The organism is Ruegeria sp. AB11 (genome assembly GCF_056536325.1).
Map to the genome: position 1 here is coordinate 3639707 of NZ_JBQFJO010000001.1, position 51547 is coordinate 3691253.

Annotated in this window: 71 protein-coding genes (1 of these 71 only partly in view); 33 read left to right on the forward strand and 38 right to left on the reverse strand. The window is 59.3% G+C overall.

The window, feature by feature from the left end; all coding sequences use genetic code 11:
* Positions 1-52 precede the first annotated feature (52 nt).
* Positions 53-1429 (forward strand): multicopper oxidase family protein, encoded by a 1377-nt coding sequence (locus ACR3EJ_RS18160; protein ID WP_170543322.1) that lies wholly within the window; start codon positions 53-55, stop codon positions 1427-1429.
* 2 nt (positions 1430-1431) lie between these two features.
* Here the strand turns inward: ACR3EJ_RS18160 and ACR3EJ_RS18165 are convergent, their stop codons facing one another.
* The 12 genes from ACR3EJ_RS18165 to folK form a co-directional block, all read right to left on the reverse strand.
* Positions 1432-1944, reverse strand: a complete 513-nt coding sequence (locus ACR3EJ_RS18165; protein ID WP_170543065.1) for a GNAT family N-acetyltransferase — start codon at positions 1942-1944, stop codon at positions 1432-1434.
* Positions 1945-1963: 19 nt separating this feature from the next.
* On the reverse strand, positions 1964-2641 hold the full coding sequence (gene rnc / locus ACR3EJ_RS18170; protein WP_170543063.1) for a ribonuclease III: 678 nt from the start codon (positions 2639-2641) through the stop codon (positions 1964-1966).
* Positions 2638-3477 carry a signal peptidase I gene (lepB, locus tag ACR3EJ_RS18175; protein WP_170543061.1) on the reverse strand — a complete coding sequence of 280 codons (840 nt, stop codon included), beginning with the start codon at positions 3475-3477 and terminating at the stop codon, positions 2638-2640. Before lepB ends, rnc begins: the two co-directional genes overlap by 4 nt.
* A 59-nt stretch (positions 3478-3536) precedes the next feature.
* Positions 3537-3956 carry a holo-ACP synthase gene (gene acpS / locus ACR3EJ_RS18180; RefSeq protein WP_170543059.1) on the reverse strand — a complete coding sequence of 140 codons (420 nt, stop codon included), beginning with the start codon at positions 3954-3956 and terminating at the stop codon, positions 3537-3539.
* Between the two features lies 1 nt (position 3957).
* A complete protein-coding gene (locus ACR3EJ_RS18185; protein ID WP_170543057.1) occupies positions 3958-4935 on the reverse strand; it encodes an NADPH:quinone reductase in 978 nt (325 codons plus the stop codon).
* A 16-nt stretch (positions 4936-4951) separates the two neighbouring features.
* Positions 4952-5278, reverse strand: a complete 327-nt coding sequence (locus tag ACR3EJ_RS18190) for a Dabb family protein (protein WP_170543055.1) — start codon at positions 5276-5278, stop codon at positions 4952-4954.
* A 16-nt stretch (positions 5279-5294) separates the two neighbouring features.
* Positions 5295-5918, reverse strand: a complete 624-nt coding sequence (locus ACR3EJ_RS18195; protein WP_170543053.1) for a LysE family translocator — start codon at positions 5916-5918, stop codon at positions 5295-5297.
* Positions 5915-6661 (reverse strand): pyridoxine 5'-phosphate synthase, encoded by a 747-nt coding sequence (locus tag ACR3EJ_RS18200; protein ID WP_170543051.1) that lies wholly within the window; start codon positions 6659-6661, stop codon positions 5915-5917. The genes ACR3EJ_RS18195 and ACR3EJ_RS18200 overlap by 4 nt, the downstream gene beginning before the upstream one ends.
* Positions 6654-7352 carry a DUF2062 domain-containing protein gene (locus ACR3EJ_RS18205; RefSeq protein ID WP_010437684.1) on the reverse strand — a complete coding sequence of 233 codons (699 nt, stop codon included), beginning with the start codon at positions 7350-7352 and terminating at the stop codon, positions 6654-6656. Before ACR3EJ_RS18205 ends, ACR3EJ_RS18200 begins: the two co-directional genes overlap by 8 nt.
* A gap of 16 nt (positions 7353-7368) precedes the next feature.
* Positions 7369-9501 (reverse strand): RelA/SpoT family protein, encoded by a 2133-nt coding sequence (locus ACR3EJ_RS18210; RefSeq protein ID WP_170543049.1) that lies wholly within the window; start codon positions 9499-9501, stop codon positions 7369-7371.
* A 26-nt stretch (positions 9502-9527) separates the two neighbouring features.
* Positions 9528-9881, reverse strand: coding sequence for a DNA-directed RNA polymerase subunit omega (rpoZ, locus tag ACR3EJ_RS18215; RefSeq protein WP_010437681.1), 354 nt, complete (start codon positions 9879-9881; stop codon positions 9528-9530).
* A 94-nt stretch (positions 9882-9975) separates the two neighbouring features.
* Entirely contained in the window at positions 9976-10557 is a 582-nt protein-coding gene (gene folK, locus ACR3EJ_RS18220) for a 2-amino-4-hydroxy-6-hydroxymethyldihydropteridine diphosphokinase (RefSeq protein WP_170543320.1), read from the reverse strand.
* Between the two features lie 125 nt (positions 10558-10682).
* Here folK and ACR3EJ_RS18225 point away from each other — a divergent pair, with 125 nt between their 5' ends.
* The 6 genes from ACR3EJ_RS18225 (at position 10683) to ACR3EJ_RS18250 (ending at position 14700) form a co-directional block, all read left to right on the forward strand.
* Positions 10683-11258: a LabA-like NYN domain-containing protein gene (locus ACR3EJ_RS18225; RefSeq protein ID WP_170543047.1), complete on the forward strand. Its 576-nt coding sequence runs from the start codon at positions 10683-10685 to the stop codon at positions 11256-11258.
* Between the two features lie 200 nt (positions 11259-11458).
* Positions 11459-12409: a 4-hydroxy-3-methylbut-2-enyl diphosphate reductase gene (gene ispH, locus ACR3EJ_RS18230; protein ID WP_170475826.1), complete on the forward strand. Its 951-nt coding sequence runs from the start codon at positions 11459-11461 to the stop codon at positions 12407-12409.
* Positions 12406-12996 (forward strand): class I SAM-dependent methyltransferase, encoded by a 591-nt coding sequence (locus ACR3EJ_RS18235; RefSeq protein ID WP_170543045.1) that lies wholly within the window; start codon positions 12406-12408, stop codon positions 12994-12996. Before ispH ends, ACR3EJ_RS18235 begins: the two co-directional genes overlap by 4 nt.
* Positions 12989-13456: a ribonuclease HI gene (gene rnhA, locus ACR3EJ_RS18240; RefSeq protein ID WP_170475822.1), complete on the forward strand. Its 468-nt coding sequence runs from the start codon at positions 12989-12991 to the stop codon at positions 13454-13456. Before ACR3EJ_RS18235 ends, rnhA begins: the two co-directional genes overlap by 8 nt.
* On the forward strand, positions 13453-14076 hold the full coding sequence (locus tag ACR3EJ_RS18245; RefSeq protein ID WP_170475820.1) for a trimeric intracellular cation channel family protein: 624 nt from the start codon (positions 13453-13455) through the stop codon (positions 14074-14076). The genes rnhA and ACR3EJ_RS18245 overlap by 4 nt, the downstream gene beginning before the upstream one ends.
* Positions 14077-14100: 24 nt before the next feature.
* Positions 14101-14700, forward strand: coding sequence for a Clp protease/crotonase-like domain-containing protein (locus ACR3EJ_RS18250; protein WP_170475818.1), 600 nt, complete (start codon positions 14101-14103; stop codon positions 14698-14700).
* Here the strand turns inward: ACR3EJ_RS18250 and speB are convergent.
* From speB to def (ACR3EJ_RS18280), 6 genes are all read right to left on the reverse strand, one after another.
* Positions 14697-15518, reverse strand: coding sequence for an agmatinase (speB, locus tag ACR3EJ_RS18255; RefSeq protein WP_170543043.1), 822 nt, complete (start codon positions 15516-15518; stop codon positions 14697-14699). The genes ACR3EJ_RS18250 and speB overlap by 4 nt on opposite strands.
* Before the next feature lie 62 nt (positions 15519-15580).
* The gene (locus ACR3EJ_RS18260) at positions 15581-15817 is read right to left on the reverse strand and encodes a GlsB/YeaQ/YmgE family stress response membrane protein (RefSeq protein ID WP_170475816.1); all 237 of its coding nucleotides are present in this window, start codon (positions 15815-15817) and stop codon (positions 15581-15583) included.
* A gap of 1 nt (position 15818) precedes the next feature.
* The gene (locus ACR3EJ_RS18265; protein ID WP_010437665.1) at positions 15819-16055 is read right to left on the reverse strand and encodes a hypothetical protein; all 237 of its coding nucleotides are present in this window, start codon (positions 16053-16055) and stop codon (positions 15819-15821) included.
* A gap of 6 nt (positions 16056-16061) precedes the next feature.
* Positions 16062-16976 (reverse strand): methionyl-tRNA formyltransferase, encoded by a 915-nt coding sequence (gene fmt, locus ACR3EJ_RS18270; protein WP_170543041.1) that lies wholly within the window; start codon positions 16974-16976, stop codon positions 16062-16064.
* 42 nt (positions 16977-17018) lie between these two features.
* Positions 17019-17513, reverse strand: a complete 495-nt coding sequence (def, locus tag ACR3EJ_RS18275; RefSeq protein WP_170543039.1) for a peptide deformylase — start codon at positions 17511-17513, stop codon at positions 17019-17021.
* Positions 17510-18028 (reverse strand): peptide deformylase, encoded by a 519-nt coding sequence (def, locus tag ACR3EJ_RS18280; RefSeq protein WP_039541683.1) that lies wholly within the window; start codon positions 18026-18028, stop codon positions 17510-17512. The genes def (ACR3EJ_RS18275) and def (ACR3EJ_RS18280) overlap by 4 nt, the downstream gene beginning before the upstream one ends.
* Positions 18029-18122: 94 nt before the next feature.
* Between def (ACR3EJ_RS18280) and ACR3EJ_RS18285 the strand changes: the two genes are divergently transcribed.
* The gene (locus tag ACR3EJ_RS18285; RefSeq protein WP_170543037.1) at positions 18123-19295 is read left to right on the forward strand and encodes a MalY/PatB family protein; all 1173 of its coding nucleotides are present in this window, start codon (positions 18123-18125) and stop codon (positions 19293-19295) included.
* 30 nt (positions 19296-19325) lie between these two features.
* On the forward strand, positions 19326-20024 hold the full coding sequence (locus tag ACR3EJ_RS18290; protein WP_170543035.1) for a fumarylacetoacetate hydrolase family protein: 699 nt from the start codon (positions 19326-19328) through the stop codon (positions 20022-20024).
* 91 nt (positions 20025-20115) lie between these two features.
* Here the strand turns inward: ACR3EJ_RS18290 and ACR3EJ_RS18295 are convergent, their stop codons facing one another.
* Entirely contained in the window at positions 20116-20469 is a 354-nt protein-coding gene (locus ACR3EJ_RS18295) for a hypothetical protein (protein ID WP_170543033.1), read from the reverse strand.
* A 209-nt stretch (positions 20470-20678) separates the two neighbouring features.
* Here ACR3EJ_RS18295 and ACR3EJ_RS18300 point away from each other — a divergent pair, with 209 nt between their 5' ends.
* Positions 20679-21668 (forward strand): glutathione S-transferase family protein, encoded by a 990-nt coding sequence (locus ACR3EJ_RS18300; protein WP_170543031.1) that lies wholly within the window; start codon positions 20679-20681, stop codon positions 21666-21668.
* Here ACR3EJ_RS18300 and ACR3EJ_RS18305 read toward each other — a convergent pair.
* Complete coding sequence (locus ACR3EJ_RS18305; protein WP_008756687.1) at positions 21650-22012, reverse strand: response regulator transcription factor; 363 nt, start codon at positions 22010-22012, stop codon at positions 21650-21652. The two genes, ACR3EJ_RS18300 and ACR3EJ_RS18305, sit on opposite strands and share 19 nt — an antisense overlap.
* A gap of 181 nt (positions 22013-22193) precedes the next feature.
* On the opposite strand from ACR3EJ_RS18305, the gene cobD reads away from it, so the two are divergent.
* Genes cobD through ACR3EJ_RS18320 form a run of 3 tightly spaced genes read left to right on the forward strand, consistent with a single transcriptional unit; the run spans position 22194 to position 25252 of the window.
* Positions 22194-23159 carry a threonine-phosphate decarboxylase CobD gene (gene cobD, locus ACR3EJ_RS18310; RefSeq protein WP_170543029.1) on the forward strand — a complete coding sequence of 322 codons (966 nt, stop codon included), beginning with the start codon at positions 22194-22196 and terminating at the stop codon, positions 23157-23159.
* Positions 23156-24076 (forward strand): adenosylcobinamide-phosphate synthase CbiB, encoded by a 921-nt coding sequence (gene cbiB / locus ACR3EJ_RS18315; RefSeq protein ID WP_170543027.1) that lies wholly within the window; start codon positions 23156-23158, stop codon positions 24074-24076. The genes cobD and cbiB overlap by 4 nt, the downstream gene beginning before the upstream one ends.
* Positions 24077-24088: 12 nt before the next feature.
* Positions 24089-25252, forward strand: a complete 1164-nt coding sequence (locus ACR3EJ_RS18320) for a lytic murein transglycosylase (RefSeq protein WP_170543025.1) — start codon at positions 24089-24091, stop codon at positions 25250-25252.
* Positions 25253-25262: 10 nt separating this feature from the next.
* On the opposite strand, the gene ACR3EJ_RS18325 is transcribed toward ACR3EJ_RS18320, so the two are convergent.
* The 5 genes from ACR3EJ_RS18325 to ACR3EJ_RS18345 form a co-directional block, all read right to left on the reverse strand.
* Positions 25263-26060, reverse strand: a complete 798-nt coding sequence (locus ACR3EJ_RS18325) for a class II glutamine amidotransferase (protein WP_170543023.1) — start codon at positions 26058-26060, stop codon at positions 25263-25265.
* 131 nt (positions 26061-26191) lie between these two features.
* On the reverse strand, positions 26192-26542 hold the full coding sequence (locus tag ACR3EJ_RS18330) for a hypothetical protein (protein ID WP_170543021.1): 351 nt from the start codon (positions 26540-26542) through the stop codon (positions 26192-26194).
* A 54-nt stretch (positions 26543-26596) separates the two neighbouring features.
* A complete protein-coding gene (locus tag ACR3EJ_RS18335) occupies positions 26597-30052 on the reverse strand; it encodes an AAA family ATPase (RefSeq protein WP_170543020.1) in 3456 nt (1151 codons plus the stop codon).
* Between the two features lie 141 nt (positions 30053-30193).
* Positions 30194-30589, reverse strand: a complete 396-nt coding sequence (locus ACR3EJ_RS18340; protein WP_170543018.1) for a hypothetical protein — start codon at positions 30587-30589, stop codon at positions 30194-30196.
* A gap of 44 nt (positions 30590-30633) precedes the next feature.
* Positions 30634-31827 carry an aminotransferase-like domain-containing protein gene (locus tag ACR3EJ_RS18345; protein WP_170543016.1) on the reverse strand — a complete coding sequence of 398 codons (1194 nt, stop codon included), beginning with the start codon at positions 31825-31827 and terminating at the stop codon, positions 30634-30636.
* A gap of 151 nt (positions 31828-31978) precedes the next feature.
* Between ACR3EJ_RS18345 and ACR3EJ_RS18350 the strand changes: the two genes are divergently transcribed.
* Complete coding sequence (locus ACR3EJ_RS18350) at positions 31979-32749, forward strand: FCD domain-containing protein (RefSeq protein WP_170543015.1); 771 nt, start codon at positions 31979-31981, stop codon at positions 32747-32749.
* Positions 32749-33237 (forward strand): metal-dependent hydrolase, encoded by a 489-nt coding sequence (locus ACR3EJ_RS18355; protein WP_170543013.1) that lies wholly within the window; start codon positions 32749-32751, stop codon positions 33235-33237. The genes ACR3EJ_RS18350 and ACR3EJ_RS18355 overlap by 1 nt, the downstream gene beginning before the upstream one ends.
* A 66-nt stretch (positions 33238-33303) precedes the next feature.
* Here the strand turns inward: ACR3EJ_RS18355 and ACR3EJ_RS18360 are convergent, their stop codons facing one another.
* The 6 genes from ACR3EJ_RS18360 to ACR3EJ_RS18385 form a co-directional block, all read right to left on the reverse strand.
* Positions 33304-33864 (reverse strand): F0F1 ATP synthase subunit B, encoded by a 561-nt coding sequence (locus ACR3EJ_RS18360; RefSeq protein WP_170543012.1) that lies wholly within the window; start codon positions 33862-33864, stop codon positions 33304-33306.
* Between the two features lie 5 nt (positions 33865-33869).
* Entirely contained in the window at positions 33870-34421 is a 552-nt protein-coding gene (locus ACR3EJ_RS18365; protein WP_010437627.1) for a F0F1 ATP synthase subunit B', read from the reverse strand.
* Between the two features lie 86 nt (positions 34422-34507).
* The gene (locus ACR3EJ_RS18370; RefSeq protein ID WP_005981269.1) at positions 34508-34732 is read right to left on the reverse strand and encodes a F0F1 ATP synthase subunit C; all 225 of its coding nucleotides are present in this window, start codon (positions 34730-34732) and stop codon (positions 34508-34510) included.
* 48 nt (positions 34733-34780) lie between these two features.
* Positions 34781-35539 carry a F0F1 ATP synthase subunit A gene (locus ACR3EJ_RS18375; RefSeq protein ID WP_010437618.1) on the reverse strand — a complete coding sequence of 253 codons (759 nt, stop codon included), beginning with the start codon at positions 35537-35539 and terminating at the stop codon, positions 34781-34783.
* 2 nt (positions 35540-35541) lie between these two features.
* Positions 35542-35874 (reverse strand): AtpZ/AtpI family protein, encoded by a 333-nt coding sequence (locus ACR3EJ_RS18380; protein ID WP_170543010.1) that lies wholly within the window; start codon positions 35872-35874, stop codon positions 35542-35544.
* A 184-nt stretch (positions 35875-36058) separates the two neighbouring features.
* Complete coding sequence (locus tag ACR3EJ_RS18385) at positions 36059-36970, reverse strand: DMT family transporter (RefSeq protein ID WP_170543008.1); 912 nt, start codon at positions 36968-36970, stop codon at positions 36059-36061.
* 81 nt (positions 36971-37051) lie between these two features.
* Here ACR3EJ_RS18385 and ACR3EJ_RS18390 point away from each other — a divergent pair, with 81 nt between their 5' ends.
* Complete coding sequence (locus tag ACR3EJ_RS18390) at positions 37052-37384, forward strand: ArsR/SmtB family transcription factor (RefSeq protein ID WP_010437612.1); 333 nt, start codon at positions 37052-37054, stop codon at positions 37382-37384.
* 3 nt (positions 37385-37387) lie between these two features.
* On the opposite strand, the gene ACR3EJ_RS18395 is transcribed toward ACR3EJ_RS18390, so the two are convergent.
* The 4 genes from ACR3EJ_RS18395 to ACR3EJ_RS18410 all read right to left on the reverse strand — a co-directional run bounded on the left by ACR3EJ_RS18395 (position 37388) and on the right by ACR3EJ_RS18410 (position 40020).
* Positions 37388-37801: a universal stress protein gene (locus ACR3EJ_RS18395; RefSeq protein ID WP_260024633.1), complete on the reverse strand. Its 414-nt coding sequence runs from the start codon at positions 37799-37801 to the stop codon at positions 37388-37390.
* 84 nt (positions 37802-37885) lie between these two features.
* Positions 37886-38164: a hypothetical protein gene (locus ACR3EJ_RS18400; protein ID WP_170543004.1), complete on the reverse strand. Its 279-nt coding sequence runs from the start codon at positions 38162-38164 to the stop codon at positions 37886-37888.
* 69 nt (positions 38165-38233) lie between these two features.
* Positions 38234-39145 carry a DMT family transporter gene (locus ACR3EJ_RS18405; RefSeq protein ID WP_170543002.1) on the reverse strand — a complete coding sequence of 304 codons (912 nt, stop codon included), beginning with the start codon at positions 39143-39145 and terminating at the stop codon, positions 38234-38236.
* Complete coding sequence (locus ACR3EJ_RS18410) at positions 39142-40020, reverse strand: LysR family transcriptional regulator (RefSeq protein WP_170543000.1); 879 nt, start codon at positions 40018-40020, stop codon at positions 39142-39144. The genes ACR3EJ_RS18405 and ACR3EJ_RS18410 overlap by 4 nt, the downstream gene beginning before the upstream one ends.
* Before the next feature lie 119 nt (positions 40021-40139).
* Here ACR3EJ_RS18410 and ACR3EJ_RS18415 point away from each other — a divergent pair, with 119 nt between their 5' ends.
* Together ACR3EJ_RS18415 and ACR3EJ_RS18420 are read left to right on the forward strand one after the other, a co-directional pair.
* A complete protein-coding gene (locus tag ACR3EJ_RS18415; protein ID WP_170542998.1) occupies positions 40140-40721 on the forward strand; it encodes an NAD(P)H-dependent oxidoreductase in 582 nt (193 codons plus the stop codon).
* 64 nt (positions 40722-40785) lie between these two features.
* Positions 40786-41526, forward strand: coding sequence for an aspartate/glutamate racemase family protein (locus ACR3EJ_RS18420; protein WP_170542996.1), 741 nt, complete (start codon positions 40786-40788; stop codon positions 41524-41526).
* Here ACR3EJ_RS18420 and ACR3EJ_RS18425 read toward each other — a convergent pair whose 3' ends face one another.
* Positions 41527-42057, reverse strand: coding sequence for a prolyl-tRNA synthetase associated domain-containing protein (locus ACR3EJ_RS18425; RefSeq protein ID WP_170542994.1), 531 nt, complete (start codon positions 42055-42057; stop codon positions 41527-41529).
* Positions 42058-42146: 89 nt separating this feature from the next.
* Here ACR3EJ_RS18425 and ACR3EJ_RS18430 point away from each other — a divergent pair, with 89 nt between their 5' ends.
* From ACR3EJ_RS18430 to trmD, 12 genes are all read left to right on the forward strand, one after another.
* A complete protein-coding gene (locus ACR3EJ_RS18430; protein ID WP_170542993.1) occupies positions 42147-42665 on the forward strand; it encodes a hypothetical protein in 519 nt (172 codons plus the stop codon).
* A 160-nt stretch (positions 42666-42825) separates the two neighbouring features.
* Positions 42826-44334, forward strand: coding sequence for a signal recognition particle protein (ffh, locus tag ACR3EJ_RS18435; protein ID WP_170542991.1), 1509 nt, complete (start codon positions 42826-42828; stop codon positions 44332-44334).
* A gap of 41 nt (positions 44335-44375) precedes the next feature.
* Complete coding sequence (locus ACR3EJ_RS18440; protein ID WP_170542989.1) at positions 44376-44888, forward strand: GNAT family N-acetyltransferase; 513 nt, start codon at positions 44376-44378, stop codon at positions 44886-44888.
* Entirely contained in the window at positions 44885-45436 is a 552-nt protein-coding gene (locus ACR3EJ_RS18445) for a GNAT family N-acetyltransferase (protein ID WP_170542988.1), read from the forward strand. Before ACR3EJ_RS18440 ends, ACR3EJ_RS18445 begins: the two co-directional genes overlap by 4 nt.
* Positions 45433-45972: a GNAT family N-acetyltransferase gene (locus ACR3EJ_RS18450; RefSeq protein ID WP_170542986.1), complete on the forward strand. Its 540-nt coding sequence runs from the start codon at positions 45433-45435 to the stop codon at positions 45970-45972. Before ACR3EJ_RS18445 ends, ACR3EJ_RS18450 begins: the two co-directional genes overlap by 4 nt.
* Positions 45969-46265, forward strand: coding sequence for a chorismate mutase (locus ACR3EJ_RS18455; protein WP_170392662.1), 297 nt, complete (start codon positions 45969-45971; stop codon positions 46263-46265). The genes ACR3EJ_RS18450 and ACR3EJ_RS18455 overlap by 4 nt, the downstream gene beginning before the upstream one ends.
* 42 nt (positions 46266-46307) lie before the next feature.
* A complete protein-coding gene (gene rpsP, locus ACR3EJ_RS18460) occupies positions 46308-46697 on the forward strand; it encodes a 30S ribosomal protein S16 (RefSeq protein ID WP_170542984.1) in 390 nt (129 codons plus the stop codon).
* A gap of 12 nt (positions 46698-46709) precedes the next feature.
* Positions 46710-47345, forward strand: coding sequence for a 5,6-dimethylbenzimidazole synthase (bluB, locus tag ACR3EJ_RS18465; protein ID WP_170542982.1), 636 nt, complete (start codon positions 46710-46712; stop codon positions 47343-47345).
* A gap of 2 nt (positions 47346-47347) precedes the next feature.
* Positions 47348-47494 carry a hypothetical protein gene (locus ACR3EJ_RS18470; RefSeq protein ID WP_010437588.1) on the forward strand — a complete coding sequence of 49 codons (147 nt, stop codon included), beginning with the start codon at positions 47348-47350 and terminating at the stop codon, positions 47492-47494.
* A complete protein-coding gene (rimM, locus tag ACR3EJ_RS18475) occupies positions 47487-47990 on the forward strand; it encodes a ribosome maturation factor RimM (protein ID WP_170542980.1) in 504 nt (167 codons plus the stop codon). The genes ACR3EJ_RS18470 and rimM overlap by 8 nt, the downstream gene beginning before the upstream one ends.
* Entirely contained in the window at positions 47990-48805 is an 816-nt protein-coding gene (locus ACR3EJ_RS18480; RefSeq protein ID WP_170542978.1) for a hypothetical protein, read from the forward strand. Before rimM ends, ACR3EJ_RS18480 begins: the two co-directional genes overlap by 1 nt.
* Positions 48802-49605, forward strand: a complete 804-nt coding sequence (gene trmD, locus ACR3EJ_RS18485; RefSeq protein ID WP_170542977.1) for a tRNA (guanosine(37)-N1)-methyltransferase TrmD — start codon at positions 48802-48804, stop codon at positions 49603-49605. Before ACR3EJ_RS18480 ends, trmD begins: the two co-directional genes overlap by 4 nt.
* Before the next feature lie 2 nt (positions 49606-49607).
* Here the strand turns inward: trmD and ACR3EJ_RS18490 are convergent, their stop codons facing one another.
* Positions 49608-50408 carry a glycoside hydrolase family 25 protein gene (locus tag ACR3EJ_RS18490; RefSeq protein ID WP_170542975.1) on the reverse strand — a complete coding sequence of 267 codons (801 nt, stop codon included), beginning with the start codon at positions 50406-50408 and terminating at the stop codon, positions 49608-49610.
* A gap of 45 nt (positions 50409-50453) precedes the next feature.
* On the opposite strand from ACR3EJ_RS18490, the gene ACR3EJ_RS18495 reads away from it, so the two are divergent.
* From ACR3EJ_RS18495 to rpmE, 3 genes are all read left to right on the forward strand, one after another.
* On the forward strand, positions 50454-50627 hold the full coding sequence (locus tag ACR3EJ_RS18495; RefSeq protein WP_170542973.1) for a hypothetical protein: 174 nt from the start codon (positions 50454-50456) through the stop codon (positions 50625-50627).
* A gap of 162 nt (positions 50628-50789) precedes the next feature.
* Complete coding sequence (gene rplS, locus ACR3EJ_RS18500) at positions 50790-51173, forward strand: 50S ribosomal protein L19 (protein ID WP_010437578.1); 384 nt, start codon at positions 50790-50792, stop codon at positions 51171-51173.
* An 11-nt stretch (positions 51174-51184) separates the two neighbouring features.
* A complete protein-coding gene (rpmE, locus tag ACR3EJ_RS18505) occupies positions 51185-51406 on the forward strand; it encodes a 50S ribosomal protein L31 (protein ID WP_170542971.1) in 222 nt (73 codons plus the stop codon).
* 48 nt (positions 51407-51454) lie between these two features.
* Here the strand turns inward: rpmE and ACR3EJ_RS18510 are convergent, their stop codons facing one another.
* A protein-coding gene (locus tag ACR3EJ_RS18510; RefSeq protein ID WP_170542969.1) for a cellulase family glycosylhydrolase crosses the window boundary here: on the reverse strand, positions 51455-51547 show its 3' portion. It continues 1932 nt past the right edge of the window; 93 of the gene's 2025 nt are visible here — the last part of the coding sequence; its start codon lies beyond the right edge, outside the window — the gene reads right to left on this strand; it ends in the stop codon at positions 51455-51457.

Consider the following 51547-nt stretch of genomic DNA (forward strand, 5'->3'; position numbering starts at 1 on the left):
AATGCGCCACGCCAATCCCAGCCAGGCGATCATCCTTTCAGAGAGGCGAGATGTGAAACGTCGGGAGTTTCTATTGGGCAGCGGGGCTGCTGCAGGTGCATTGGGACTGAGTCAGTTCGCGTTGGCGTCAAACCCGCAAGAGTTGGTGATCCAACCCGCAAGTTTTGCGCTATGTGATCAGGTGACGCACGGAATGGTCAGCCTGTCGCCCGACGCGCCTCCACCCGTTCTGTATGGCCGTCAGGGCGAGGTAATGCGGCTGCCGGTGCGCAACACGCTGTCCGACTATACGGCGATGCATTGGCATGGCTTGCGTATTCCCAACGGGATGGACGGGGTGCCTTATCTGACGCAGATGCCAATGGGCGAAGGTGATCATTTCGGCTATAAATTCGTACCCCCGGACGCGGGCACCTATTGGTACCACCCTCATTGTATGACGATGGAGCAGATGGCGCACGGGTTGACCGGGGTCATGGTGATCGCCGAGGCCGAGGACCCGGGGTTTGACGGCGAGCAGGTGATCAACCTGCGCGATTTCCGGCTGGATGAGGCGGGCGCGTTTCTGCCCGCTTATACGCCGCGCGGAGCGGCTCGGGCGGGGACATTTGGCAATGTGCATACTGCAAATTGGTTGCAGGCGCCGGTTTATGATCACCCCGCCGGAGGTCTGGTTCGGTTGCGCGTGGTCAACACCGATACGACCCGGATTTACAAACTGAACCTCGACCATGCCGAGGCCCGGATTATCGCATGGGACGGGCATCCGGTGGACATTGACGTGCCTCTGCCCAGCGTTGCGGAGCCGTTACTGCTTGGCCCAGGCCAGCGTGTCGATTTCGCGGTGAAGATGCCCGAAGATGAAGGGCAGACCGTGAACCTGATGGCGAAGCTGCCCGGTCAGCCGCTGCGGTCCATGGTCGGGTTGCAGGCAGTTGGCGCGTCTGTGGCCCGGGATATGCGTGAGCTGAAACCGCTGGCCAAAAACCCCGTTGCACGGCCCGATCTGAACAAGGCCGAGCTGCACGAGTTTGTTTTCGGATGGACGCCGGAAGGCGGAGAGCCCAATAACGGCTTTTGTGGCTCGCTGGGCTATAATTTCTGGTCAATCAACCGCAAGCGATGGCCGGGAGATGCGGCGCAGGATGTGGCGCCTTTGGCAACTTTGGAGATGGGCAAAAGCTATGTTCTGCGGCTGCGTAATGAATCCCCCAACCTGCATCCGATCCATCTGCATGGGCTGGTCTTTGTGCCAATCAAGTCGAACCTGCGCCAACTGCCTCCACTGATGACCGACACGATGTTGCTGCTGAAAGATGAGGTGGTCGAGATTGCGTTGGTCGCGGATAATCCGGGCGATTGGGCGTTTCATTGCCATGTGATCGAACATCAGAAAACCGGGCTGACAGGATTTATTCGGGTAGTTTGATCTTAAGGCGAAGTGTTCAATACCAGTACATGGTTCGGGTAAGCTTGGTCCCCGATCCGGAAATCTGTGACACCGACTTGTTCAAACCCTTTGGCTAGATAGAAATCGATTGCGGTCGTGTTCTCAAAATTGGTCGTCAGCCAAATTGACTGACGCCCTTTTTCATGGCTGTAGTCGATCGCGATGTCCAGCAGCGATGAGCCGATGCCTTTACCATGATGGCGGGGCTGCACATAAAACGTCACGATCTCAAGATCGGAAAGCCCGTCCACAGGTGCAATGCGATTTTCCGCCAACTGAATGTATCCGTCGATCCCCTCTTCGTTTTCAGAGACCATCAAAAGGTCTTGGCCGTCCTGCAACAAGGCTTCGAACCGCGCGGTCGTGAACTCGGACAGTGCGAATTCGGCAAAGAAGGAATTCACGCCGCGCTTTAGGTAGGTTCCGACCCAGACCTCAATCGACAGGGCCGCGAGGCTGGCAGCATCCGCTTTCTGGGCGGGTCTGAACTTCATGATCTGGCCGCGCAGAGGATCAAGACAAATGTTCCAACAGAGCCTTTGCCGCTGCCTGTTCTGCCTGCCGTTTGGAGCCAGCGGTAGCTTGTGCCTCGGTCCCGTCCTGCAGTCGCGCGGCGATGGTGAAGATCGGGGCGTGGTCGGGGCCAGTGCGTTTGACTTCGACGTAAGCTGGCGGCTTCTGACCGCGGGCCTGCGCCCATTCCTGCAACGAGGTTTTGGCGTCGCGCGCGTCAGCCTCGACCTTGTGGATGCGGTCGCCCCAGAGGGCGAGGATCACGTCTCGGGCGGCCTCGAACCCTGCGTCGCGATAGATGGCAGCTATGACCGCCTCCATCGCGTCGCCCAGAAGGGCCTGTTTGCGACGGCCCCCGGAGAGCATCTCGGACCGGCCCAATTTCAGGACTGCCCCCAGATCGATCTGGCGGGCCACGTCAGCACAGGCCTCTTTGCGCACGAGTGCATTGAACCGGGGGGCCAGCTGGCCTTCGGAGGCTTTTCTGTCCGCCTCAAGCAGTGCTGTGGCCATGACTAGGCCCAACACACGGTCGCCAAGAAATTCGAGGCGCTGATTGTCGGGGCGTGTGGCGGAAGACACTGAACCATGGGTCAGCGCGCGCACCAACAGTTCGGGGTTGGAAAACTCATACCCCAAGCGTTTCTGGAACGCCTTTATCTCGGCCGATAGCTTCAATTGACCGCCTTGAAGAAACGATCACCGCGCCAAGTCCAGAAGAAAAGCATGGACCGACCAGCGGAGGAGAACATGATCCGGTCGGCACGGCCAATTAGGTTTTCGAAAGGTACAAAACCCACGCCGCCCGCGGATTGCGGCAGGCGGCTGTCAGCCGAGTTGTCGCGGTTGTCGCCCATGAAGAAATAGTGGCCTTCAGGCACAATGTAGATGCCCGTGTTGTCCGAACCCTGACTACCGATATTCAGCACATCATAGGAGACGCCGTTCGGCAGGGTTTCGATCAGGCGAGACTTTTCGCACAAACCACCAATACCCACGGGGCCGTTTTCACAGCGCGGGCGCAGACCTTGCGGGCCCTGCGGTTCGGCGATCTCGGTGAAAACGCCGTCAGGTTGCTGAGGCACCGGCGTGTCATTCAGAATGATCTGGCCCTGACGAATTTGGATGCGGTCGCCCGGCAAGCCGATCAGGCGTTTGATATAGTCACGGCCAGTGATGGGATGGCGGAAGACGATGACATCACCCCGCTCAGGCTCACCGCCCAGAATGCGAGTGTTTTCATCGCCCTGCATCCAGCCACAGATATCTTCGGCATCGATGTTCAGACCGACGCTGGGGATGATCAGGCTGGGGCAGGAAGCGTAGGAGTATCCGTAAGCCATCTTGTTGACGAAGAGGAAGTCTCCGATCAGCAACGTCTGCTTCATCGAACCGGAGGGAATCCAGAACGGCTGAAAGAAAAGCGTGCGGAAAACGCCCGCGATCAGCAGGGCGTAGACGATGGTTTTGATCGTCTCCCAAACGGCGTTTCCGGATTTGGCTTCCTCGGCCATACTGCTCTCTCCAGTCTATGCGTGGTTGGGGTGCTACATGCGTGTCAGGTGGGGGCAAGTCAAGGCTGCGCGGGCGCTTCTTGAAGCGGGCGAGCCTCGATCACCACAAAGGCCTGCGCCCAGGGGTGATCATCGGTCAGGGTGACGTGAATGATCGCCTCGTGCCCTTCGGGGGTTAGTTCTTTCAGGCGCTCGGCGGCCCAGCCGGTGACATGCATGACGGGTTGGCCTGTGCGCAGGTTGGTCACCGCCATGTCCTTCCACGCGATGCCCATGCGTAGACCGGTGCCCAAGGCTTTCGAGCACGCCTCTTTCGCGGCCCAGCGTTTGGCGTAGGTGCCGGCGGTGTCATGACGGCGTTCGGCTTTGCGCTGTTCGGTCTCGGTGAAGACACGATTACGGAACCGGTCGCCGAACCGGTCCAGCGTGCCCTGAATGCGGTCGATATTGGCGAGGTCGGTTCCGATTCCGAGGATCATGTCAAACCTCCAGCACCACAGTACCGAGCTTTTGACCGGCCTCGACCATAGCGTGTGCTTTTGCGGCCTCGCTGAGACCTCCACCGGGGACTACGGCGTGGGACAGTGCGCCTTGCTCCAACCACTGGCCTAAATGCGCTTCGCCGCGACCGCGGGCGGCGGCGTCGAGTTGGTAGACGATCAGCATATGCAGGCGGATGTTCTTGAACATGAAGCCGTAGAAATCCAGTTCGGGCTTCATTTGTGAGGCCGAGGCATAGCTGGCGATGGTCCCGCCGGGGCGGATCATCGAAAGGGAAGCGGGCTGGTTGGCGGCGAAATCGACCTCGACGATGCGGTCTACACCAGCGCCGTTGGTCATGTCCATCACTGCCTTGGCCACGTCTTGCGTGCGGTAGTTGATCCATTCGGGGGCGCCGGAATGGGCGGCCTTATCGTCGGAACTGACGGTGGTGATCACCCGCGCGCCGCCGAGCGCAGCCATCTGACAGGCATAGCGCCCGACCGTGCCCGCACCGCCGGTGACAAGCACGGTTTTGTCGGTGATGGGGCCGTCACAATAAAGCGCATACCATGCGGTCATGGCGGGGATGCCGAAACAGGCGCCTTCGGCGAAGCTGGTGGTCTCGGGCAAGTAAACGGCTTGATCGGAGGGCAGCGTGATATATTCGGCCCCGGTGCCAAACGCGCGTTGCCATTGGCCGTTCCAGATCCAGACACGTTCGCCGACGCGCGCGGGGTCGACCCCTTCGCCCACGGCCTCAATCACTCCGGCCCCGTCCGAATGGGGGACAATCATCGGGTATTGCATCACCGCACCCGGTCGCGCGCCGCTGCGCAGCTTGACGTCTGAGGGGTTGATGCCGCTGGCGTGGACCCGGACCAGAATTTCACCGGGGCCGGGATCGGGTGTTGGCAGGTCGACCAATTCTAGGACGTCCGACGCAGCGCCAAATCCGCGATAGGTGATTGCTTTCATGACAGTCCCTCGTCTCCTATTGGTCAGCCGCGTCAGGCATTTCCAGATCGAACACCAAGACGCCCTCGGCCCCGTCCACGCACAAAGCGACAAGCCGAGCGCCCAGCTGCTGGTGAGTTTCGTCACTGGCGTAGCGCTGCAGGTCAGCCTCAGCCGCGAAATCCAGCGTGAAGCCGTAGAGATAGCTTGGAGATTTCGCCTCAAAGTCGCGGTTAGGGCCATGAAAGAAGCCCCCGCAGCCCGGCATGCGCTCTGCGACCGCGCTCAGCCCGCCCATCACGGCGGCAAGCTCTACCGCGTCATGATCGGGCCTGAGGCGCAGCATCACGCAATGTCGGATCATCCTTGCACCCCAGAGATCATGACAAGCGCACCGTGAGGATCTTGTAGCTGGCGACGCCAAAGAAGCCCGCGAAGGCGAAATCAAACCAGCGGCGGGCACTGCGATAGGCGTTGACCATGCGAGCAGACGAAAACAGAAAGGCGTAGCCGATGAAGATCAGCAGCGACCCTGCATAGAGCATGGCGAAATAGCCCAGCAGCATAGCAAGGCCGGCATCGTTGGGCGCGACGATGGCGTAGATCGAGCCCCAGCTCAGGATCGCCTTTGGATTGGTCAAGTGGATCGCCGCCCCTTTGGCGAAGATGGTGGACAGAGTGCCGGTGACCGGGTTGCCCAAAGCAACCTCATCCGAGGACAGCGCGCGGCGCAGGGCCTTGAACGCCAGCCAGCCCAGATAAGCGACGCCGATATAGCGGATCACCTCAAACACCCAGACATTGGCCAGCATGATCGCAGACAACCCCAAAGCTGCGGCAATCCCCCACGCAGCAGAACCCGCACAGATACCCAGCGCAAAGGTCAGACCGGCGGTGCGGCCCTCATTCATCGCAGTACCCGCGATGCCCATCGTGGCAGGGCCCGGAGAGCCCCCGGCCATCAGCCAGGCAATCCAGATCGCCACAAAAGCAGGGGTGATCATGCCCGCGCCTCGTCCATCAGGCGGCGCATTTCGTGGACCGCTGGTGTAAGGCCGCGGAAGATGGACTCGCCGATCAGGAAGTGGCCAATATTCAGCTCGCGCACTTCAGGGAAGGCGGCGACGGGTTGCACGGTTTCATAGGTCAGGCCGTGGCCTGCGTGGACCTCCAGGCCTAGTGAATGGGCATAGGCGGACATTTCGCGCAGGGCTTCGAGCTCGCGCGCGGATTCGTCCGGTTTGCCCTCGGCATGGAAATCGCAATAGGCGCCGGTGTGCAGCTCGATCACCTCGGCCCCGATGCGATGGGCGGCGTCGATCTGGCGCTGATCTGCGGCGATGAAAATCGACACGCGGCAACCAGCATCGCGCAAGGGGGCAATGAAATGGGCCAGCTTGTTTTCCTCGCGCGCAACTTCGAGCCCGCCTTCGGTTGTACGTTCCTCGCGCTTTTCGGGAACGATGCAGACAGCGTGTGGCTTATGGCGCAGGGCGATTTTCTGCATCTCGTCCGTCGCGGCCATCTCGAAGTTCAGCGGTACCGACAAGATATCCATCAACCCGTCGATATCGGCATCCGAGATGTGGCGGCGATCTTCTCGCAGATGTGCTGTGATGCCATCGGCCCCGGCCTCTTCCGCGATCCGGGCGGCGCGTAGTGGGTCGGGATAGGCCCCGCCGCGCGCATTCCGCACGGTGGCTACGTGGTCGATATTCACGCCCAGACGCAAACGGTTGTCAGACATCTTTCGAATCCTTCATTGTCCCTGAAGACGAGCCTAGTGGGTTTGTCACTGAAACGTCAGCCTCTGCCTGTGCCAAACGCTTGATTTGTTCAAACTTTGCTTTGATCCGGGAGCGGCGGCGCTGCTGGTATGTGCGGATCAGCGGCAGGCTGAGATAGCCGCAGACAACACCGGCCACAATACCCGGAATGACACCGCCAACCATGTAAGGAAAGAACACATCGTCATAGAAGCGGCTGAGCCCATGCCAGTCAGCTTCGCGACCGGTGAACATCGCAATGCAATTGTCTTTGAGATCACCCATCGCATCGGCGAATTTCCCCATCAACCCGTGCGTGTCGTGCTCACGATATCGGGTACCCAACAGGAAATGTCCGGTTTGCAAGCTCACCACCCCAATCGGCACGTAGGTCAGAGGATTGCCGAAGAATGTTCCGCTGAGGGCAGCCAATATGTTGCCATTGAGCAATCGAGCCAGCACAGCGGCGACGAGAAAATGCAAACCATAAAATGGTGTAAACGAGGCAAACACCCCTGCCCCGATGCCACGCGCGATGCGTTCAGGGGTGTCAGGCAGGCGGCGCACCCGATGTTTGACATAGTGAAAGGCACGGGTCCAACCACCGCGCGGATAGACAAACTCTGACGCGACTTGGACAGGCGAGCGGCGATCTCGGCGCTTGAAAACCACTCGTGATCACCCCTTCTCAGCCAGCCGCGACGGCGATTTTCTTGCTTTCCCGATACCGTTCGACCGCGGCAACATCGCTTTCCGCCTCAAGCATCAGCATCAGCGAGTGCAATTGTTCAAGATCGCGCAGTTCGACGTTGATCATCAGGCGGTAAAAATCAGGTTTGCGGTCGACGAATTCGAGGTTCGAAATATTGGCCTTTTTCTCTCCGATCAATGTGCAAATACGCCCCAGTACCCCGGCATCGTTACCGATAGTCAGATCAAGCGTCGCTCCATAGACAGCCGGGTGCGTGCCCGCATGCCAGTGCAGATCGACCCAGCGCTCGGGTTCATTTTCGAATTCGGTCAGTCGGTCGCAGTCGATGGCATGTACCTCAACGCCCCTGCCGCGATATGTGATGCCAACGATGCGTTCACCCGGCAATGGCTGGCAACAAGGCGCACGGTCGAATTTCTGGCCGGGTTCAAGCCCGATCACAGCGCGGCGGGGCGAGATGGCGTCGCCATCGTCCTTGGTGAGCTCGGGATATACAGCCTCGACTACCTCATGGGCGGTCAGTTCGGCGCTGCCCAGACGGGCCAACAATTCGTGTCGGTCTTTCAATCGCAGGTGTTTTGCAGCGGTATCCAATGCCTTGTCGGTGGCCTTGCGGCCGACGTTTTCAAACCCTGCGCGAGCCAGTTCTTTACCCAGCTTGATGAAGCGTTCCCGATCAACCTCACGCAAGGCGCGGCGGATCGAGGTGCGGGCTTTGCCGGTGACTGCGATCTCAAGCCATGTGACCTGTGGGCTCTGGCCATCGGCGGTGATGATATCCACCGATTGTCCGTTCTTGAGCCGGGTCCAGAGCGGCACACGAATTCCATCCACCTTGGCCCCAACACAGGCATGGCCGATACGGGTGTGGATCGCATAAGCAAAATCGATCGGTGTTGCCCCGCGCGGCAGTTTCACCACGTCGCCCTTAGGGGTGAAACAGAACACCTGATCCGAATACATTTCGAGCTTGACCGCTTCGAGGAAATCTTCGTGATCATCCTCGCTGTCGAACTGTTCGGTCAGGTTTGCAATCCACTTTGCCGGATCCACGGCAAAGGGGTTCTCGGACCGGACACCATCGCGATAGGACCAGTGTGCCGCCACGCCAGTTTCGGCCACGTCGTGCATCTGACGGGTGCGGATCTGAACCTCGACCCGTTTACCGTCGCGCCCGGACACAGTCGTGTGGATCGAGCGATAACCGTTCGATTTCGGCTGGCTGATATAGTCCTTGAACCGTCCCGGCACCGCGCGCCAACGCTGGTGGATCGCGCCGAGGGTGCGATAGCAGTCTTCCTCAGACCCGGTAATGATACGGAACCCATAGATGTCGGACAGGCGCGAGAAGCCTTGGTCTTTCTCCTGCATCTTGCGCCAGATCGAATAGGGTTTCTTGGCACGGCCAAAGACTTCGGCCTCGATCCCGGCTTTTTCCAGCTCGTGCCGCATGTCGCCGGTGATGCGGTGGATCACGTCGCCGGTTTCACGCTGCAAGGTGATGAAGCGGCGGATGATCGACTGGCGGCCTTCGGGATTCAGGACACGAAAGGCGAGATCTTCCAGTTCCTCGCGCATCCATTGCATCCCCATGCGACCCGCAAGCGGTGCGTAGATATCCATCGTCTCGCGCGCTTTTTGCACCTGCTTTTCGGGGCGCATCGCCTTGATGGTGCGCATATTGTGCAGACGGTCGGCGAGCTTGACCAGTATGACCCTCAGGTCCTTGGACATGGCCATGAACAGTTTGCGGAAATTCTCGGCTTGTTTGGTTTCGCGGCTTGAGAGCTGCAGGTTGGTCAGCTTGGTGACGCCATCGACCAGCTTGGCGACCTCATCGCCGAACAGTTCGGAAACCTTGCCATAGCTGGCCTTGGTGTCTTCGATCGTGTCGTGCAGCAGGGCCGTTATGATGGTCGCATCATCCAGACGCTGTTCGGTCAGGATGGCGGCAACGGCAACGGGATGAGAGAAATAGGGTTCGCCCGAGTGGCGGAACTGCCCTTCATGCATCTGAAGGCCAAATTCATAGGCCCTTTCGATGCGCTCGGCATTTGTCTTGGGGTTGTAATTGCGGACCAGCGCAATCAGGTCTTCTGCTGAAATCATCCGGTCCGCACCTTTGTCGTTGGGGCTTACCCCTGGCCCTGAGCCTCCATCAACGCGCGCAGGAGCTTTTCTTCGGACATGTCGTCATCCGCAGGCTTGTCGGATTCCGCACCCATCAGCAGAGCCATCTGATCTTCTTCGGGCTCATCAACTTCGATCTGGGTTTGGTTGGCCTCAATCAGACGCTCGCGCAGCTCATCAGCGCTTTGAGTTTCATCGGCAATTTCGCGCAGCGAGACAACGGGGTTCTTGTCGTTGTCGCGATCAACGGTGATCGGGCCACCGGCGGAAATCTCGCGCGCCCGGTGGGCTGCAAGCATCACCAGTTCGAACCGGTTCGGGACCTTGTCTACACAATCTTCGACCGTAACGCGGGCCATGGGGCGCTCTCCGTAAATGAATCCGTGGCAGGAAGGGGTTTATCTAAGCGCGAATCCCCGCCTTGACAAGCAGGAAATGCCGCAAATGCGAGGATCACAGAGACTTAACCTCTGCCACGTCCTCGCGTGGCAGTGCGGCAACCATCTGTGTGACTGTCCTGTCCAGTACTGGATGGCGCCAATCGGGGGCAACATCTGCCATCGGCACCAACACAAATGCGCGGTCCTGCAGACGTGGATGCGGCAGGATCAAGTGTTCCGGAGCGGATATGGCCTGTTCTTCATGCGGAAGGGTCAGCCAGCGGTGATATTCCACATCATCCGGTAGCACCAAATCGTCCCAACAGACCAGATCAAGGTCCAGCGTGCGCATCCCCCAACGCTGTTCGCGGGCGCGCTCGAAATCATGTTCGATACGGTGCAGCAGCGCCAGAACCTCGTGCGGGCTCTGATCCGTTTCAATCGAAACCGCCGCATTAACGTAGTCTGGCCCGGCCCCCGCAGGAAAGCAGGGTGTGGCAAAAAACCGACTTTTTGCGCGAATCACCAAGCCAGCCTCAGCCATTGCGACCAATGATTGCTCAAGCGTCACCTTGGGCCCATTACCTCTCAGACTGAGATTTGCACCAAGGGCAATGACCGCTTTTGACAAAGATTTGTCCACTTCTAACCCCATATTCGGAACAGAGAATGCTTGCGATGTAGGCAAAAAGGCCTATTTTAGAGGCACCATTGCACTGACCAATTCATTTTCACTCACGGAGCTCACGGTGCGGTGGCTTATACCGGAAGGACCATTTTATGTTTTACAAGGACGAACGGCTAGCGCTGTTCATCGACGGCTCGAATCTTTATGCAGCCGCCAAAGCACTGGGGTTTGACATCGACTACAAGTTGCTGCGCCAAGAATTCATGCGCAGAGGCAAACTGCTTAGAGCTTTCTACTACACAGCGCTACTGGAAAATGACGAGTATTCGCCGATTAGACCTTTGGTGGACTGGCTGCATTACAACGGCTTCACCATGGTCACCAAACCGGCCAAAGAATACACCGACAGCATGGGGCGTCGGAAAGTCAAAGGAAACATGGACATCGAGTTGACCGTTGATGCCATGGAATTGGCACCACGTGTAGATCATATCGTGCTGTTCTCGGGCGATGGGGATTTCCGCCCGCTGATTGCCAGCCTGCAGCGTCAGGGCGTGCGCGTTTCGGTTGTCTCGACCATTCGCAGCCAGCCACCGATGATTTCGGACGAGCTGCGCCGTCAGGCCGACAACTTTATCGAGCTGGAGGACCTGCGCGACGTGATCGGAAGACCTCCGCGCGAGATGCCGCTCGAACCGCGCAGCGTCGTCGCTGCGGGCGGTCAGTAACACCAAGCCCGATTACCCACTCACCATGTGGGGCGATGACATGTACGGCCAGGGCTAAAAGCCCTGGCCGCGCTACTTTTAAAGGGATAGGTGCTAAAAACACCCCTTTGCTAACAGCGATTCATGACAGGTAAATGACGTGCTGCTGTCTGGACCATGGCAATGAAAAGACCTAGTTGTCTCAGGCAAGGAGACCGCCCATGACCAAGCCACCACTGATATTGTATCTTGCCGCCCCACGCGGGTTTTGCGCCGGAGTGGATCGGGCAATCAAGATCGTTGAAATGGCTCTGCAGAAATGGGGCGCGCCGGTCTATGTGCGTCACGAGATCGTGCATAACAAATTCGTTGTAGATGGGCTGCGCGCCAAGGGTGCGGTGTTCGTCGAAGAACTGGACGAATGTCCAAACGACCGCCCGGTGATATTTTCCGCCCACGGTGTACCAAAATCCGTACCTGCCACTGCCGCCCAGCGCGAGATGATCTATGTCGACGCCACCTGTCCGCTAGTGTCTAAGGTGCATGTCGAGGCGCAGCGCCACGCTGATGCCGGGCTTCAGATGATCATGATCGGTCACAAAGGCCACCCCGAAACCATCGGCACCATGGGACAACTGCCTGAAGGCGAGGTGCTGCTGGTTGAAACGGTTGAGGACGTGTCGCAGGTTGCTGTGCGGGATCCCGATAAACTGGCTTTTGTCACCCAAACCACTCTGTCGGTGGATGACACAAAGGATATCATTGCAGCGTTAGAAGCCCGGTTCCCCGCCATCGTTGGGCCGCATAAAGAAGATATCTGCTATGCAACCACCAACCGGCAGGAAGCGGTAAAAGCGGTTGCGCCGAAATCCGATGCGCTGCTGGTGGTCGGAGCGCCGAATTCGTCAAACTCGCGCCGTCTGGTCGAGGTCGCCTCACGTGCGGGCTGCAACTATGCACAGCTTGTCCAACGCGCGACTGAGATCGATTGGCGGGCGCTGGAGGGTATCGCGAGCGTTGCGGTTACTGCAGGGGCCTCGGCCCCCGAAGTATTGGTGAACGAGGTTATCGAAGCCTTCCGCGACCATTATGACGTGACGGTCGAGCTAGTCGAAACCGCGACAGAAAACGTAGAGTTCAAAGTGCCGCGTGTTCTGCGGGTGCCTGCATGACTCAGGACAAACGCACGATTGACGCCTACACTGCGCGGGTCGCCGATTATCTGAAAATCCCCCTGCCCCCCGAACAGCTTGAGGCCCGACAGGCCTTTGCGGATGCGGTCGAGGCGGGCGGATATGTATTGGATCTGGGCTCGGGGCCCGGATCGGACAGCGCGTTTTTGATGCGCCAAGGGCTAAAGGTGCGGGCGCTGGATGCCACGCCGGCCTTTGTCGAACACGCACGCGACAATGGCGTCGATGCCTATCTGGGCACTTTCGATGACATCACCGAAGCCAAGGAATATGACGGTGTTTATGCCAGCTTTTCGCTACTGCACGCGCCCCGATCCGATTTCCCGCGTCATCTAAGCGCGATCCACAAGGCACTGAAATCCGGCGGTCAGTTGTTTCTGGGCATGAAGCTTGGAACGGGTGAGCATCGCGACGATATTAACCGCTATTATACCTATTATACTCAGCCCGAGATAGAAGAGGCTCTGACCACGGCCGGGTTCACCATCGACCGCACCGTGCAGGGGATCGGCAAAGGTCTCGCCGGGTCCTATGACGGGTTCATTCTGGTGTTTGCCCATGCCTGATTTGTTTGCCTATACCGATGGCGCCTGTTCCGGCAATCCCGGCCCCGGTGGCTGGGGCGTGCTGCTACGCGCGATGGATGGTGATACCGTTCTGAAAGAGCGCGAATTGAATGGCGGAGAGGCCGAGACCACCAATAACCGGATGGAACTGTTGGCTGCGATCAGCGCGCTGGAAACGCTAGAGCGAGCATCTGTGATCACAATCGTCACCGACAGCGCCTATGTAAAAAACGGCGTCACCGGCTGGATTTTCGGTTGGAAGCGAAACGGCTGGAAGACCTCGAACAAGAAGCCAGTCAAGAATGTCGATCTGTGGCAGCGGCTGGATGAGGCGCAAGAGCGGCATCAGGTGACTTGGGAATGGGTCAAGGGCCACGCAGGCCACCCCGAGAATGAGCGCGCGGATGAACTGGCGCGCGCGGGCATGGCACCGTTTAAGCCCAAAAAGGCGCAGGCGTGAGCGGGCTTGCCCTGCTGGATTATGCCTCGGTTCTGGTCTTTGCGCTGACCGGGGCCTTGGTCGCCAGCCGGGCGCAGCTGGATCTGGTGGGGTTTGCCTTCATCGCCTGCCTGACAGCGGTGGGCGGCGGCACGGTGCGCGACCTGCTGCTGGATCGACATCCCGTGTTTTGGGTCGGGCAACCCGACTATATCCTGATTGCCTGCGGCGCCGCAGTGCTGGTGTTCTTCACTGCACATCTGGTTGAAAGCCGGTATAATTGGCTGATTTGGCTGGACAGTTTTGCCCTGTCCATCGCGGTGGCTGCAGGAACGGGTGCGGCCCTGTCGCTGGGACAGGCCGGCGTCATTGTGGTGCTGATGGGTGTGACCACCGGTTGCCTCGGCGGGCTGATGCGCGATGTGGTCTGCAATGAAGTGCCGCTGGTGCTGAAACAGGGTCAGCTTTATGTTTCCTGCGCCTTTGCCGGTGCCCTGACAGCGGTATTGGCGGCTCAGCTTGGGTTAACCGGCCTGCCGGCATTGGGGCTATGCGCCTTGGTCTGCTGGTCGCTGCGGGCCGGATCGCTGCTGTTCGGTTGGCAGTTGCCGGTTTACAAGGCCCGACCGCCTCGGCAATAGGATACAAACAGACACGAGAACGCTATGACCCCCCGACTTTCATTTCTTGCGGCAACGCTGCTGCTGGCGGCTTGTGCAGATCACTACACCCCGGTCACATTCAGGACCGAAGGGGATCAGATCGTGGCGTCTGGCACGATCGACCACACAACGCTCAGCGCATTTGAAGAGGTGATGGACGAAAACCCCGGGATCAAGACACTGGTGCTGCAAAATATCGAAGGCTCGGTCGATGATGACTCAAATGTGGTCTTCAGCCGCGTGGTGCGCGAGGAAGGGTTCAATACGGTCGTTCCATCAAACGGTTTGGTCGCCTCTGGCGGAACTGACCTGTTTCTGGCCGGTAACCGGCGGGTGCTGGAACCCGGCGCCTGTGTGGGGGTTCACAGTTGGGGTGGTGGAGGTTACGTGGCCGCGGAACTGCCCGAAGGTCATCCTGAACATGACCGGTATCTTGATTATTTCGCAGATATCGGCGTCGACCCGGACTTCTACTGGTTCACGCTGGATGCCGCATCCGAGGATGAAATGCACTGGATGACCGCATCCGAGGCGAACCGGTACGACATGACAACGAGCGCGGCCCCAAGACTTGGGACCGCCGCAATCTGCGATGAGCGCTAGCGCGTCAGCAGCCGTGCGCCGATCTCTTTGACGAATTTCGCCGCCACCATGGCGGTCATTCCATAGGGGTCGCGATGCGGGTTTAACTCGACAATATCCGCGCCGACCAGTTGACCCTTGAACCGATGGATCAGGTCGATCACCTCACGCGTGCTAAGACCGCCGGGTTCGTGATGCGAAACGCCCGGAGCAAAGGCCGGGTCCAGCGCATCTAGGTCCAGTGACAGGTAAACCGGTCCGTCAAAGCTGATCTCAAGCTCGGGGTGCCAGTTGCGCATGTCGATCACCTCGACCCCGAACTTATCGGCCTGTTGCTGCTGATGCGCGTTCATTGTGCGGATGCCAACCTGCACCAAACGGTTGATCTTGCCGGTCTCCATCACCCGGGCAAACGGGCAGCCATGGCCCAGCGGACCAATCTGCTGACTGTCATAGAGGTCAGGGTGGTTGTCGATATGCAGGATATTCAACCCCTCATACCGATCCGCATGCGCCTTGATCAGCGGGTACGCAACCGAATGATCGCCGCCCAGTGACAACAACCGCGCGCCGCTTTCGATCCGGGTAGCCGCGCCTGCTTCGATCCTGTCGATGGGTTCCTGCCCCCTCATCTCGAACACATCCAGATCGCCGGTATCTTTGAAGCGCGCGGTTGCGCCCAGATCGGTGCCATCTTCGGCGGTCAGATTGGCCGCGCCGGAATGCAGCGCCTCGCGGATGCGGCCCGGCGCAAAGGCGGGGCCTTGCAGGAACGAGGAATGCAGGTCCAGCGGCACCCCCATCAGTGCAACGTCACCTTTGGTCAGATCATGCGACATGAGAGGTCTTTCAACAAATAATTGCCCGGACATTGGTCGCAGATTGCGGTCGGGTCAAGCGGTCAGCGGCGGATATATGTCTGCCAGATCCAGATCACCAAAAGCGCCCCCAGAACGGCCCCGATAAACCCTGAGAGCCATCCCATCACGGTGATGAGAGTGCGCAGGATCAGCCCGCCCACCAAAGCGCCGACAATGCCGATCAGCATGGTGGTTGGAATATCCGCCTCGATCCGCATCAGGCGGGTGGCAAGGAACCCTGCAGCAGCTCCGACGATGATCAGGGCGATGATCGGCATCTCATTTCCTCCAATGCGTGGGCACGATGATCAGCGCACCGATCGAGGACAGTACCGCGTCCAACCCCGGCGGGCCAAAGCTGATGCCGAACATGATGCGGACGAAATAAAACAGGAATGCCCCGCCCACGCAGATGATGATCGATTGCAGATAGCCGTTATGTGTAAAGCCGGTCTGTTCAGACAGATAGCCAACAATCCCGGCAATCACGACCGTGCCCATCATGATCATGAACATTTAGGCTTACTCCGATGACAGGCGGGTGCCGGCCGGGATGGGCCAGCCCCGCAGAAAGGTTTCCCTATCCTGCGCGCCCTTGCCTGCCCTTTGCAAGCGCAGCAGCTCAACCGCGCCTTCACCACAGGCCACGCGCAGGTGGTCGTCCAACACCTCACCCGGAGTGCCCTGCCCTTCGGCCAGCCGGGAGGCGAGGAGTTTGATCCGGTCGCCCCCGACCTCGGTCCATGCGCCGGGGAATGGAGAGAGACCGCGGATTTTTCTGTCGACTTCGGATGCGGGGGCCGACCAATCGATCCGCGCCTCGGCTTTGTCGATCTTGGCGGCGTAGGTCACGCCCTCTTCGGGCTGCGGGTCAGGTGTAAGGCTTGGCAGCTTGTTCAGTGCCTCAACGATCAGCGCCGCGCCCATGTCCGACAGAAGATCATGCAGCTGGGCCGTGGTTTCCTCGATCCCGATATCGGTGGCTTCGCGCAGCAGAACGGGCCCTGTGTCCAGCCCGGCCTCCATCTGCATGATGCAGATACCGGTCTGCGCGTCACCCGCCATGATCGCGCGATGGATCGGGGCGGCCCCGCGCCAGCGCGGCAGCAGGCTGGCGTGGATGTTCAAGCAGCCGTGGGTGGGTGCATCAAGGATCGGCTGTGGCAGGATCAGGCCATAAGCCACGACTACCGCCACATCAGCGTTCAACGCTGCAAATCTATCCTGTTCTTCGGGCGTTTTCAGCGAGGTCGGATGGCGCACCTCCAGTCCCAGCGCCTCGGCCCTTGCATGGACCGGAGTCGGGCGGTCTTTCTTACCGCGACCAGCGGGGCGTGGCGGTTGGCAATAGACGGCGGCGATTTCGTGTCCTGCCTTGACGAGTGCGTTTAGGACGGGGACCGAGAAATCGGGGGTTCCCATGAAGATTATGCGCATCGTCGGCTCCGAAGGTGTTGGGGTGCCGGGCTGAAGCCCGGCCTACGTGGATTTGCGCGCCTTGCGCAGCAGCATGTCGCGTTTGACCTTGCTGAGACGGTCGAAATACATCCGCCCGTTCAGGTGGTCGATCTGGTGCTGTACGCTGGTGGCTTCGATGCCGACGAAATCGCGGCGGTCGATCTGGCCCTGTTCGTTTAGGAATTTCACCGTTACCGCGCGGGGGCGTTTCACCTTGGCGGACACGCCGGGCAGGTTCGGGCTGGCCTCGTCATGCTCGCGCAGCTCGACCGAGCTGTGCAGGATCTCGGGATTGGCCAGCCGCACGGCTTTGCCCCGCTGGGTTGAGCCATCCACGACTGCCAGGCGCAGCATCACCCCGATCTGTGTCGCGGCGAGACCGACACCCGGCATCGCCTCCATCGTGTCGATCATGTCGTCCCAGATGGCGCGGATGTCATCGGTGATCTCGACAACATCCCCGGCCTTGGTGCGCAGGCGTTTATCGGGCCATGGCAGGCAGGTCCGCACGGTCATGTGCGGGCCTTTTCGCGCTTGAGCTTCTGCATTTTGCGGGTGATCATCTGCCGCTTGAGCGGCTTAAGATAATCGATGAACAGCTTGCCGTTCAAATGGTCGATCTCGTGCTGAACACAGGTCGCCCAGAGATCATCAAAGGTTTCCTGCTGCAGATTGCCGTCGCGATCCAGCCAGGTGACATCCACAGTCTTAGGACGGGTCACTTCGGCATATTGCTCGGGGATCGACAGGCAGCCTTCTTCGTAGACATTGGTCTCGTCTGACGACGCGATAACCTCGGGGTTGAACATCACCAGCGGGCGCGGCGCTTCGCCTTCTTCCTTCACGCAATCGATCACGATCAGCCGATCCAGCACGCCAATTTGAGGCGCAGCAAGGCCGATGCCGGGCGCGTCATACATCGTCTCCAGCATGTCATCGGCCAGTTTGCGCAGGTCGTCGGTGATGTCGGCCACCGGTGCGCAGACCTTTTTCAGGCGGGGATCGGGATGGATCAGGATATTGCGTTTCATGAGGCTGATTTAGGCCATCGCGCCCGCCACCGCAACGGCCCCCTTGCACCTGATGGATTTGTGGTTAGCTTTCGCCTCGACAGATGGAGATGACATGACTTTCAACGACCTGATCGACCGCCGGGGCACCAACTCTTCAAAATGGGACAAGATGGAGCAGCTCTATGGCGTCTCGCCCGAGGATGGGCTGGCCATGTGGACGGCTGATTCCGACTATGCCACCGCCCCTTGCGTGATCGAAGCAGTACGCAAGGCCGCCGATCATGGCGCGTTTGGTTATTCGTGGATGCACCCGGAGTATCTGAACGCGATCCAGTGGTGGATGAGGACCCGCCACAATTGGGAGATCGATACCGATTGGGTGCTGACCTCACAGGGTCTGGGCAATGCGATTGCCCTGTGTCTGGATGTCTGGAGCGAGCCGGGTGATGGCGTCGTTATATTCACGCCCGTTTATCATGAGTTTGCCCATAAGGTGAATAAATCTGGCCGTCGCGTGGTTGAATGCCCTCTAGTACGTGACGGCAACAGCTATGCGCTTGATCTGGACGATGCGCAGTCGCGGTTGGACGGTTCGGAAAAACTGCTGTTGTGGTGCTCGCCGCAGAACCCTTCGGGTCGGGTTTGGACGCCGGATGAGCTGCGTGCGGTAGCAGCTTTTGCAGAACGTAACGGACTGATCCTGGTTTCGGATGAGATTCACCACGATCTGGTTTATCCGGGCAATACCTTCGTGCCGATGGATGTGGCCGCCCCGGATGCGCGTCCCTGGACCGTGACTCTGACCGCGGCGTCGAAGACATTCAATATCGCGGGCCAGCGCACCGGTAACATGATCATTCCCGACGCCAAGCTGCGGGCCGAGATGCGACACCGGATCACCACTCTGGACTATGATCCAAGTGCGCTGGGGGTGGCGATGATCACCGCCGCTTATTCTCCGGAAGGGGCGAAATGGGTCGATGAACAGGTCGCCCATCTGGATGCCAACAGAAAACTGTTCGACGCAACCATCGCCGAGGTTCCGGGCCTGTGGTCGATGCCGCTGCAGGCGACCTATCTGGCCTGGGTCGATTTCTCTGGCACCGGGATGAGCCATGATGAATTTGTCCGCCGCCTGCGCGAAGATGCGCGGATCGCGACATCTTCAGGTCCCGGCTTCGGCACCGGAGGAGAAACCTTCGAGCGGTTCAATCTGGCCACGCAACGCGCGCGGGTGGAAGAGGCTTGCGCCCGCCTCAAACGCGCCTTTGGCGATTTGCAATAATCCCCGTCCGAGAACGAACGGAGCCACATCATGCCCAATCAACTTTTTGCACTTCCGGACATCCCGAGCATCCCGGTACAGGGGGAGCAGGCGACCTATCCGATCGGGCGGATTTTCTGCGTGGGTCGCAATTATGCCGCCCACGCCGCCGAAATGGGTCATGAGGTGGACCGTCGGGCGCCATTCTATTTCACCAAATCCGCGCCCAACGCGGTTTTGACAGGTGCATATGAGCCTTATCCTGCGGGAACCGAGAATTATCATCACGAAATGGAACTGGCCGTTGCAATCGGCAAACCGGTCTTCCAGGCCACGGCTGCACAGGCCCACGCGGCGATCTTTGGCTACGGGTGCGCTTTGGACATGACGCGCCGCGACCTGCAGATCCGAGAGCGCAACAAACAGCGTCCCTGGGATCTGGGCAAGGATGTGGAAAGCGGCGCGGTCTTCGCCCCGCTGACCCGCGCGGATCACTGGAGCCCATCGCATGACAAGCGCATCTATCTCAGCGTCAATGGGCAGGTGAAACAGGACGCCACATTGTCCGAGCTGGTCTGGAAGATTGATGAACTGATCTGCCATCTCTCGGGTTTCTATCATTTGCGCCCCGGCGATCTGATCTTGACCGGCACACCCGCTGGGGTCGGGCCCGTGGTCGCCGGAGACCGAATCGAAGGCGGCATCGATGGTTTGGACCCTGTGCACCTAACCCTGACGGCCCACGACTAATCGTCCGGCCCGATACCTGAAAATCTTGTGACACCATTGCAGCTCCGAGCGCCGACGGCGCTTCAGTGCCACAGGTCAATCGGTGAGCGTGTCAGTCGCGGTTTTCAAGCAGTGCGATAGGTGCATCCGGCGCGCGGTAGAAATCCAGCGGGGCCTTGTCGGCTGCCACAGTGCTGCGCTTGAACTCATAGCGCATCTCGCCCACCGCTTCTTCATCTGCGATGATCAGGCACTGATACATGTAATTGGCACCGTCATATATATCGACGAGCCCACGCAAGCGCGGCGTGGTTTCGGCCTCGACGGTGAAACCATCCTTCCACAATGTGAGAATTTTGAAGCTATTGTCGCCAAACTCCACCCGCAAACGGCTGGATTTCTTCAATGTAGCGATTCGGGCGGCATCCAATTCAGCGCGAATTTCCTTAGAAACATAGGTACTCATAATAAACTTCCCCCAGAACTTTCTTTATTGTGGACCAGCTTGTGTAAAAATCCAGTGAACTGTCTCACTTGGACCCGAGATTTACGATCTGTTGCGCAGGTGTCCCGATGACACTGTGCGCGGATGCAGGTCAGTTGCGCGCGCGGTGAAATAGGAACCTGAGCCGCAACAGCCTATCTTTGTCTCAAACGCAATGCGGAGGAATGACGATGGGCCTGCTTGTCGACGGCGTTTGGCATGACACTTGGTATGACACCAAATCCACTGGCGGGGCGTTCAAACGTTCGGCCGCACAGTTTCGCAACTGGATCACGGCCGATGGGGCACCTGGCCCCTCGGGGCGTGGCGGATTCGAGGCGGAGAGCGGGCGATATCATCTGTATGTCTCTCACGCCTGCCCCTGGGCGCATCGCACGCTGATCTTTCGCGAGTTGAAGGGGTTGCGAGAACATATCTCGGTCTCGGTGGTACATCCGGATATGCTGGATAAAGGTTGGACCTTTGAGGCAGACGACCATGGAGCGACAGGAGACAAACTGTTCGGACATGACTTTGCCCATCAGATCTACACCCGAGCCGACCCCAACTATTCAGGCCGCGTGACGGTGCCGATCCTGTGGGACAAAGTGGAAAAGACCATCGTCTCGAACGAAAGCTCGGAAATAATCCGCATGTTCAATTCGGCTTTCAACGGGATCACCGGCAACACGGACGACTACTGGCCCGAGGCGATGCGGGACGAGATCGAAGAGGTCAACGCGCGCATCTATTCCGATGTTAATAATGGGGTGTACAAATGCGGCTTCGCCACCTCGCAAGAGGCGTATGACGCGGCCATTGACCCTCTGTTCGACACGCTGGATTGGCTTGAGGATCGTCTGTCATGCAACCGCTATCTGATGGGTGACCGCGTGACCGAGGCCGATTGGCGCTTGTTCACCACGCTGATCCGGTTCGATCCGGTCTATCACCTGCATTTTAAATGCAACAAGCGGCGCCTGGTGGATTACCCGAACCTCTGGGCCTATACGCGTGAACTGTATCAGTGGCCCGGCGTGGCCGAGACGGTGAACATGAACCACATTGTCCGTCACTATCACTACAGCCACGATAGCATCAATCCGCATCGGATCATTCCGGTGAACCCAGATCTGGATTATTCAGAACCCCATGGACGGGATCAGCGCCCGGCGGCGTAGTGCTCGACCATGGCCGCCAGATCCTCGGGCGGGGTCGAGCTTTGCACATAGGCGCAGGCATTCGCACTATGGGCAAAGATGGACCCGTCCGAGAAGAATGTGGTGTTGGTAACAAAGATCACCCGCGCCTCGGGCCTGCGATAGCTTGCAAAATCGGCAACCGCCAAGGCGCTGCCGGTTTCCAGAACCAGATCCAACACGATGATATCGAAGGCTGTGCCATAGAGCGCCAATATTGCAGCCTCTTGCGTCTCAACCAAAGTGACCTCGGCCTCCTGCCTTTGCAGATGCCGTTGCCAGACCCGACCTAGATCGGGGTTACTCTCAACAATCAGTACTTTCATTTGCAACAACCTCGGCACGTGATATGGGTGAGTAGTGCCGACCCCTGTTGTCCGTGATCACGCGATTTCATTAACAAAGTGTTAACAGCGCCCGCACAGGGCCATGAACTGGCGGATTCGCTTGTATGAGCGGCAAAAATCCGCTTGAAGCGTACGAAATAGGCGATTCCGGCTGGGGCTGATGGTTGGACAGAATGACAGATTGAACCCTCGGGCCGCACGCGATCATGGCGGGGGTCTGGATGGCGCGATGGCCCGGTTCGGGGGCGTTCGCACGGACTGGATCGACCTGTCAACGGGGATCAACCCGCACACTTATCTGGTCTCGGGCCTGCAGCCGTCGGACTGGATGGAACTGCCCGATCATGGCGCGTTTGAACGCCTGTCGGACGCGGCGCGGGTGTTTTGGAACGTGCCGGATGGGGCCGAGATTCTGCCCTCTCCCGGCGCTTCAGCGGTGATTGCCCGCTTGCCCGCGCTGGCCCAAGCGGGCCGAGTGCAGATCACGATGCCAACCTATAACGAACATGCCGCCGCGTTCACCGCGCAGGGCTGGACGGTGCACGAGACCGGCCCCGCCGAGGCGCGCGTCATCGTGCACCCCAACAATCCCGATGGGCGCATCTGGCAAGAGACGGATGTCGACGCCCTGCTGACTGTGATTGACGAAAGCTTCTGTGACGTCACCCCCGACGCTTCGCTGATCCATCTGGCTGAACGGCCCGGCATCGTGGTGTTGAAGAGTTTCGGCAAGTTTTGGGGGCTGGCCGGGTTGCGGCTGGGTTTTGCGATCGGCCATCCCGATCTGATTGCACGATTGAATGACCTGACCGGACCCTGGGCGGTTTCCGGCCCGGCGCTGCGGATCGGTACGCAAGCGCTGCGCGATGTAAAATGGGCCGATGAAACCTGCAAGCGTCTGGCAAATGACGCAACCCGGCTGGATCAGCTTGTAACGGCCCAAGGTGCGCGGTTGATCGGTGGGACCAGCCTGTTCCGCCTCTATGACGTAGACGATGCCACCGCATGGCAGGACCGGCTGGCACGGGCGCATATCTGGAGCCGTATATTCCCCTATTCCAGAACCTACCTGCGCCTTGGATTACCGCCAGCAGACGGCTGGGCCCGTTTGGAAGCAGCGCTATGAGCACCGCGTTTCTATTGGTCTGCGCCATGTGTCTGGACGCAGCACTGGGTGAGCCGGATTGGCTGTGGTCGCGGATTCGCCACCCTGCCGTGTTGATGGGCAACGCGATTGGCTGGCTAGACAACCGGCTGAACCATGGGGCGTATCGCCGCCTCAAAGGGGTTGCGACGGTTCTCATCCTGGTTGTGGCGGCACTCATCCTTGGCCGGTTGCTGGCGCTGCTTGGTCCAATTGCCGAGATTGTGGTCTGCGCCATCCTTCTGGCACAGAAGTCCCTGATCACCCATGTTCGCGCAGTTGGCGAAGGCCTATTGACCTCGCTTGCCGAAGGACGCGCGCAGGTCGCCAAGATCGTCTCGCGTGATACACGGGACATGACCGAGGCGCAGGTGGCGCGCTCGGCCATCGAAAGCGCAGCCGAAAACCTGAGCGACGGGGTGATTGCCCCAGCCTTCTGGTTTCTAGTCGGGGGTCTGCCGGGGCTGCTGGTCTACAAGGTCGTCAACACCGCCGACAGTATGATCGGCTATCGCAACGACAAGTACCGCGCCTTCGGTTGGGCAGCGGCGCGGCTGGACGATCTGCTGAACCTTGTCCCGGCACGCCTGACGTTTGTATTGATCGTGGCGCTGTCCGGCCAATGGTCGCGCTGGGGAGAAATGATAGAGGATGCAAGCCGCCATATCTCACCCAACGCAGGCTGGCCCGAGGCCGCGATGGCGCGCGCACTGGATATCGCGCTGGCCGGGCCGCGCAGCTATGACGGGCAGATGCGGGATCTCGCCTGGGTGAACGGGAATGCCCGGCAAGATATCGACGCGGCAGAGGTTTTTGGCGCATCCAACATGCTCTGGCAGGTTTGGGGGCTTGCGCTTGGGCTCGTGTCGGTGTGGGTTGGGTTCAACTTCATATTCTGACGGATCAGCCTTATGCGTTTCTTTTCCGGCCTTATTGCCGCCGCCCTCTTCGCCTCGCCCGCCCTTGCCCAATGCGGCGGTGGGTTCAATGCCTTCGTCAAAGGGCTGAAAGCCGAAGCTATTCAGCAGGGTTTTGACAAATCCACCGTCAACAGCTTTTTCAAAGGCGTGCAGCAGGACGGAGCGGTGCTGAAGGCCGACCGAGCGCAGGGTGTGTTTCAGAAACCATTCATCGACTTCTCGCGCCGCCTGATTTCACAAAACCGGATCGACCGAGGCAAGGCCATGTCAGGGAAGTACAATGCCGTATTTGACCGGATCGAGCGTGAATACGGCGTCTCACGCGGTGTGCTGCTGGCGTTCTGGGCGTTTGAGACCGACTACGGGTCGTTTCAGGGCGATTTCAACACCCGCAACGCGCTGGTGACGCTTGCCCATGATTGCCGCCGCCCCGAGTTGTTTCGGCCGCAAATCTTCGCTGCCATCGAGCTGTATCAACAAGGCAATTTCGACCCGACCCGCACCACCGGCGCATGGGCAGGCGAGATTGGCATGGTGCAGATGCTGCCGCGCGACATTCTGGAAAACGGCGTGGATGGGGACGGAGATGGCAAGGTTTCGCTAAAAACCTCGGCGCCGGATGCACTGATGTCCGGGGCCAAGATGCTGTCACACCTGGGTTGGCAACCGGGTCAGCCATGGCTGCAGGAGGTCACAGTGCCCGCGCAGATGGACTGGTCACTATCAGGCCCCGGCAAGCCCCGCCCGGTGTCCGAGTGGCAGGCGATGGGCGTACAGGCGCGCAGTGGGTCTTTGAGCGACCTGCCCGCCTCGCTGATCCTGCCACAAGGGCACAAGGGCCCCGCCTTTCTGGCTTACCCGAATTTCGATGTTTATTTCGAATGGAACCAGAGCTTCGTTTACGTCCTGACGGCCGCCTATTTCGGCACACGGCTGGAAGGCGCGCAGATCTACGACGCAGGCAACCCAACGCCGGGGCTGACCGGCGCTCAGATGAAGCAGTTGCAGACAAAATTGCAGGCGCGGGGGCACGACGTGGGCAAGATCGACGGCATACTTGGGGCCGGAACACGCGCAGCGGTGCAGGCCGAACAGGTACGACTAGGTCTACCGGCCGATGCCTGGCCAACGACACAGCTGTTGAACCAGCTATGAGGATCAGCGCCTAGGCGACCTTTGCCGGTTCACGTTTCACTGACGGATCAAACGCATGGATCGATACCACAGAGCCTTCTGTGACGATGGCGGTATTGGGTTGTACTTCAACCCAGCCGTCACTGTCTGCATCAAGCGGCTCGGAAGATATCACTATCCCGTCTTCAGAGGCCCGGTAATGCAAACTGGGTGCATAACGGTCAGACGCATAGCGCGCCGCAAATACACGCTTGCCATCTGACCAGCACGCCGCAAACCGCATATAGGGCAACGACCCGCATTGTCGGGACAGCGCTTCCACCCGCCCTACGGCCCGTGCCATTGCGCCGATCGGGTTTGAATCCAGACCTTCACCATGAGCAATCAGAAAGATCGCCTCGCTTTCCGTGGCACCCATTCGGTGCCCGTACAAATGTGCCGGGATCATTGAGTCGAGCTCTTGCCGGATTTGGTCATGCCCACCAGCTTGGCCATTATGCATGAAGCTCCATTTGCCAACACCGAACGGGTGGCAATTGTTACGCGAAGTCGCGGTGCCAGTCGATGCTCGCACATGGGCCAGAAATAGTCGTGATCGCGTGTGATGTGCCAGTTGCTTGAGATTTGCATCGGACCACGCGGGATGAGTGTCCTTGTAGAAACAAGGCGTTTCGCGATCAGAATACCAGGCCAGTCCAAACCCATCGGCATTGATCGGTGTCTTCCCTATCAATGCATTGCGGCTTTGAATGACCAGCGATTGCTCCTGCTCTTGAATCAACTCATCCAGATATCGCTGCTCCCCAACCCAAGCTAAAAAACGGCACATTTTGTGAACCCCATAAAATCTATTGATCTGGAGCATTCTACAACTTCAACAGCTAAAAATTATCCCGTTATTCACTCTATGCGATCATAATTTCTATCGATATGTCGCTTTGGCTGACAAAAACAGATCAATTACTCGCTCTTGATCGGATAGCGGTCACCTTTCTCGTCGATCAGGATCAACCGTTCCCCACTGCGAACATACAGATCGCAACGGCTGAATCCGTTGCGATAGGCGATGCAGACGCTGCCATCCTGGGCGATGGAATACCTACCAAAGGCAGTATCCCCGCTGGCGTAGGTGTAGGAATAGGCCCCTCCGGCCGAAAATTTGGACTGGCCGTCGTCGTAGAAAGTTAGTGTACGACCTGCCAGCGCCTCAAGTTCCTGAGGCGACAATGGGATGTCGCCGGGCTTGGTGGGCCAGTCGGCAGCCCAGAGGGGATTGGCCGCCAGCAATGCGAGAATGAAGTATCGGATCATGATGCCAGCCTAACCTGATACGCGGGCGATGGCTCATAACGTTGCGGTGATCGTTCAGGCGACCATCTGCTCGGCCTTTTTCAGATCGACCGAGACCAGCTGACTGACGCCCTGTTCCTGCATCGTCACGCCGAACAGCCGGTCCATCCGCGCCATGGTCACCGCGTGGTGGGTGATGATCAGGAAGCGCGTATCGGTCTGGCGGCACATTTCGTCCAGCAAGTCGCAGAAGCGGGTGACGTTGGCGTCATCCAGCGGCGCGTCGACCTCGTCCAGAACGCAGATCGGGGCCGGGTTGGCGAGGAAGACGCCGAAGATCAGCGCGGTTGCGGTCAAGGTCTGCTCCCCACCCGACAGCAGGCTGAGGGTCGAGAGCTTTTTGCCCGGCGGCTGGCACATGATTTCCAGCCCCGCGTCCAGCGGATCGTCGCTTTCGACCATGACCAGATTGGCTTCACCGCCGCCGAAGAGATGCTTGAACAGCATCGCGAAGTTCGAGTTCACCTGTTCAAACGCGGTCAGCAGGCGTTCGCGACCCTCGCGGTTGAGGCTGGCGATGCCGCTGCGCAGGGCCTTGATCGCCTCTTCCAGATCGGCCTTTTCGCCGTTCAGCGTGTCGAATTCTTCCTGAACTTCCTTACTGTCCTCTTCGGCCCGCAAGTTCACCGCGCCCATCGCATCACGCTGGCGTTTGTGACGGTTGACCTCGGCCTCCAGCGCGTCGGCGGCGGGCATCTGATCGGGGTTTGTGTCGAGTTGATTCAGCAACTGGTTTGGCGTCAGCTGTTGATCCTCGGCAATCCGCTCCGCCGCTGCGACCACGCTCTCCTTGGCCGCATCACAACGCGCCTCTGCCGCCGCACGGGTCTCGCGCGCTTCGGAGGCCAGACGTTCGGCTTCGCGCTCAGCAAGAACCACCTCACGCTGCGCTGTCTCGGCTCCCGCCAGCTTATCGGCGGCTTCGGCCCGGCGGGCCTCGGCGGTCTCGATCAACTCGTTCAGTTCCTCGCGCGCCTCGGCGATTTCGCCGGGGGCGGCCATGGCGTCTGAGAGTTCCTCTTCCGAGCTTTCTTTACGTTCGGCCAGTTCGGAAATCCGCTTTTCGGCCGTCTCCAAACGGTGCCGCCAACCGCTGAGGTCCTTGGTGACCTCCTGCGATCGCCGAGTCCGGGCCTCACCTTCACGGCGCAGCTCATCATGGGACGAGCGGTGGGTCAGCATGGTGATCCGTGCCGCCTCGACTGTTTGTTTGATGTCTTCGACCTGCGCGCGGGCGCTGTCGAGGTCGCCCAGTCCGGTTAGCGCGCCCTCAGCCTCGCGCAGTTGCGCGCGGGCAGACATTGCATCTTCCTTATGGCGGTCAACAGCCAGTGTCAGCGTTTCCAGCTTACCCTGCGCCAAATTACGATCCGCCTCGGCCCGGCTGAGCATCCGCGCTGTTTCCGCCATGCGCTGATCGGCAGCGCGACGGGCCTCGCGGGCGCGGCGGTCGGCTTCGGTGACGTCGGCCAGTTGCTGTGAAAGGGCTTCGTGCGCGGCGCGGGCACCGTCAGCTTGCGCCTCGGTGCGGGTGAGTTCCTGTTTCAGGGCCTCTAGCTTGTTGAGCTGTTCCAAACGCAGAGCCGCAGCGCTTGGCGCATCCTCGGCCCAGGCACGGAACCCGTCCCAGCGCCATAAATCGCCCGAGCGCGAGACCAGGCGCTGGCCGGGTTTCAGTGAGGCCTGCAACCGCGCGCCCTGATCCGCATCGACCAGACCGATTTGTGCGATCCGGCGGCTAAGACGATCGGGACCGGACAGATGCAAGGCCAGAGGCTCTGCTCCGTCCGGCAAGGGTTGATCGCTGTCATATCCCGCCACCTGCACCCAACCTGAAGGCCCGTCACCTTCGACCAACGGAGCACGCAGATCGTCGGCCAGTGCTGCCCCTAGCGCTTTTTCATAGCCCGTTTTCACACGCAACAAATCCAGCACCTGCCCGCCCTCAGCGGTGTCACGCTCGACCAGTTTGGCGAGCGCGGTGGTCTCGGCGCGGATCGCGCCCAGCTCACCTTCGGCCTCGGAGCGTTGCGCGCGCGCCTCGGCTTCACGGGCCTGCGTGTCGTTGCGCAGCTCGTCAGCAGCGGCCAGCGCTTCTTCCGCAGCCTCGGCAGCTTCGCGGGCTTCTTCCTCGCCCTCTTGCGCAGTCGCGAATGCCTCGCTGGCGCGGGACAGGGCGGATTTGGCCTCGTCCACGGCGGCGCGAGCCTTTTCCTCTTCGCCTTCCGAGCGGGCCAGGGTTTTGCGGCTATCCTCGACCAGTCGCTGTGCCGATTGGTGGCGGGCTACCAGACGAGCCATGTCCTCGGTTTCCTGCGACAGGTGATCTTCGCGGTCCTGCAGTACTGACGCGGCCTCGCGCGCAACTTCTGCTGCTTCGGCGACCTTTTCGTCATAGCCATCAGCGGCTTTGGCCAGCTCGCGGGCCTCCCATTCCAGCCGTTCGATCATCTCACCCGCATCGCGGTTCAGACCGGATTCGCGTTCGATGTCGTTGCCCAATTGCTGGATCCGGTTGGTCAGCGTCTCGATCGTCTGGCGCGCACGGGTTTCCTGATCCGAGAGTTGATCGCGTTGCACCTGCTGCCGCTGCAGGACGGCGGCGGCGATGGCCTCTTCCTCGCGCAGGGGTGGTAGGGTTTCCTCGATCTCCGCACGTTTGGCGGCAGATTCGCGGGCGGCAGCCTCGGCGCGGGAGGCTTCAGTGATCCGGTCGCGCAGCTTTTCCTCGGCCTGTTGGCGGGCCATGTCGGCCTCTTTCCAGCGACGATAGAGCAGCATCCCTTCGGCTTGACGCAGCTGTTCGCCAATCTCGCGATAGCGCGCGGCCTGACGGGCCTGACGGGCGAGTTGCGCCAACTGGCCGCCCAACTGTTCCAGCACGTCATCGACGCGAGTCAGATTAGCCTCTGTGCCTTTGAGTTTCAGCTCGGCCTCGTGGCGACGTTGATAGAGGCCTGAGATGCCCGCAGCCTCTTCCAGAATGCGGCGGCGCGCGCGAGGCTTGGCGTTGATCAGCTCAGCAATGCGGTTCTGCCCCACCAGCGCAGGCGAATGCGCCCCGGTCGAAGCGTCGGCGAACAGCATCTGCACGTCGCGGGCGCGGACATCCTTGCCGTTGGTCTTATAGGCGCTGCCCACGTCGCGGGTGATGCGGCGGACAATCTCCAACTGGTCACTGTCATTGAAGCCGGATGGCGCCAGACGTTCCGAGTTATCCATGGTCAGGACCACCTCGGCAAAGTTCCTTGCGGGCCGGGTCGCCGCGCCCGCAAAGATCACATCCTCCATCGCCCCGCCGCGCATGGATTTGGGGCGGTTTTCGCCCATCACCCAGCGCAGAGCTTCAAGAAGGTTGGATTTGCCACAGCCATTGGGACCGACGACTCCGGTCAACCCGTCCGCGATGATCAGATCGGTCGGGTCCACGAAGCTTTTGAAGCCGGTCAGTTTGAGTTTGCTAAAGCGCAATGGCTGCTCTTGGTGTGATTCCTATGGTTAGGAAGTCTGCGCAACGGATGGGGGAGGTGTCAACGTGATTGCGCAGGATATGGGATGATTGACCGAGTTATCCACAATATCTTGGCAAGACTACGCAGGGTTTCGCGTATCTCAATACGGCGAGCATTCGAAGACCTGATATCCGTAATCTTCGTAATAGCCATAATCGACGCATTCATAAGGACGGCGAAGGAGCGCTCCGAAAATCAGCTTTTCCCCCAATTCCTGGTCGCAGCCCAGAACGCCCACAGTGACCGCCGCATCGCCCAGAACGTCCAGAAGCGGACAGCCCGAGACCTGCGCCATCGCCAGCGCGGCGCGGTCGCGGATCAGACCCAGGCGCGGCGCGTATTGCGGGTTTATGCGGACGGCTTCGGCCAGTTCGTCGCGGACGCGGACGTCAAACACGCTGCCATTTACCGAGATGCGCGTCGCGGGCAACTCGCGAAAATAAGGCGTGCCGCCCGAACAGGCAGCCAGCAGCAGGACGGCAAGCAGACGGATCATACCGCCGTTCTTGCGGCAATATGGTTAATGAATCCTTTCCCGGATTAGGCGCGCACCACTTCTCCCAACCGGCGAATACCTTCGCGGATCGTATCCTCATCGGAATTGGAAAAGCTCAGCCGGATCGTGTTGGCACCGGTGTCATCAGGGTAGAACGCCTGACCCGGGACAAAGGCCAACTTGACGGTTTCAAGCGCCCGGGCCAGCAGGTCAGCCCCGTTCACCCCTTTGGGCAAGGTGACCCAGACGAACATGCCGCCCTCGGGCCGGGTCCATTCCACACCATCGGGCATATGCTGGGCCAACGCCTCCAACATCGCATCGCGGCGGGCGGCATAGGTGCGGCGCAACATCGGAACGTGGCTTTCGAAACAATCCCGCGCCACCTGATACACAGCCATCTGGTTGATGGTCGAGGAATGCAGATCAGCGGCCTGCTTCAACAACACCAGTTGCGATATTACCGGTTTGGCAGCCACGACCCAACCGACGCGCAATCCGGGCGACAGGGTTTTCGAAAAGCTGCCGCAATAGATCGTTCGGCAGGCCTCAATCGAGCCTTTGCGGGCCTGTTCCAGCGCCATGATTGGGGGGATCGGGTCGCCATCATAGCGCAGCGCCTGATAGGCCCCATCCTCGATCACAGCACAGTCTAATTCCTCGGCCAGATCCAACAGCGCTTCCCTGCCCCGCAGGTCGACGGTCTCACCCGTCGGGTTGGCGAAATCAGCGGAGAGATAAGCGAACTTGATCGGACTGCCATCCGCCGCTTCTCGGTACTCAGCCGCGCCACGATTGCCGTTGACACTGAGCTGGTCGAAGCGCGGCTCATAAGCGTCAAAGGCATTCAGCGCGCCCAGATAGGTGGGCCAGCCGACCAGCGCGGTATCGCCCGGCGATAGAAACAGCTTACCCAGATAATCCAGCGCCTGCTGAGAACCGGAGGTGATCAGGATGTTATCGATGTCGCACTCCACACCTATCCCGCGCATGTAGCCAACCAGCCAATGGCGCAAGGGCGCATAGCCCTCGCTGACAGAGTATTGCAAGGCCTGAGCCTGTTGATCCGGGCCTAGCGCGTTCTGGAACGCCTCGGCAAAGGCCTCAGCCGGGAACAGGTTCGGGTCAGGGATGCCACCTGCGAACGAAATGATACCGGGCTCGCCCAGAAGCTTCAGCAATTCGCGGATTTCGGATGCTTTCATTCGGGATGCGCGGGTGGCGTAGAGCTGATCCATCGTTGCGGGCCTCCTCCGCCCTTAGGTCGCAGACTAGGCAATGCACCTCTTATGTCAATAATACTGACCCAATATTTCAGCCTCTGTGAGCGACTTGAACGCGCCCCGTAATCGTGGTCAAGTGAGTTGACCAATTTCAGATGTTAGCCGGATGCCTTTTCAAAAAGTTCAGACCGAAAAACTGTCTCTGGCTGTGGTGCGCCAGATTGAGTTGTTGATCTTGCGCGGCATCCTGCGCCCCGGCGAGCGCCTACCCTCGGAAAGGGAACTGGCCGAGCGAATGGGCGTGTCGCGCCCTTCGCTGCGCGAGGCGATCGCTGATCTGCAGGATCAGGGATTGCTGACCGCCAAGGCCGGGTCAGGCATCTATGTGGCCGAGGTTCTGGGCTCGGCCTTCTCGCCCGCTTTGATCCGGTTGTTCGGCAATCACGACGAGGCGGTGTTCGACTATCTTTCGTTCCGGCGCGATATGGAGGGGCTAGCCGCCGAGCGCGCCGCGCGGATGGGATCGGACAGCGATCTGAAAGTGGTGCAGACCATACTAGACAAGATGGAAACTGCCCACGCGCGTAACGCTGCCGAAGAAGAGGCGCATCTGGACGCCCAGTTTCACATGGCCATCATCGAAGCCAGCCATAACGTGGTGATGCTGCACATGATGCGGTCGATGTTCGATCTGCTGCGACAGGGCGTATTCTACAACCGCCGGATCATGTTCCAGCAGCGCACCACCCGCGATGCCATTCTGGATCAGCACCGCGCCATCAACGTCGCCCTACAAGACCGCGACCCAAAGGGGGCGCGCCGGGCGGTCGAGGACCATCTGAATTTTGTCAAAGGTTGCATGGCCGATCAGCAGAAGGCCCTGCACAATGAAGAAATCGCGCAGCAGCGACTGAAGCACGAGACCGGCGAGGTCTAATGTTTATAGGACATTTACCAGGCGCCTACTTGATCTTCCGAACGACTGCGCCGAATCTGGGCAAGCTTGCATTTGCAGCTGCGATGATCGGAGCCGTGGCGCCAGATATAGACATATTCTGGTTTTATCTTATCGATGATCGCGGGCACCATCATCTTTCCTACCTGACACACCGACCAATCATCTGGGCGAGCATTCTGCTTTTAGGTCTCCTGATCCGACAATGGCGTCTACAAATCGGAACCTTTCTGGCCTTCCTGGGCGCGGGCGGGTTGGTTCACATGTTATTGGATTCGATCACGGGTGAGGTTGCGTGGCTCTGGCCGTTCTCCGACGCAACGCATCCGCTGGTTGTAGTGCAAGCGACGCACTCTCATTGGATATTGTCTTTTCTCAACCATTGGACTTTCAAGGTTGAGATCCTGATTACCGTGATCGCTCTAATTGTTTTTGTCGCGACCTGGCGCAGATCAAAGCGCAGTCCCTAGCAACAAAACAAAAAAACCCGAGCGCTACGCGGCCCTCGGGTTTTTCAATTCATATGATCCGGGCGATCAGTGGAGCTTTTCACCCACATCCGCGATGGATGCGTCGATAAGCTTGTTCGCCTGCGTGGCGGTCATTTGCTTGGCTAGAACGGCTTTCGCTGCGGAAACTGCAACGGTGACGGCCTGATCGCGAACTTCCTTGACTGCTGAGGCCTCAGCAGATGCGATCTGATCCTGTGCAGCCGCCAGACGGCGTGCAATGGATTTCTCCAGATCGACCTTGGCTTGCTCAGCGGCCAATGCCGCGTCCTGCTTCGCCGCTTCGACGATGGCGTCGGCCTGTGTCTGCACTTCGCGCTGCTTGCGCTCATACGAGGCTAGCAGGCTACGCGCTTCTTCATGCAGGGCACGTGCTTCGTCCAGTTCGGACTGGATGCCTTCGGTACGTTTGTCCAATGCACCACCGATCATGCCGGGAACCTTGAAGTAGAACAGGACCGCGATGAAAACGATGAAGCCCAGCAGGACTACAAAGTCGGTGTTACCAAGCGAGAAGAACGGGCCGCTTGCAGCCAGCGCAGGGCTGGCGGCACCAACGGTCAGGATAAGGGCAAGAGTGTTACGCATGTCACTTATCCTTTCGTCTGTGCGTCTACTGCACCGTTAATGGCTTTGGCATCCGCCTCGCCGCCCAGTGCGGTGACCAGTTCAGCCGCCGTATCCTTGGCAACCACTTGAATGCTTTCCAGCGCACCGGCACGGATTTCAGCAATAGCCTTTTCCGATTCAGCCGCCTTTGCAGCGATTTCCGCGTCCGCCTTGGCAATCGCATCATCCAGACCAGACTGGATTTCCGCGCGCGCTTCCGCTGCGATACGCTGTGCCTCAGAACGGGCATCGGCCAGCGCCTTGTTATAGGCCTCTTCGGCCTCGACCGCCTTGGCCTTCAGATCTTCGGCCGCAGCCAGGTCATTTGTAATGGTCCCCTGACGTTCCGCCAGGATTGCCGCGATGCGCGGCAGCGCCACGCGGGACAGGACCAGAAAGATGACGACCAGCGTAATGACCAGCCAGAAAATCTGGTTGGGGAACCAATCGAAGCAGAGCTGCGGCATCCCGATGGCAGAGCCATAGGAGTCGACGCACGAGCCGGCTACTTCTTCGGCAATAGGTTCTGTCGCCATGATATCCTCCGTCGGAACGTAGTCTTTACAACAGATGGGCCGCTATGGCTTGGGCCCATCTGCGCGTAAGGATCAGGTTCCGCAGATTATACGGCGAACATCAGCAGCAGCGAGACCAGGAATGCGAAGATCCCCAGGGCTTCTGCGAACGCGATACCGATGAACAGGGTTGCAGTCTGCGATGCAGCTGCCGAAGGATTGCGCAGGGCGCCGGCCAGGAAGTTGCCTGCAACGTTGCCCACCCCGATTGCGGCTGCGCCGGAACCGATTGCTGCCAGGCCTGCGCCGATGTGTGCGAGATCGCCTTCCATGATGTGTCTCCTTACGAATTGGAAGTTTCGATGTTGGGTGTTCGGACCTTAGTGCGACGGATGCAGTGCATCTTTCAGATAAACACAGGTCAGAATGGTGAATACGTAGGCCTGAATGAAGGCCACCAGGACCTCAAGACCATACATTGCGGTGATCGCAAGAACCGACACGGGCGAGATCACGGCAATCGCGGCGAAGCCTGCGAAAACCTTGATAACCGCGTGGCCAGCCATGACGTTACCAGCAAGACGAATAGAGTGGCTGACGGGGCGTACAAAGTACGAAATCAGCTCGATGATCGCCAGGATCGGGCGCAGCGCCAAAGGCGCGCTGGAGACCCAGAACAGACCAAGGAACCCTGCACCGTTCTTGACAAAACCCAGAATGGTCACGGTCAGGAACACGGCCAAAGCCAGCGGGATGGTGACTGCAAAATGCGATGTGGTGGTGAACGAGGTCGGGATCAGGCCCAAGAAGTTCGCCGTTACGATGAACATGAACAAGGTCATGACATAGGGGAAGAACTTGACGCCTTCCTTGCCGCAAATGTCTTCAAGCATCTTGTAGATGAAGCCATAGGCCAGTTCTGCAATCGACTGCATGCGGCTTGGGACGATCGCGCGCTTGGACGTTGGCAGAACCAACAGAGCCACCACGGCCAATACGGCAAAGAACAGCCACAGAGTCACATTGGTGACCGTGAACATGCCAACCGCACCGTCGCCGAACAACGGCTTGACGATGAACTGGTCCATCGGGTGGAATACCAGGCTGCTGCCTTCTGCTGCGGTGGTCTCGGTCGCCACGTTCAGTCCCTCTCGTCCTTCTCGGCCGCATTTGCAGCCGTTTGTTTCTCTTGAACCTCTTTCGCGCTGCGGAGCATAACCTTCACGCCCGCGACAAGGCCCAGCAATGTAAATAGCACCAGAAAGATCGGGATCGTCCCGAGCAGGCTATCAAGCCCGTATCCGATGCCAAATCCGATCCCCAGACCGGATACCATTTCGATGACCATCCTCCAGGCAAGCTCACCCCCGGACACGTCAGCATCTGCGCGAGGCTTGGGCGCTTTGGCCTTTTTTGCCGCGTCGATCTTGGCCTCCAGCTGCGCCATTCGCTGCTTTTGGTCATCATCGGTCACGGGCGTTTCCCTCGCACAGTCTTGGGTAGGGTGCTAAGGGTCTGAGGGCGCAGAGTCAACGCTGTTAACCGCCCGCCCAAAACATCGTTAACCAATTGATTTATATAATATTAATCTAACTTCACTCAAATCATCCCATTCGTTAAAACAGGCCAAGCGGGCGAATTGGGCGAATTCTGCATATTCAACCTTTCGGTTGATCTTTTCCAACTGCATCCCGCTGCCTGCGCCTGAGGATCCGCCCGTCGATAAGCAAAAGCCCGACAAGAATTGCCCCCATGCCCAACAGGTGCTCGGGGCGAAGCGTCTCATTCAGCACCCATGTTCCCAGCACCAGCGCAGAGACCGGAGCGATCAGGGTGACCGTCGATATATTCGTTGGTCCCACTTTGGGAAGAAGCCAGTAGAATGCGATAAAGGCTGCGGAGGTCAGTACAAAGCCGATCATGGCCAGCGAAGCCCAGGTTTCGATCCGGGTGATATGGGGCACGCCTTCGCGCCACAAGGCTAGCGGAGCTATTGCCAGTATCGCGCCCGTCAGGGCCAGCGCGACCAGAACAACCGGCGGCATTTCCCGGAAGGCGCGCGCGATGTTGACCGAAAAGGCATAGCAGACAGGGGCGCACAAGGTGAGAAGAATTGCCCAGAACTCGGATTTTGCGCCTGAGTTTAGCACCGGCAACGACAATACTATGATACCCGCAAAACCACAGACCACGCCCAGGGATTTCAATAGCGTCGCCCGCTCTCCTCCGGGCCAGAAATGCGATACAACAACTGCAAAAGCAGGCGTCGTGGCATTCACGATCCCTGCGACACCCGCGCCAATATGCTGTTGACCCAGGGCATAAAAGGCAAATGGAGCAGCATAGCTGAGCACGCCAAATCCCAGCAACGCGGCTGCACGACCGAAGGTCAGATTGACTTGCAAACGGGCGCCCAACACATAGACCCAGCACCCCAACGCACCAAAACCCACCCTCCCCATCGATACCGACAGTGGCCCAAGCTCGCGCAGCAGAATGGCATTGAACATGAATGACATGCCCCAGCCGATGCCAAGTATGCAAATCACTAACCAGTATTTCAGTGCCATTCCCAAACCTTTTTTGTTTGCTGGCACCTTGTCGTTGCAGCGAAAATTGTCAAACCGGTTCTTGCGCTTTAGGAATGAGCCATGTCCAACGACCTCGACACTGTTTTTGCGGCCCTCGGCGACCCAACCCGCCGCACCATCCTTGCGATGCTGCTGGAGGACGATATGGCCGTCACCGACGTGGCTGAACCGTTCGACATGTCATTGGCTGCGATCTCGAAACACTTGGTGATCCTGACCAAGGCCGGGCTGATTTCTCAGGAAAAACGAGGGCGGGTTAAGTGGTGCAAGCTAGAGCCTGACGCCCTGCGTGCGGCGTCGGTCTGGATGCAGGGTTTCGGACAGTTCGAACCGGTCAATCTGGATGCGTTCGAGCGGTTCCTCGAGGTCGAACTGCCCTCGGACGAGGCCTGAGTTTCAACGCACCACAAAAACTGACATGCTGGCGTGTTTGGCCAAATAACCCGCATGACTGGAAAAGATATAGTCTGTGATCCTTGGGGCGTGAGTCCCGACCACAATCAGATCAGCACCAATATCTTCTGCCGCGCGGGTCAGATCGCCATCGACTTCGGCAGCGACATCGACCGAGTGTATGTTGCGTGTGGCAACCGGAGCGCCGCTTTGTTCTGCAATCTCACTAGCACAGTCCTTCAGCTTTTGCTCAATTGCGTCTTTCGAAAGATTAACATCCCCGAGCTGGGTGCCCGTGACACTTACGACGGTCACTTTGGCGGCTTGCCAACTGGCCAATTGTGCAGCAACTTCAGTCGCCTTCTTGACCTCGGGTGGCAGGTGCAGGTCGACTGGGACCATAATATGTTTGAACATTGCGTCTTCCTCCTCGCCAAAAAGCATAGAGAAATTCGCATATAACCACTTTGACCTGCCTCAAAGGCGCTGGCAGCTGTTAGCCTAACCTTCTCGGCTATATTCGACCCCGGTCACGACACCGGTCGCATCGGCCCGGCAAAGCCATGGCGCCTCTGCCCCTGCCACGAAAACACTGGTGACCGAGCCAGTCGGTCCGGATTGCGTCGAGATTGCTTTGACACCACTTGGCCCGGTCCCGGTTTCAGCACCTACCAGAGCCTCGCAGCTTGCCTGCAGGTCAGCCTGCGCGGCGTCGTTCGCTCCTCCGGTTGCACAAGCGGACAAGGCAAACAGCACAGGAATAAGGAGGGTTGATTTCATAGCGAAACTCCGCACTCAAGTAGCTCTTAGTACCTGCCAACTTGCCAGACCCGATTCAGAAGGCAAGATTCAATCCAGTGTCAGAACAGGTTTGGAAGAAGTGTCTTCTCCCTTCAGCAGCATCAGCAACGCAACGGCTGTCAAAGCCGCTCCGACCAATACCAAGGCCGTTGGTGCAGGGCGCCCGAGCCCGATCTCCCACAAGATGACCCAGCTGGGAATCAGATACGTATAAGCCATTACCTTGGCTGCAGGCAGACACAGCGCCGCAAACTGAACAAGTACAAAGCTGGCCGCCGTCGCGAATAGCGAAATGTAGAGCAGCGTTACCCAGACAATCCTGGGTAGGTTCGCCCAATCGGTCGCGCGGATATCGGACCAGCCCCACAGCGTCAGGATAAGGCACCCGGCCACCAGTGTTCCAAAGGTAAACACTACCGCAGGCTCTCCTCGGTTCAGGCGACGGACCATCGGGGTATAGACGGCGTGGGCAGCGCATCCCCAGAAATAGATGATCTCTCCGCCTCCGATCTCGAAGGCCTGAAAAGCCTGCCAATCAGCCCGGAAGATTACCCAAAGCGCGCCGACTGCGCCAACGGTCAGGGCCAGCGCCATGCGCGCGGTAGTGATCTGACGCAGCAGCACCCAGCCAGCCAGAGCCGACATGACCGGCGTCAAGGTAAATACCGCAGCCGCACTGACCGGTGGCGCGGTTTTGAGGCCGTAGAACATCAAGACGAAATACGACCCAAACAACCCGCCCAGGACCAGATAGCGCCAGGGGGCCTGTGTTGCGCGGCGCGATATGCCTGTTGTGGCAAGGGCGGCGATGCCGATCACCACTGCCGCAATGGCAAAGCGTGCCGCAGTGATTGCCGAGGGCGCGATTTCATTCGCTGCCATTGAACCCAACGAAAAACTGCCCGCAACCAGGGCAGAAAATGTCAGCATGGCAAGATGGCCGCGCGCTTGTGGTGTCACGGCAGCCAACCTTTGGATTGTTCTTTCAGGAAGGACAAAAACGCCTGGACTTTAGTTGTGCGGTGCAAATCCACATGGGTCACCAGCCACAGCTTGCCCGACCATTCGGGCAGAGGCTCCAACACCTCAACCAGATCGGGGTCGCGCATGGCCTCCCACCGGGCCATGAAACCGATACCGGCCCCTGCCAGAACCGCCTCGCGCATGCAGAAATTGTTTGTGCAGCGGAAGGTGATCGCCTGTTCCGGTGCATTGGCACGCAGCCAGCGGGAAAACGGCGCGCGGCTGTTTTCGTCGTCATTGCCGACGAAATGGTGATTGGCGAAATCCTCGACGCTCGAAGGTTTACCGTGGCGTGCGATATAGCCTTTGCTCGCGAACAGCCCGACTTCTTGCGCGATGAAAGGCTGCACCACGTTGTCCGGCTGATCCGGTGCGGCCCCTGCGCGAATAGCCACATGCGCTTCGCCATATTCCAGTCGAAACAGGCGGTCGCCGGTCAGATAGCGCACAATCAGACCCGGATGGGCTTGCTGAAATTCGCTCAAGGTCGGCACGATCAAAGGCGCAAGCGAGGCCAGCGAGGTCACCACCAGTTCGCCCGAGACATCATCTCCGCGCCCCTTCATGCGGCCAACCAACTGGTTGAACTGATCTTCGGTCGCCTGCGCGACACGCAACAGATCCTTACCTGCTTCGGTCGGGGTATAGCCGCGCGCATGACGCTGAAACAATTTGACGCCCAGCCGTGCCTCGATCGCGTCGATATGGCGGATCACGGTGGCGTGGTGTACGCCCAATACATCAGCCGCGCCGCTGACCGTTCCCATGCGCGCCACCTGATAGGCGGTTCTTACTTCATCCCAATTGTCCATTGCATCTGTTCCACTGTGCAAATTCTAACAATGCTTGTTGATATATCCGAGTTTTGTTCACATTCGCAACAGCCATATTGGGGCGGCAGAAGCTAATTCCACAGTTTAGGACCTCCGAAATGACCAAAACCATCCTGCACATCGACGCCTCAGCCCGCCGCACCGGTTCAGCCACCCGCGATCTGTCCGAACGCGTGGTTCGCCACCTGAACGCCGGGCGTATTATCCGCCGCGATCTCGCCTCTCCCCTGCCCCTTATCACCGAAGACTGGATCGCTGCCAATTTCACTCCCGCCGATCAGCGCGACGTTGTCCAGCAGGACGTTCTGTCCTTGTCGGACGAGCTGGTGTCGGAACTGCAAAAGGCGGATACCATCGTCATCGGCCTGCCGATCTACAACTTCTCGGTCCCGGCAGCCTTCAAAGCCTGGATTGATCTGGTCGCCCGCGCGGGTCTGACATTCGCCTATTCCGAGGAAGGCCCGAAAGGCCTGCTGGAAGGCAAACGCGCCATCCTCGCCGTAGCCTCGGGTGGTACCGCTGTCGGGTCCGAGATTGACTTTGCCACCACCTATGCGCGCCATGTTCTGGGCTTCATCGGCATCCATGATGTCGAGGTCATCGCCGCTGATCGCATGGCACTGGACCCCGAAACAACCCTGTCCAATGCGCAGAAAGCTGTCACTGAACTGGCGGCCTGATTGACCTGACCCCCCTGAACCGTCCAGTCTGCGCCGAGGCAATTCAGCAGACTGGGCGTTTCACATGAAGAAGATTGGAATATTGGGCGGTGTTGGCTGGGCCTCAACCGTCGACTACTACCGGGCGATTGCTGAAGGCGCGGGTCGATATTTCGCTGAACGCGGCCACGGATCGCCGCTGCCCATCCCCCCCATGACCATCGAATCCGTCACCCAAGCCAAAACCCGCGCCTTGCGCGGCGTGGCCGGTGATGAGGAAAGCTGGTCCGCCTTCGACGCGGTGTTCCGTGAGGCCCTGCTGACGTTGCAAAACGCAGGCTGTGATTTCGGCATCATCGCCTCAAATACTCCCCATGCGCGTCTTCATGCGATCCGCGAGGGTGTCTCGATGCCCATTCTCAGCATTTTTGACGCAACTGCCGACGCGACCGCCTCGACCGGCGCGACCAAAGCTTTGGTCCTTGGCACGACAGTCACCATGCAAGCCCGTAACTACGCCGACCGACTGGCCGCCGAAAACATCACCGCAAACGCCCGCCTGCCCGAGCCCGAGATTGCCGAGATGCAGGCGATGATCGACAGTGATTTCTACGGTGGCGCATCTGACACCGCACATGCGCGCCTGCTGGCGTTCTGCAACAAGCATGCCGCGCCTGGAACTGCGATTTTGTTGGCCTGCACTGAGTTGCCTCTGGCGTTCCCCGACCATCTGGACGATCCGGTGTTCGAGGCGGATGGCCACTTGTTCATCAACCCGTCTGCCGCCCATGTCGCTGCCGCTTTGAACGAAGCGCTTGAGGGGTGATCAGGGCAGCCAGGTCACCTCGCACCCGATCTTATCAAAGAACGCCATCAGATCTTCGCGCGACAAAACAACGGTTCGGTCGTTGACCAAAGGGTGCATGTTGATGACATCGGCCTGTTGTGCGGTTTCGTCCATGAAGAATTTAACGTTGTTCTCAACGCCGTTGATCATCGCCAGCGGACTGACCGCGCCGGGGCGAATACCGAGGTTCTGAAACAGTCGATCCGCCGAGCCGAAGGACAGGTTGCCAATTCCCAGTTCTGCGCCCAGCGCCTTGAGGTCGATCTCGCGGCTTTGTTCCAGCGTCACCAGATAGTTCCGCTTTTTCTTGTCGCGCAGAAAGAGGTTCTTGAGCCGCAGCGCGTTTTCGCCCGGCACCATGAACTGGCCTTCGACCCCCTTGGCATCCTCGACGGTGCGCAGTGGGATATGAGTATGCAACCGATAAGGCAGCCCCCATTCATCCAACTGCGCCAACAGCGCATCCGAGCTAAGCGGCAACGTATCCTGAAAAGCTGATGATGCGTCCATGGGAACCTCCTCGTATGGCGTGCTCATCGCTCAACCGACAGGTAAATTCAAGCCACGACAGGCGCAGTATTCAGTGCTAGCGTGCCGCCATGAAAGTGACGCGCAACACTCCGAACCAACTGATCCTGTCCTATACGCCATGGTTCATCGGCATCTCGCTGGTGTTCTTCATTCTGGCGTTTGTCGGCGCGGGCGTCTTCGTGGCCAGCGAAGGTGGCGAAAGTATCTTCTTCGGTGTTTTCTTCGCGCTATTCGGTGGAGGCATGGGCTTTGGTGCGTTTTGCGCCTTTGTCCGCCGTGTGCAGGTCATCCTGGACCGGAACAAGAACAACATCCTGATCCGCAGGCAGTCTGTCTTTGGATATGATGCGGTGGAACATGAGCTCTCGAACCTCTCGCACGCGGAAACCGAAAGCACGACCTCACGTAGCGACAATGGCACATCGACCCTTTATCGCCCTGTCCTGATACTGGATGAAGGCATGAGCGCCGGACGCCATCCCATTGTTGAGGCCTATTCTAGCGGGCGCGGTGCGCATCGGTTGGTGGATGCGGTCAATGACTGGCTTCCAGCACGCAAGGTTGACTCTGCCAGCCAATCGGCCTAAATCGCCGCCAACATCCGGAAGCGTTTGATCTTCCGGTCCCTTGAGTCGTTCAGGGATCGCCCCCCACCAGCGAGTTTCGCCCGTGGGGGCAATTGTGCATTTAACCGGTGCCTCCTAATTAGGTGGTGCCACCAGATAACCGGCTAAGGAGGCCGAAGGCATGTTTGAAAATCTATCCGAACGCCTTTCCGGCGTCTTTGATCGGCTGACAAAACAAGGCGCTCTGTCCGAAGAAGACGTCAAAACCGCCCTGCGCGAAGTCCGCGTTGCCCTGCTTGAGGCTGACGTTTCGCTGCCGGTGGCCCGCGAATTCGTCAAGAAAGTACAGGAGCAAGCGACCGGTCAGGCAGTCACCAAGTCGATCACCCCTGGTCAGCAGGTCGTCAAGATCGTGCACGACGCTCTGGTAGATACCCTGCGCGGCGAGGAAGACCCCGGCGCGCTGAAGATCGACAACCCGCCCGCGCCGATCCTGATGGTCGGCCTGCAAGGCTCGGGTAAGACGACGACCACCGGTAAGTTGGCGAAACGCTTGAAAGAGAAAGAGGGCAAGAAGGTCCTGATGGCCTCGCTCGATGTCTATCGCCCGGCGGCGATGGATCAGTTGGCCGTTCTGGGCACGCAGGTCGGCGTCGATACGCTGCCGATCGTACCTGGCCAGAAACCGGTCGACATCGCCAAGCGCGCCAAACAGCAGGCGACGCTGGGCGGCTATGACGTCTACATGCTCGACACCGCGGGCCGTCTGCATATCGACGAAGTCCTGATGGACGAGGTCGAGCAGGTCCGCAACGCGGTTGACCCGCGCGAGACCCTGCTGGTGGTTGACGGCCTGACCGGTCAGGTCGCCGTCGAGGTAGCCGAGGAATTCGACGCTAAGGTCGGCATCTCAGGCGTGGTCTTGACCCGGATGGACGGCGACGGGCGCGGCGGTGCGGCGCTGTCTATGCGCGCGGTCACCGGCAAGCCCATTCGCTTTGTCGGTCTGGGCGAGAAGATGGACGCGCTCGAAACCTTCGAGCCGGACCGGATCGCCGGTCGTATTCTGGGCATGGGCGACATCGTTGCTCTGGTCGAAAAAGCCCAGGAAACGATGGAGATGGAACAGACCGAGCGCATGATGAAGCGCATGGTCAAAGGTCAGTTCAACATGAACGACCTGAAAATGCAGCTTGAACAGATGATCCAGATGGGCGGCATGCAGGGCATGATGGGCATGATGCCGGGCATGGGCAAAATGGCGAAGCAGATGGATCAGGCGGGTCTGGACGACAAGATCCTGCGCCAGCAGATCGCCATGATCCAATCCATGACCAAACGCGAACGCGCGAACCCGCAACTGCTGCAGGCAAGCCGCAAGAAACGCATCGCGGCGGGTTCGGGGATGGAAGTCAGCGACCTCAACAAACTGCTCAAGATGCACCGGCAGATGTCGGACATGATGAAGAAAATGGGCAAGATGGGCAAAGGCAAGATGCTAAAACAGGCCATGAAAGGCATGTTCGGCAAAGGTGGCCCCTCGCCCGAGGAAATGGCTGCAGGCATGGACCCCAAGGCGCTGGCACAGGCCGCCAAGGCAATGGGCGGCAAAATGCCCGGCGGTCTGCCCGGACTGGGTGGCGGCATGGGTCTGCCCCCGGGGCTAAGTGGTTTTGGTAAGAAAAAGTGACGTCAGCACGCTGCACCCAGCCCCCGTCCGGAAAGGCGGCGATGGCAGCAGCGCAATATCGCGCAGCCCTGCCGGTCATTCAGACCCGGCGGCTGGTTCTGCGCGCGCCTACTCTGGACGACCTGCCGGTATGGACGTCGATCTGCATGGACAGCTTTGGCGATACCGAACAGGACGCCTGGACTGAGTTTTCCTACTACACATCGGGCTGGCTTTTGCATGGGCATGGCCTGTTCACGGTCTCGCTAAAGGACGACGATCAGGTCATTGGCTTCGTCATTCTGGGCCTCGAATGGGACGACCACGAGCCCGAGCTTGGCTATATGTTCGGAAGCAAGTTCCGCATGCAAGGTTACGCGACTGAAGCGTGCAGCGCTGTTCGCGATTTTGGCTTCGATCTGCTGGGGACCGGCCGGTTCGTAAGCTATGTTTCGCAGTCCAACACACGTTCGAACGCATTGGCGCAGCGTCTGGGTGCGACTCGCGACGCCGTTGCCGAAAGCGCCATTGGTCCAACACAACATGTCTGGCGGCACGGCGAGGTGCAGGCATGAAATTCGCTCTGCCGATCCCGACGCTCGAAACCGAACGCCTGATCATGCGCGCACCGTCCGAGGCTGACCTGGACGCGGATACGGCGTTCTTTGCCACCGACGCCGCGCGGTTCGTCGGCGGACCTTTGCGCCGGGATGAAGTGTGGCGGGTGTTCGCCTCGCTTCTGGGCCATTGGGCCGTGCGCGGCTATGGCTATTGGAGCGTCGATGAGAAAGGTACCGGTACCTATGTTGGCCGTATCGGACTGTGGTTCCCCGAAGGCTGGCCCGAGCCCGAGGTCGGCTGGACCCTGCTGAACCACGCCACCGGCAAAGGATATGCGACCGAGGCCGCTTTGACCGCCCGATCCTATGCCTATGATGTTCTGGGGTGGGCGACCGCGATCTCTCTGATCGATCTGGACAATACCGCCAGCAAGGCCGTGGCCAAGCGGATGGGTGCTCAGTTCGAATATCACTATGAGCACCCTAAATATGGCACTTCGGAAATCTGGCGGCATCCTTCGCCAGGTGATTTGGTCAATGGCGGCGTGGAGGCATACGCATGACCACGTTTACCATCCCCACCATCGAGACCGAACGACTGGTCCTGCGCGCGCCGCATCTGGACGATCTGCCTGCGATGTCCGAATTCTTCGCGACCGAGCGCAGTCATATGGTCGGTGGTCCCAAGGACGCGCTGGAAAGCTGGAGCTCTCTGTCGAACCGGTTGGGTCATTGGGCGCTTCGTGGTTATGGCCTATGGCATCTGACCGAAAAGGCCAGCAGCGCATTTGTCGGCTGGGCCGGCATGATCTACGTCCCCGGCTGGGCCGAGCCCGAGCTGGGTTGGACCCTGATGGCAGAAGCCGAGGGCAAAGGCCTGGGCTTTGAGGCCGCAGCCGCTGCACGCGACTACGCCGCCCGGCATCAAGGCCTAAACGGGGTGATTTCATACATTGCCCATGCCAATGAGCGCTCGCGCGCGCTGGCCGAACGGCTGGGCGCAACGCTGGAGATTGAGAGGGCCGAACTTCTGGGCAAGCACGCTCAGATCTGGCGCCATCCGCAGATTGATTTGACCACCGAGAGGACCGGCCAATGAACAACCCCGTGACACAAGCTGCCGCGCTGTTGAAGGATCACCGCGAAAGCATCGACCGGTTGGATGCGATCCTTGTCTATACGCTGGGCGAGCGGTTCAAGCACACGCAGGCTGTTGGCAAGCTCAAGGCCGCACACGACCTTCCCCCGTCCGATCCTTCGCGCGAGGCTGCGCAGATCGCACGGTTAGAAGACCTGGCGAAAGAGGCCGATCTGGACCCCGATTTCGCCAAGGCTTTCCTGAATTTCATCATTCAGGAAGTCATCCGACACCACAAGAAACATCAGAACTAACCGGCACCTACGCCGGATACGCCATTCAAAGGAGATACCACCATGGCAATGAAAATTCGTCTCGCCCGCGGCGGCTCGAAAAAGCGTCCCTTCTATCGCATTGTTGCGGCTGACAGCCGTATGCCGCGCGATGGCCGTTTCATTGAGAAACTGGGCACCTACAACCCGCTGCTGCCGAAAGACAGCGAAGAGCGTGTGAAAATGAACATGGAGCGCATCCAGTACTGGCTGGATCAGGGCGCACAGCCCACCGACCGGATCGCACGTATGCTGGAAGCTGCTGGCGCACGCGACAAGGCCGAGCGCAACAACCCCAACAAGGGTACTCCGGGCAAGAAAGCTCAGGAACGCGCAGAAGAAAAAGCGGCCAAAGCTGCTGATGCCGCTGAAGCTGCTGCTGCACCGGCTGAAGAAGCTGCGGCAGAAGAATAAGCAGGCGGGCGCGTGCGGGATCAGGCTTTTACCGACGATTTTCGCACGCAGTTTGATCTGTTGATGCGGCTCCGGCGCGATGTGCGCCGGTTCCGCATGGACGCGGTAGACGAGGCAGTGCTTATGCGCTGCCTCGACGCGTTTCGACTGGCCCCTTCAGTGGGGCTGAGCGAACCCTGGCGTGTGATCCGCGTCGAAACTCAGGCTGCGCGTGACGCGGCGCTGAAGAATTTCCAAGCCGCAAACGAACAGGCGCTGACCGGATATTCCGGCGAAAAGGCGCAGCTGTATAGCCAGTTGAAACTGACCGGGATGAAAGAAGCCCCGGTGCAGCTGGCCGTGTTTTGCGACGATGCCACCGACAAAGGCCAAGGTCTGGGCGCGGGTACTATGCCCGAGATGCGGCGCTATTCTGTGGTCTCTGCCATCACCTTGTTCTGGCTTGTCTTGCGGGCAGAAGGGTTGGGTCTAGGCTGGGTCTCGATCCTCGATCCGGACCAGATGGCACGCGATCTGGATGTGCCCGCAGACTGGCGGCTGATCGGTTATTTCTGTGTTGGCCGACCCGAATGCGTTTCGGATACGCCTGAATTGGAACAGGTCGGCTGGGAAAACCGCAATGACACTTTGCCCATCGAGGTGCGCTAGGCATGTTCGGATTGTTACGGCTTCCCATACTGCTGGCGATCGCCTTTATTGTGGGCGTATTCTTCGAACGCTCGAACCAGCGCGAGGCGTGCGAGGTGATCGGGCAATGGCGGGACGGGCTATGTGTGACGGATGGTCAAAATGAGTGATCTGATCTGCGTGGGCAGTATCGCGGGCTCGTATGGGGTGCGCGGGGAGGTGCGGCTGAAAAGCTTCTGCGCCGTCCCTGAGGATATCGAGGGCTATTCGCCGCTGACCGATGAAACCGGCAAAGAACGTTATCCGGTGGTTCTGACCCGTGCAATCAAGAATGGTTTCGCCGCACGGTTGGGTGGGATTGAGTCCAAAGAAGAGGCGGATGCGCTGAACGGTCTGCGCCTTTATGCGCGGCGCGATCAATTGCCCTCGCTGCCGGATGATGAGTTTTACCACACCGATCTGATCGGGCTTGAGGTTTATGATACCGGCGGCACCCTGCTGGGCCGGGTGAAATCGGTTCAAAATCACGGCGCGGCGGATCTGTTGGAACTGCACGGGCCGGGCTTAAAGGCCACCGTGCTGCTGCCGTTTACACTCGAATCCGTTCCGACCGTTGATCTCGACAAGGGCCGCATCATCGCCGATCCGCCTGAGGGCCTGCTGTAATGCGCCGCGTGTTGCTGCATCTGGGTCTGCACAAGACCGGGACAACGGCGGCACAGTCCTTTCTGTTCGAGAACCGGTCACTGATTTGGCCGCACCATGCGTTGGTCCTGCCCTATCGGACCCGCAAAACCGGCCTGTCCGAAGCAGCCACACGCTATTCCGTCTACGGCACCCCCGGCGCGATGAACGATTTCAAGGATCAGATGCGGCACTTCCTGAATTCACTGGAATTCGGCCAGAAGCGCGGACTGGTTCTGAGCGAAGAGAATTTCTCTGGCCTGCGCCCCAGCCGCAATGTCGCGGTGGGCTATGAGGCCGCGCCCGAGCTCGCCTCGTGCCTTGTCGGCCTGATCCGCGACCGGTTTGCCGGAGAAGAAGTGCATATCACGATCTACTACTCGTTGCGCCAACGCGGAAGCTGGCTGCGCAGCCTCTGGGCGCATGATCTGCAACGATCGCGCCTGATCCAGGATTTTGAGACGTTTCGCGCCCGGCTTGAACCCGTGCCCTCCCCCCAGATCGCGGCTGAAGCAGTGCGTGATCGCCTGCCTTCGGTCTCGGTCCGAACCGAATGGCTGGAGGACCTGCAGGGCTTGCGCTATGGGCTTGGAAATACATTTGCCGAATTCCTTGACTTGCCCCCGGACAAGGCTGGCGAACTGGTGGGTCCGACGCGTTCGAACCCACGTCTACCTGAAGATATCTTGCAGCAAATGTTGGAGATAAACCGATCCGATCTGGACGACGCTGCGTTGATCGAACAAAAGGCGGCTCTGGTTCAACGCGTCCAAAATGACCTGATCGGCTCGAAATGACAGAGAAACCCGGAAAGTCCCATGGCCGCAAAGCCATCCGCCCGACGCTGAAGCCGCGCGAGTTGATGACGCCGACGCCCGATCTCCACGGGGTGTGGAAGGCCAAGATCATCACCCTTTTCCCTTCGGCCTTTCCCGGAGTGCTGGGCGAAAGCCTGACCGGCAAGGCCCTGCAGGAAGGGCTGTGGCAATTGGAAACCGTCGATCTGCGCCAGTTCGGGGTTGGCAAGCATCGCAATGTGGATGACACCCCTGCAGGTGGCGGTGCGGGCATGGTCCTGCGTGCCGATGTGCTGGGCAATGCCATCGAGCACACGATGGCAGGCATCCGGGGCAACTGGCCACTGATCTACCTAAGCCCACGCGGGAGACGGATGGACCAGCAGATGATGCAGAGTCTGGCGCGCTGCGATGGCATGACCTTGCTTTGTGGTCGGTTCGAGGGCGTCGATGAGCGGGTGCTTGAGCATTACGGCGTGCAAGAAGTTTCCTTGGGCGATTTCGTCATGACCGGAGGCGAGATCGCGGCGCAAGCCCTGATCGACGCTACAGTGAGGCTGATCCCTGGCGTGCTGGGCAATCAGGCTTCGGCTGAGGAGGAAAGCTTCTCCTCCGGCCTGCTGGAGCATCCGCAATACACCCGCCCCGCAGACTGGAAAGGCCGTCCGATCCCGGACATTCTGATGTCGGGCCACCACGGTCGCATCGCGGACTGGCGTCATGAGATGTCGGAAGAGATCACCCGCGAACGACGGCCCGATCTTTGGGACGCATATCAGAAATCCAAGGACAACGACTAAGGCTAGCGGGTCGCTTTCCAGAGCGCCCAAGTCTCAGGCGTACCATTAAAGGTGTTGATGTCGACCTTGCCCTGAACCCCCGGCACCAGACCTGTGCCGGTATACTGCCAGAACCGCCAGATCGCGCTTGGATAAACATTGCGAGGATGTCCGGCGACCGAACGCAGCCAGAACTCGGTCTTGGGCAGCCGGCCAATGTCGGTGTCGCGGTAAAAGTCGACCGTTGTATAGACAATCGGGCGGCGCCCATAATGGCGTTCCAGAATATCCAGGAATTTTTTTGCCTCGGCCCGGACGGTTCGCCCATCGGGGCGCAGGGTGCAGGTTTTGGAATGCGGCGTCCATTCCATGTCCAGCACATGCGGCAGATCGGCCCCTTTGGGCACGTTTTGGATGAACCAACGGGCCTGCTCATGAGCTGGGCGGCAGAAATAGTAATAGTGGTAGGCACCCCAAGGCACACCAGCAGCCTGTGCACCGCGCCGATGTTCTTCAAACATCGGATCGGAGAAATCCCCACCCTCGGTGGCCTTGATGAACGCGAAACTGACACCGGATTTCTGGGCGGTGCGCCAGTCAATCGGCCCCTGCCAGCGCGATACATCAAGCCCGTGCACCGGGTAATGGCCGGGATGGCGGCCCTCCCATTCATGCGGGTCGGCGTCACCAAACGCGGGATAGATGATCGAAGGCGGGGTCGTGTCCGCAAAGGCCTGCGGTTCAACCGCCTGAGGCTGGGGGCCGCGGCGGCCACATGAGACGAGTGCAAGCGCTATAACGGCAAGCAGGAGTGCTTTGCGCATCTTTTGGTCCTGTATCAAATTTCTGCTCTGATAATTGAACCCAGAATGCCTGATCTGGCCGCCAAGGCAACGATGTATTTGACCGATGGCGAAAACACACCGGCATCCGCAGTGAATCGTGCCAGTTTAGGCTTGATCCCTGCACACAAAGCCCTTAAAGCAGCGCAATCCGGTGCCGCATTACGCGACTCCGGTGTTTTGGTTTGCATCCTGAAGTGACGCCCGGCTTTCTTCGGCCCCGGCGCGACAGGGCGGACCGGACCAAAAGGAACATTCGATCTGACCTCTGGCGGGCTGTACGCAGGACCCGGTGAAGACCAAGAGCTCTCAGCCCGTGCCCAAACTTCGTGGACCAACCACGAGCAGATAGGAGTAACTGCGATGGACCTAATCGCACAGCTTGAGGCGGAACAGATTGCCGCCCTGGGGAAAGACATCCCCGATTTCAAAGCCGGTGACACCATCCGTGTCGGCTTTAAAGTGACCGAAGGGTCACGTACCCGTGTGCAGAACTACGAAGGCGTCTGCATCGCACGTAAAGGTGGCAACGGCATCGCCGGTTCGTTCACCGTTCGCAAAATCTCGTTTGGCGAAGGTGTGGAACGTGTGTTCCCGCTGCATTCGACCAACATCGACAGCATCACCGTTGTCCGCCGTGGCCGCGTTCGTCGCGCCAAACTGTACTACCTGCGCTCGCGCCGTGGTAAATCCGCGCGTATCGCAGAGGTCACCAACTACAAGCCCAAGGCTGGCGCCGAGGCGTAAGGAGCGGAAAGATGAAAAAAGACATCCATCCCGATTATCACCTCATCGACGTCAAAATGACCGATGGCACCGTGGTTCAGATGAAATCCACCTGGGGTGCCGAAGGCGACCAGCTGGCCTTGGAAATCGACCCCTCCGTGCACCCCGCATGGACTGGTGGTTCGTCGCGCTTGATGGACGCTGGCGGCCGCGTGTCGAAGTTCAAAAAGAAATACGAAGGTCTGGGCTTCTAATCCCAAACCGCTCGAATTCAAAAGACCGTCCCTTGGGGCGGTCTTTTTTTATTGCAACAGATCAAGATAAAGCCAGCGTGCTCCATTAAGTTCTGTCAGGTCAACTACGTGCCTGCCATTTTCATATTGATGCGCCATTGG

What these genes read in the sequence shown, in the direction of transcription:
- ACR3EJ_RS18165 (WP_170543065.1), bottom strand. Translation starts at nt 1,944, where the DNA reads ATGAAGTTCAGACCCGCCCAGAAAGCGGATGCTGCCAGCCTCGCGGCC.
- lepB (WP_170543061.1), bottom strand. Translation starts at nt 3,477, where the DNA reads ATGGCCGAGGAAGCCAAATCCGGAAACGCCGTTTGGGAGACGATCAAA.
- acpS (WP_170543059.1), bottom strand. Translation starts at nt 3,956, where the DNA reads ATGATCCTCGGAATCGGAACCGACCTCGCCAATATCGACCGCATTCAG.
- ACR3EJ_RS18185 (WP_170543057.1), bottom strand. Translation starts at nt 4,935, where the DNA reads ATGAAAGCAATCACCTATCGCGGATTTGGCGCTGCGTCGGACGTCCTA.
- ACR3EJ_RS18190 (WP_170543055.1), bottom strand. Translation starts at nt 5,278, where the DNA reads ATGATCCGACATTGCGTGATGCTGCGCCTCAGGCCCGATCATGACGCG.
- ACR3EJ_RS18195 (WP_170543053.1), bottom strand. Translation starts at nt 5,918, where the DNA reads ATGATCACCCCTGCTTTTGTGGCGATCTGGATTGCCTGGCTGATGGCC.
- ACR3EJ_RS18200 (WP_170543051.1), bottom strand. Translation starts at nt 6,661, where the DNA reads ATGTCTGACAACCGTTTGCGTCTGGGCGTGAATATCGACCACGTAGCC.
- ACR3EJ_RS18210 (WP_170543049.1), bottom strand. Translation starts at nt 9,501, where the DNA reads ATGATTTCAGCAGAAGACCTGATTGCGCTGGTCCGCAATTACAACCCC.
- rpoZ (WP_010437681.1), bottom strand. Translation starts at nt 9,881, where the DNA reads ATGGCCCGCGTTACGGTCGAAGATTGTGTAGACAAGGTCCCGAACCGG.
- folK (WP_170543320.1), bottom strand. Translation starts at nt 10,557, where the DNA reads ATGGGGTTAGAAGTGGACAAATCTTTGTCAAAAGCGGTCATTGCCCTT.
- ACR3EJ_RS18225 (WP_170543047.1), top strand. Translation starts at nt 10,683, where the DNA reads ATGTTTTACAAGGACGAACGGCTAGCGCTGTTCATCGACGGCTCGAAT.
- ispH (WP_170475826.1), top strand. Translation starts at nt 11,459, where the DNA reads ATGACCAAGCCACCACTGATATTGTATCTTGCCGCCCCACGCGGGTTT.
- ACR3EJ_RS18235 (WP_170543045.1), top strand. Translation starts at nt 12,406, where the DNA reads ATGACTCAGGACAAACGCACGATTGACGCCTACACTGCGCGGGTCGCC.
- rnhA (WP_170475822.1), top strand. Translation starts at nt 12,989, where the DNA reads ATGCCTGATTTGTTTGCCTATACCGATGGCGCCTGTTCCGGCAATCCC.
- ACR3EJ_RS18250 (WP_170475818.1), top strand. Translation starts at nt 14,101, where the DNA reads ATGACCCCCCGACTTTCATTTCTTGCGGCAACGCTGCTGCTGGCGGCT.
- speB (WP_170543043.1), bottom strand. Translation starts at nt 15,518, where the DNA reads ATGTCGCATGATCTGACCAAAGGTGACGTTGCACTGATGGGGGTGCCG.
- ACR3EJ_RS18260 (WP_170475816.1), bottom strand. Translation starts at nt 15,817, where the DNA reads ATGCCGATCATCGCCCTGATCATCGTCGGAGCTGCTGCAGGGTTCCTT.
- ACR3EJ_RS18265 (WP_010437665.1), bottom strand. Translation starts at nt 16,055, where the DNA reads ATGTTCATGATCATGATGGGCACGGTCGTGATTGCCGGGATTGTTGGC.
- fmt (WP_170543041.1), bottom strand. Translation starts at nt 16,976, where the DNA reads ATGCGCATAATCTTCATGGGAACCCCCGATTTCTCGGTCCCCGTCCTA.
- def (WP_170543039.1), bottom strand. Translation starts at nt 17,513, where the DNA reads ATGACCGTGCGGACCTGCCTGCCATGGCCCGATAAACGCCTGCGCACC.
- def (WP_039541683.1), bottom strand. Translation starts at nt 18,028, where the DNA reads ATGAAACGCAATATCCTGATCCATCCCGATCCCCGCCTGAAAAAGGTC.
- ACR3EJ_RS18285 (WP_170543037.1), top strand. Translation starts at nt 18,123, where the DNA reads ATGACTTTCAACGACCTGATCGACCGCCGGGGCACCAACTCTTCAAAA.
- ACR3EJ_RS18290 (WP_170543035.1), top strand. Translation starts at nt 19,326, where the DNA reads ATGCCCAATCAACTTTTTGCACTTCCGGACATCCCGAGCATCCCGGTA.
- ACR3EJ_RS18295 (WP_170543033.1), bottom strand. Translation starts at nt 20,469, where the DNA reads ATGAGTACCTATGTTTCTAAGGAAATTCGCGCTGAATTGGATGCCGCC.
- ACR3EJ_RS18300 (WP_170543031.1), top strand. Translation starts at nt 20,679, where the DNA reads ATGGGCCTGCTTGTCGACGGCGTTTGGCATGACACTTGGTATGACACC.
- ACR3EJ_RS18305 (WP_008756687.1), bottom strand. Translation starts at nt 22,012, where the DNA reads ATGAAAGTACTGATTGTTGAGAGTAACCCCGATCTAGGTCGGGTCTGG.
- cobD (WP_170543029.1), top strand. Translation starts at nt 22,194, where the DNA reads ATGGTTGGACAGAATGACAGATTGAACCCTCGGGCCGCACGCGATCAT.
- cbiB (WP_170543027.1), top strand. Translation starts at nt 23,156, where the DNA reads ATGAGCACCGCGTTTCTATTGGTCTGCGCCATGTGTCTGGACGCAGCA.
- ACR3EJ_RS18320 (WP_170543025.1), top strand. Translation starts at nt 24,089, where the DNA reads ATGCGTTTCTTTTCCGGCCTTATTGCCGCCGCCCTCTTCGCCTCGCCC.
- ACR3EJ_RS18325 (WP_170543023.1), bottom strand. Translation starts at nt 26,060, where the DNA reads ATGTGCCGTTTTTTAGCTTGGGTTGGGGAGCAGCGATATCTGGATGAG.
- ACR3EJ_RS18330 (WP_170543021.1), bottom strand. Translation starts at nt 26,542, where the DNA reads ATGATCCGATACTTCATTCTCGCATTGCTGGCGGCCAATCCCCTCTGG.
- ACR3EJ_RS18340 (WP_170543018.1), bottom strand. Translation starts at nt 30,589, where the DNA reads ATGATCCGTCTGCTTGCCGTCCTGCTGCTGGCTGCCTGTTCGGGCGGC.
- ACR3EJ_RS18345 (WP_170543016.1), bottom strand. Translation starts at nt 31,827, where the DNA reads ATGGATCAGCTCTACGCCACCCGCGCATCCCGAATGAAAGCATCCGAA.
- ACR3EJ_RS18350 (WP_170543015.1), top strand. Translation starts at nt 31,979, where the DNA reads ATGCCTTTTCAAAAAGTTCAGACCGAAAAACTGTCTCTGGCTGTGGTG.
- ACR3EJ_RS18355 (WP_170543013.1), top strand. Translation starts at nt 32,749, where the DNA reads ATGTTTATAGGACATTTACCAGGCGCCTACTTGATCTTCCGAACGACT.
- ACR3EJ_RS18360 (WP_170543012.1), bottom strand. Translation starts at nt 33,864, where the DNA reads ATGCGTAACACTCTTGCCCTTATCCTGACCGTTGGTGCCGCCAGCCCT.
- ACR3EJ_RS18365 (WP_010437627.1), bottom strand. Translation starts at nt 34,421, where the DNA reads ATGGCGACAGAACCTATTGCCGAAGAAGTAGCCGGCTCGTGCGTCGAC.
- ACR3EJ_RS18370 (WP_005981269.1), bottom strand. Translation starts at nt 34,732, where the DNA reads ATGGAAGGCGATCTCGCACACATCGGCGCAGGCCTGGCAGCAATCGGT.
- ACR3EJ_RS18385 (WP_170543008.1), bottom strand. Translation starts at nt 36,970, where the DNA reads ATGGCACTGAAATACTGGTTAGTGATTTGCATACTTGGCATCGGCTGG.
- ACR3EJ_RS18390 (WP_010437612.1), top strand. Translation starts at nt 37,052, where the DNA reads ATGTCCAACGACCTCGACACTGTTTTTGCGGCCCTCGGCGACCCAACC.
- ACR3EJ_RS18395 (WP_260024633.1), bottom strand. Translation starts at nt 37,801, where the DNA reads ATGTTCAAACATATTATGGTCCCAGTCGACCTGCACCTGCCACCCGAG.
- ACR3EJ_RS18400 (WP_170543004.1), bottom strand. Translation starts at nt 38,164, where the DNA reads ATGAAATCAACCCTCCTTATTCCTGTGCTGTTTGCCTTGTCCGCTTGT.
- ACR3EJ_RS18410 (WP_170543000.1), bottom strand. Translation starts at nt 40,020, where the DNA reads ATGGACAATTGGGATGAAGTAAGAACCGCCTATCAGGTGGCGCGCATG.
- ACR3EJ_RS18415 (WP_170542998.1), top strand. Translation starts at nt 40,140, where the DNA reads ATGACCAAAACCATCCTGCACATCGACGCCTCAGCCCGCCGCACCGGT.
- ACR3EJ_RS18420 (WP_170542996.1), top strand. Translation starts at nt 40,786, where the DNA reads ATGAAGAAGATTGGAATATTGGGCGGTGTTGGCTGGGCCTCAACCGTC.
- ACR3EJ_RS18425 (WP_170542994.1), bottom strand. Translation starts at nt 42,057, where the DNA reads ATGGACGCATCATCAGCTTTTCAGGATACGTTGCCGCTTAGCTCGGAT.
- ACR3EJ_RS18430 (WP_170542993.1), top strand. Translation starts at nt 42,147, where the DNA reads ATGAAAGTGACGCGCAACACTCCGAACCAACTGATCCTGTCCTATACG.
- ffh (WP_170542991.1), top strand. Translation starts at nt 42,826, where the DNA reads ATGTTTGAAAATCTATCCGAACGCCTTTCCGGCGTCTTTGATCGGCTG.
- ACR3EJ_RS18440 (WP_170542989.1), top strand. Translation starts at nt 44,376, where the DNA reads ATGGCAGCAGCGCAATATCGCGCAGCCCTGCCGGTCATTCAGACCCGG.
- ACR3EJ_RS18445 (WP_170542988.1), top strand. Translation starts at nt 44,885, where the DNA reads ATGAAATTCGCTCTGCCGATCCCGACGCTCGAAACCGAACGCCTGATC.
- ACR3EJ_RS18450 (WP_170542986.1), top strand. Translation starts at nt 45,433, where the DNA reads ATGACCACGTTTACCATCCCCACCATCGAGACCGAACGACTGGTCCTG.
- ACR3EJ_RS18455 (WP_170392662.1), top strand. Translation starts at nt 45,969, where the DNA reads ATGAACAACCCCGTGACACAAGCTGCCGCGCTGTTGAAGGATCACCGC.
- rpsP (WP_170542984.1), top strand. Translation starts at nt 46,308, where the DNA reads ATGGCAATGAAAATTCGTCTCGCCCGCGGCGGCTCGAAAAAGCGTCCC.
- ACR3EJ_RS18470 (WP_010437588.1), top strand. Translation starts at nt 47,348, where the DNA reads ATGTTCGGATTGTTACGGCTTCCCATACTGCTGGCGATCGCCTTTATT.
- rimM (WP_170542980.1), top strand. Translation starts at nt 47,487, where the DNA reads ATGAGTGATCTGATCTGCGTGGGCAGTATCGCGGGCTCGTATGGGGTG.
- ACR3EJ_RS18480 (WP_170542978.1), top strand. Translation starts at nt 47,990, where the DNA reads ATGCGCCGCGTGTTGCTGCATCTGGGTCTGCACAAGACCGGGACAACG.
- trmD (WP_170542977.1), top strand. Translation starts at nt 48,802, where the DNA reads ATGACAGAGAAACCCGGAAAGTCCCATGGCCGCAAAGCCATCCGCCCG.
- ACR3EJ_RS18490 (WP_170542975.1), bottom strand. Translation starts at nt 50,408, where the DNA reads ATGCGCAAAGCACTCCTGCTTGCCGTTATAGCGCTTGCACTCGTCTCA.
- ACR3EJ_RS18495 (WP_170542973.1), top strand. Translation starts at nt 50,454, where the DNA reads ATGCCTGATCTGGCCGCCAAGGCAACGATGTATTTGACCGATGGCGAA.
- rplS (WP_010437578.1), top strand. Translation starts at nt 50,790, where the DNA reads ATGGACCTAATCGCACAGCTTGAGGCGGAACAGATTGCCGCCCTGGGG.
- rpmE (WP_170542971.1), top strand. Translation starts at nt 51,185, where the DNA reads ATGAAAAAAGACATCCATCCCGATTATCACCTCATCGACGTCAAAATG.